The 57,671-nt window shown below is 59.3% G+C and carries 41 protein-coding genes; 23 read left to right on the top strand and 18 right to left on the bottom strand.

Going from position 1 to position 57,671, the window contains the following annotated elements; translation table 11 throughout:
* Positions 1–190: 190 nt before the first annotated feature.
* A complete protein-coding gene (locus ACQ4OB_RS24845) occupies positions 191–901 on the top strand; it encodes an ATPase (protein WP_430956646.1) in 711 nt (236 codons plus the stop codon).
* 170 nt (positions 902–1,071) lie between these two features.
* On the opposite strand, the gene ACQ4OB_RS24840 is transcribed toward ACQ4OB_RS24845, so the two are convergent.
* Positions 1,072–5,979, bottom strand: a complete 4,908-nt coding sequence (locus tag ACQ4OB_RS24840) for an NAD-glutamate dehydrogenase (RefSeq protein ID WP_102614360.1) — start codon at positions 5,977–5,979, stop codon at positions 1,072–1,074.
* 503 nt (positions 5,980–6,482) lie between these two features.
* Here ACQ4OB_RS24840 and ACQ4OB_RS24835 point away from each other — a divergent pair.
* From ACQ4OB_RS24835 to ACQ4OB_RS24790, 10 genes are all read left to right on the top strand, one after another.
* Entirely contained in the window at positions 6,483–6,836 is a 354-nt protein-coding gene (locus ACQ4OB_RS24835; RefSeq protein ID WP_074876853.1) for a hypothetical protein, read from the top strand.
* 451 nt (positions 6,837–7,287) lie between these two features.
* Positions 7,288–8,247: an AAA family ATPase gene (locus ACQ4OB_RS24830; RefSeq protein WP_008150800.1), complete on the top strand. Its 960-nt coding sequence runs from the start codon at positions 7,288–7,290 to the stop codon at positions 8,245–8,247.
* 5 nt (positions 8,248–8,252) lie between these two features.
* Positions 8,253–9,197 carry a DUF58 domain-containing protein gene (locus ACQ4OB_RS24825; RefSeq protein WP_074876855.1) on the top strand — a complete coding sequence of 315 codons (945 nt, stop codon included), beginning with the start codon at positions 8,253–8,255 and terminating at the stop codon, positions 9,195–9,197.
* Positions 9,194–9,688, top strand: coding sequence for a DUF4381 domain-containing protein (locus ACQ4OB_RS24820; RefSeq protein ID WP_074876858.1), 495 nt, complete (start codon positions 9,194–9,196; stop codon positions 9,686–9,688). Before ACQ4OB_RS24825 ends, ACQ4OB_RS24820 begins: the two co-directional genes overlap by 4 nt.
* On the top strand, positions 9,681–10,757 hold the full coding sequence (locus ACQ4OB_RS24815) for a vWA domain-containing protein (RefSeq protein ID WP_102614362.1): 1,077 nt from the start codon (positions 9,681–9,683) through the stop codon (positions 10,755–10,757). Before ACQ4OB_RS24820 ends, ACQ4OB_RS24815 begins: the two co-directional genes overlap by 8 nt.
* Positions 10,754–12,493: a tetratricopeptide repeat protein gene (locus ACQ4OB_RS24810; protein ID WP_430956645.1), complete on the top strand. Its 1,740-nt coding sequence runs from the start codon at positions 10,754–10,756 to the stop codon at positions 12,491–12,493. The genes ACQ4OB_RS24815 and ACQ4OB_RS24810 overlap by 4 nt, the downstream gene beginning before the upstream one ends.
* Complete coding sequence (locus ACQ4OB_RS24805) at positions 12,490–14,130, top strand: BatD family protein (RefSeq protein WP_074876864.1); 1,641 nt, start codon at positions 12,490–12,492, stop codon at positions 14,128–14,130. The genes ACQ4OB_RS24810 and ACQ4OB_RS24805 overlap by 4 nt, the downstream gene beginning before the upstream one ends.
* A 161-nt stretch (positions 14,131–14,291) precedes the next feature.
* Positions 14,292–15,536, top strand: coding sequence for an exonuclease SbcCD subunit D C-terminal domain-containing protein (locus ACQ4OB_RS24800; protein ID WP_430956644.1), 1,245 nt, complete (start codon positions 14,292–14,294; stop codon positions 15,534–15,536).
* Positions 15,533–19,174 (top strand): AAA family ATPase, encoded by a 3,642-nt coding sequence (locus ACQ4OB_RS24795; protein WP_430956643.1) that lies wholly within the window; start codon positions 15,533–15,535, stop codon positions 19,172–19,174. Before ACQ4OB_RS24800 ends, ACQ4OB_RS24795 begins: the two co-directional genes overlap by 4 nt.
* Positions 19,171–19,767: a glutathione S-transferase gene (locus ACQ4OB_RS24790; RefSeq protein WP_430956642.1), complete on the top strand. Its 597-nt coding sequence runs from the start codon at positions 19,171–19,173 to the stop codon at positions 19,765–19,767. The genes ACQ4OB_RS24795 and ACQ4OB_RS24790 overlap by 4 nt, the downstream gene beginning before the upstream one ends.
* A 22-nt stretch (positions 19,768–19,789) precedes the next feature.
* On the opposite strand, the gene ACQ4OB_RS24785 is transcribed toward ACQ4OB_RS24790, so the two are convergent.
* From ACQ4OB_RS24785 to ACQ4OB_RS24745, 9 genes are all read right to left on the bottom strand, one after another.
* On the bottom strand, positions 19,790–20,047 hold the full coding sequence (locus ACQ4OB_RS24785) for a hypothetical protein (RefSeq protein WP_076031003.1): 258 nt from the start codon (positions 20,045–20,047) through the stop codon (positions 19,790–19,792).
* The gene (locus ACQ4OB_RS24780) at positions 20,044–20,256 is read right to left on the bottom strand and encodes a hypothetical protein (RefSeq protein ID WP_074876874.1); all 213 of its coding nucleotides are present in this window, start codon (positions 20,254–20,256) and stop codon (positions 20,044–20,046) included. The genes ACQ4OB_RS24785 and ACQ4OB_RS24780 overlap by 4 nt, the downstream gene beginning before the upstream one ends.
* A gap of 115 nt (positions 20,257–20,371) precedes the next feature.
* Positions 20,372–20,497: a hypothetical protein gene (locus tag ACQ4OB_RS24775; RefSeq protein WP_256581124.1), complete on the bottom strand. Its 126-nt coding sequence runs from the start codon at positions 20,495–20,497 to the stop codon at positions 20,372–20,374.
* A 206-nt stretch (positions 20,498–20,703) separates the two neighbouring features.
* Positions 20,704–20,883: a hypothetical protein gene (locus tag ACQ4OB_RS24770; protein WP_074876875.1), complete on the bottom strand. Its 180-nt coding sequence runs from the start codon at positions 20,881–20,883 to the stop codon at positions 20,704–20,706.
* Positions 20,884–21,038: 155 nt separating this feature from the next.
* A complete protein-coding gene (locus ACQ4OB_RS24765) occupies positions 21,039–22,208 on the bottom strand; it encodes a lactonase family protein (RefSeq protein ID WP_102614368.1) in 1,170 nt (389 codons plus the stop codon).
* Positions 22,201–22,497: a DUF5629 family protein gene (locus ACQ4OB_RS24760; RefSeq protein ID WP_074876879.1), complete on the bottom strand. Its 297-nt coding sequence runs from the start codon at positions 22,495–22,497 to the stop codon at positions 22,201–22,203. The genes ACQ4OB_RS24765 and ACQ4OB_RS24760 overlap by 8 nt, the downstream gene beginning before the upstream one ends.
* 173 nt (positions 22,498–22,670) lie before the next feature.
* The gene (locus tag ACQ4OB_RS24755) at positions 22,671–24,251 is read right to left on the bottom strand and encodes an aldehyde dehydrogenase (NADP(+)) (RefSeq protein WP_430956641.1); all 1,581 of its coding nucleotides are present in this window, start codon (positions 24,249–24,251) and stop codon (positions 22,671–22,673) included.
* 10 nt (positions 24,252–24,261) lie between these two features.
* Complete coding sequence (gene araD1 / locus ACQ4OB_RS24750) at positions 24,262–25,254, bottom strand: AraD1 family protein (protein ID WP_074876882.1); 993 nt, start codon at positions 25,252–25,254, stop codon at positions 24,262–24,264.
* Positions 25,255–25,406: 152 nt separating this feature from the next.
* The gene (locus ACQ4OB_RS24745; protein WP_076030998.1) at positions 25,407–26,729 is read right to left on the bottom strand and encodes an MFS transporter; all 1,323 of its coding nucleotides are present in this window, start codon (positions 26,727–26,729) and stop codon (positions 25,407–25,409) included.
* A gap of 193 nt (positions 26,730–26,922) precedes the next feature.
* Between ACQ4OB_RS24745 and ACQ4OB_RS24740 the strand changes: the two genes are divergently transcribed.
* The 3 genes from ACQ4OB_RS24740 (at position 26,923) to ACQ4OB_RS24730 (ending at position 34,391) form a co-directional block, all read left to right on the top strand.
* Positions 26,923–28,659 (top strand): IlvD/Edd family dehydratase, encoded by a 1,737-nt coding sequence (locus ACQ4OB_RS24740; RefSeq protein WP_074876886.1) that lies wholly within the window; start codon positions 26,923–26,925, stop codon positions 28,657–28,659.
* Between the two features lie 178 nt (positions 28,660–28,837).
* A complete protein-coding gene (locus ACQ4OB_RS24735) occupies positions 28,838–29,557 on the top strand; it encodes a FadR/GntR family transcriptional regulator (RefSeq protein WP_156886757.1) in 720 nt (239 codons plus the stop codon).
* A gap of 115 nt (positions 29,558–29,672) precedes the next feature.
* Complete coding sequence (locus ACQ4OB_RS24730; RefSeq protein ID WP_430956640.1) at positions 29,673–34,391, top strand: dermonecrotic toxin domain-containing protein; 4,719 nt, start codon at positions 29,673–29,675, stop codon at positions 34,389–34,391.
* A 66-nt stretch (positions 34,392–34,457) separates the two neighbouring features.
* Here ACQ4OB_RS24730 and ACQ4OB_RS24725 read toward each other — a convergent pair whose 3' ends face one another.
* Both ACQ4OB_RS24725 and ACQ4OB_RS24720 read right to left on the bottom strand, forming a co-directional pair.
* Positions 34,458–36,842 carry an efflux RND transporter permease subunit gene (locus ACQ4OB_RS24725; RefSeq protein WP_074876892.1) on the bottom strand — a complete coding sequence of 795 codons (2,385 nt, stop codon included), beginning with the start codon at positions 36,840–36,842 and terminating at the stop codon, positions 34,458–34,460.
* 28 nt (positions 36,843–36,870) lie between these two features.
* Positions 36,871–37,944, bottom strand: coding sequence for a WD40/YVTN/BNR-like repeat-containing protein (locus ACQ4OB_RS24720; RefSeq protein WP_430956639.1), 1,074 nt, complete (start codon positions 37,942–37,944; stop codon positions 36,871–36,873).
* Positions 37,945–38,319: 375 nt separating this feature from the next.
* Between ACQ4OB_RS24720 and ACQ4OB_RS24715 the strand changes: the two genes are divergently transcribed.
* From ACQ4OB_RS24715 to ACQ4OB_RS24700, 4 genes are all read left to right on the top strand, one after another.
* Positions 38,320–38,961: a DUF1345 domain-containing protein gene (locus ACQ4OB_RS24715; RefSeq protein WP_430956638.1), complete on the top strand. Its 642-nt coding sequence runs from the start codon at positions 38,320–38,322 to the stop codon at positions 38,959–38,961.
* A gap of 75 nt (positions 38,962–39,036) precedes the next feature.
* On the top strand, positions 39,037–39,876 hold the full coding sequence (locus ACQ4OB_RS24710; RefSeq protein WP_074876897.1) for an AraC family transcriptional regulator: 840 nt from the start codon (positions 39,037–39,039) through the stop codon (positions 39,874–39,876).
* 51 nt (positions 39,877–39,927) lie between these two features.
* Positions 39,928–40,566, top strand: coding sequence for a LysE family translocator (locus ACQ4OB_RS24705; protein WP_430956637.1), 639 nt, complete (start codon positions 39,928–39,930; stop codon positions 40,564–40,566).
* Between the two features lie 185 nt (positions 40,567–40,751).
* Positions 40,752–41,177, top strand: coding sequence for a hypothetical protein (locus ACQ4OB_RS24700; protein ID WP_102614376.1), 426 nt, complete (start codon positions 40,752–40,754; stop codon positions 41,175–41,177).
* 157 nt (positions 41,178–41,334) lie between these two features.
* Here the strand turns inward: ACQ4OB_RS24700 and ACQ4OB_RS24695 are convergent, their stop codons facing one another.
* From ACQ4OB_RS24695 to ACQ4OB_RS24685, 3 genes are all read right to left on the bottom strand, one after another.
* A complete protein-coding gene (locus tag ACQ4OB_RS24695; RefSeq protein WP_223528796.1) occupies positions 41,335–43,704 on the bottom strand; it encodes an autotransporter outer membrane beta-barrel domain-containing protein in 2,370 nt (789 codons plus the stop codon).
* A 341-nt stretch (positions 43,705–44,045) separates the two neighbouring features.
* The gene (locus ACQ4OB_RS24690) at positions 44,046–46,208 is read right to left on the bottom strand and encodes a hypothetical protein (RefSeq protein ID WP_430956636.1); all 2,163 of its coding nucleotides are present in this window, start codon (positions 46,206–46,208) and stop codon (positions 44,046–44,048) included.
* A gap of 313 nt (positions 46,209–46,521) precedes the next feature.
* Positions 46,522–47,397: a hypothetical protein gene (locus ACQ4OB_RS24685; protein ID WP_102614379.1), complete on the bottom strand. Its 876-nt coding sequence runs from the start codon at positions 47,395–47,397 to the stop codon at positions 46,522–46,524.
* A gap of 236 nt (positions 47,398–47,633) precedes the next feature.
* Between ACQ4OB_RS24685 and ACQ4OB_RS24680 the strand changes: the two genes are divergently transcribed.
* From ACQ4OB_RS24680 to ACQ4OB_RS24660, 5 genes are all read left to right on the top strand, one after another.
* Positions 47,634–48,653, top strand: a complete 1,020-nt coding sequence (locus ACQ4OB_RS24680) for a LacI family DNA-binding transcriptional regulator (protein WP_430956635.1) — start codon at positions 47,634–47,636, stop codon at positions 48,651–48,653.
* A 156-nt stretch (positions 48,654–48,809) separates the two neighbouring features.
* Entirely contained in the window at positions 48,810–49,592 is a 783-nt protein-coding gene (locus ACQ4OB_RS24675) for a sugar phosphate isomerase/epimerase family protein (RefSeq protein WP_102614381.1), read from the top strand.
* Complete coding sequence (locus ACQ4OB_RS24670; RefSeq protein ID WP_430956634.1) at positions 49,585–50,559, top strand: sugar kinase; 975 nt, start codon at positions 49,585–49,587, stop codon at positions 50,557–50,559. The genes ACQ4OB_RS24675 and ACQ4OB_RS24670 overlap by 8 nt, the downstream gene beginning before the upstream one ends.
* 118 nt (positions 50,560–50,677) lie before the next feature.
* On the top strand, positions 50,678–51,976 hold the full coding sequence (locus tag ACQ4OB_RS24665) for an MFS transporter (protein WP_074876907.1): 1,299 nt from the start codon (positions 50,678–50,680) through the stop codon (positions 51,974–51,976).
* Between the two features lie 21 nt (positions 51,977–51,997).
* Positions 51,998–52,975 (top strand): NAD(P)-dependent oxidoreductase, encoded by a 978-nt coding sequence (locus ACQ4OB_RS24660; RefSeq protein WP_430956633.1) that lies wholly within the window; start codon positions 51,998–52,000, stop codon positions 52,973–52,975.
* A 165-nt stretch (positions 52,976–53,140) separates the two neighbouring features.
* On the opposite strand, the gene ACQ4OB_RS24655 is transcribed toward ACQ4OB_RS24660, so the two are convergent.
* From ACQ4OB_RS24655 to ACQ4OB_RS24645, 3 genes are all read right to left on the bottom strand, one after another.
* Positions 53,141–54,328, bottom strand: a complete 1,188-nt coding sequence (locus tag ACQ4OB_RS24655; RefSeq protein ID WP_430956632.1) for a pyridoxal phosphate-dependent aminotransferase — start codon at positions 54,326–54,328, stop codon at positions 53,141–53,143.
* A 41-nt stretch (positions 54,329–54,369) separates the two neighbouring features.
* Positions 54,370–55,995: a methyl-accepting chemotaxis protein gene (locus tag ACQ4OB_RS24650; RefSeq protein ID WP_430956631.1), complete on the bottom strand. Its 1,626-nt coding sequence runs from the start codon at positions 55,993–55,995 to the stop codon at positions 54,370–54,372.
* Between the two features lie 374 nt (positions 55,996–56,369).
* A complete protein-coding gene (locus ACQ4OB_RS24645; protein ID WP_102614387.1) occupies positions 56,370–57,512 on the bottom strand; it encodes a glycerate kinase in 1,143 nt (380 codons plus the stop codon).
* Positions 57,513–57,671 lie beyond the last annotated feature (159 nt).

Genomic DNA, 57,671 nt, shown 5'->3' with positions numbered 1-57,671 from the left:
TAAGCATTCGGGCCTTTTTATTTCCCGGCGTAATTAACCGGGGGCTTTTAAACCAAACAAAACTAGTAGTCGCCTCACAAGTACGGTGATTGGCCAACTCATTCAGTGACGATAGGTTTAGTCTGGAATCTCCCCAACTGTGTCCGACCTATTAACTTTCCGACTCAAGTTGTTTCACGGGAGAAACACCATGAAACTTGCACTTGTCAGTACCTTGTCGATGACGGTTCTTTTAACGGGTTGTTCTATTCCCACTGCACCGAAGGCTGTTTCTTCGCTCGACGGCATTTTCACCGAGCCGGTGGGCCGCAGCAGCGCCACGCATATCACCAATGGCAGCAACGTGTCCCTGGGCATCGTGTACAGCCGCAACACTCAAACCAACCGCGCCTACCTTCAGGATTACCAGGCCAACGCCGGCACCGGTTTCGGCCAGAGCCTGTTGGTGCAGTCGATTCACGACGCTTACGTCGCCACCTCCAAACCGGACCTGGCGGTGGACTGGGTCAAAGCATCCTTGCAACGTCAGTTTGGCTCGGTGACGGTGTACCCGGACATGCAAAGTCTAAGGGCCGCTAAACCGGACGTGGTCGCCATCGTCGATACGCGCAGTCAATTGATGACCTCGCGCAGTTCGGATATCAGCGCGAATGTCAGCGCGTCGTTCTACGATTCCAACTTCAACTACATCGGCACTGCGCAAGGTCATGACGCTAAAGAACTGAGTCCGATATGGGCGGACTATAAGCGCAGCGAAGAGATCGTTGCCGATATAAACGAACAACAGAATGTGCAAGTTCGGGCGCTGCAGAAGTTTGACCGGTCGCTCAGTAATTTATTGACCAGGCCGACAGATAAAGTGTCGATGATCGATAACACAACAGATCAGAAGTTGTATTGAGGCACATGACCCCATCTCGAGCAGGCTCACTCCCACATTAGTTCTGTGTACGATGCAAACTAATGTGGGAGTGAGCCTGCTCGCGATGAGGCCCGACCAAACGCCACAAAAATATCAGGCAAAAAAAACCCCGCATCTCTCAATGCGGGGCTTCTTCATTCAGCGCCTGATCAGGCAGCCGGCTCCAACTCAGCGCTGGCAATGCTAGTGGCAGTGACTGGCACTACCGCTTGACCGCTCAACGCCAGATCCAGCAACTCACGGTTGGCCACCGCATACATGGCGTAATCAGTGCCGCTGGCGGCACGGATTTCTACCAGCATGGCGCGCCAGCGTTCGATCATGCCTTCGTGCTCTTCCATCCACAGCTCCAGACGGGTTTCCACGTCCTGGGTGCCGTCGCCCTGTTGCAGGACAGAGATGGTGATCGCACGTTGTTGCCAGTCGACATCGTCGCGGAACGCTTCACGAGCCAGGGCCTGCCAGTTGTTTTCAACCGGCAGAGCGCTGATCTGTTGCAGATACCAGGTGATGTCCAGCGCGCTGCCCACGGCGAAGTAAGCCTTCGCCACGTCGGCGGGGTTCTGACCGGTCACGTCGGACGCTTCGATGATCGGCAGCAAGGTGTACAGGTGAGTGGTGCCTGCAACCATGCGCGCCAGCAACTCAGGAACGCCAGCCGCAACGTACGCCTGATAACGGGTCTGCCAGCCTTCGCGGGTCGGGCCTTCCAGCAATTCGTCGAGCTTGAGGCCCAGCGCTGCCAGATGTGGACCGAAGTGCGCGACGTCACGGGCAGCATTCTGCTCGTTGCGACGGCTGCGCAGGAACCAGCGCGTAGCGCGACGGCCCAGACGCATCAGCTCATCCATCAGCTCCAGTTGCACGTCGGCAGAAACCTGGTAGTCCAGGGCTTCGATCTGACGGAACCAGTGTGGGAGGTGGAAGATGTCACGCACGATCACGTAAGCACCGGCCACGTTCGCCGGGCTCATGCCGGTCGACTCTTTGAGTCGTTGAACGAAGGTGATGCCCATGTGGTTGACCAGATCGTTGGCGATCTGGGTGCTGACGATTTCACGCTTCAGACGGTGACGGCGCATGGCGTCGGAGAACTTGCTCACCAGGGTCGGCGGGAAAGCGGTTTCCATGTCGCGCGTCAGGTAATCGTCGTCCGGCACCAGGGAATTGAGCAGCGCTTCCTTGAGGTCGATCTTGCTGTAGGAGATCAGCACCGACAGCTCTGCACGGGTCAGGCCATGGCCTTCCGCGAGACGCTCGTTGATCGCTTCTTCGGACGGCAGGAACTCGATGGCGCGATCCAGCTTGCCGCGGCCTTCCAGATCGTTCATCAGGCGCTTGTATTCGGCAATCCGCACGAAGGCGCGGCGTGCCGCCAGGGACAATGCCTGAGTCTGCTTGTAGTTGTTGCCCAGCACCAGGTTGCCGACTTCGTCGGTCATGCTCGCCAGCAACTGGTTACGTTGCTTGTCGGTCATGTCACCGGCATGAACCACTTCGTTCAGCAGGATCTTGATGTTCACTTCGTGGTCGGAGCAGTCCACACCACCGGCGTTGTCGATGAAGTCGGTGTTGGAACCGCCGCCATTGAGGCCGAATTCGACACGACCCAGCTGGGTCATACCGAGGTTACCGCCCTCGCCCACGACTTTGCAGCGCAGTTCGTTGCCGTTCACGCGCAGTGCATCGTTGGCCTTGTCGCCGACATCGGCGTGGCTTTCGCTGCTGGCTTTGACGTACGTACCGATACCGCCGTTCCACAACAGATCCACCGGTGCCTTGAGCAAGGCGTTCAGCAGTTCGGTCGGGGTCAGCTTGTCAGCCTGAATGTCGAAGCGCTCTTTCATCTGCGGGGAAATCGCGATGCTTTTCGCGCTACGGGAGAAGATCCCGCCGCCTTCGGACATGATGCTGGTGTCGTAATCCGACCAGGCCGAACGCGGCAGGTCGAACAGGCGCTGACGCTCGGCGAAGCTGTTCGCCGGCTCCGGGTTCGGGTCAATGAAGATGTGCAGGTGGTTGAACGCTGCGACCAGTTGCAGCTTGTCGGACATCAACAAGCCGTTACCGAACACGTCACCGGCCATGTCGCCGACGCCAACTACCGTGATGTTGTCTTCCTGGACATTGATGCCGCGTTCGCGGAAGTGACGTTGAACGCCAACCCACGCGCCCTTGGCGGTGATGCCCATCTTCTTGTGGTCGTAACCGGCCGAGCCGCCCGATGCGAACGCATCGCCGAGCCAGAAGCCGTAGTCGATGGCGATACCGTTGGCGATGTCGGAGAAGGTTGCAGTGCCCTTGTCCGCTGCCACCACCAGGTACGGGTCATCGTCGTCATGACGCACGACGTTGGCCGGCGGTACCAGCGCGCCGTCTTTCAGGTTGTCGGTGATGTCCAACAGGCCCGAGATGAAGATGCGGTAGCAGGCGATGCCCTCGGCCGCGATCTCGTCTCGACCGCCACCCAGTGGCAGGCGACGCGGCAGGAAGCCGCCCTTGGCGCCCACCGGCACGATGACCGAGTTCTTCACTTGCTGGGCTTTTACCAGGCCCAGGACTTCGGTGCGGTAGTCTTCTTCACGATCAGACCAGCGCAGACCACCGCGAGCAACGTTGCCGAAGCGCAGGTGCACGCCTTCGACGCGTGGCGAGTAAACGAAGATTTCGAACTTCGGTACTGGCTTCGGCAGCTCTGGAATCTGGTGCGGGTTGAACTTGAAGCTGAAGTAGGACTTGTTCTGACCGTGGGCGTCGGTCTGGTAGAAGTTGGTCCGCAGGGTGGCCTTGATCAGGTCCAGGTAGCGACGCAGGATGCGGTCTTCGTTCAGTACCTGAACGTCGTCCAGTGCGCTGAGAATCGCGTGCTCCAGGCGTTGCTGCTTGTCTTCCAGATCGTCGCCGGTCAGCTTGCGCGCCAGGTAGAAACGGGTTTTGAACAACCGGGTCAATTCGCGAGCGATGTCGGTGTGGTTGTTCAGGGTGCTGGCGATGTAACCCAGGTCGAAGCCCAGGCGAATCTGCTTCATGTAACGGGCGTAGGCACGCAGCAGCGCGACGTCGCGCCATGGCAGGCCGGCGGTCAGCACCAGGCGGTTGAACGCATCGTTCTCGGCATCGCCACGCACGATGTGGACGAACGCGTCCTGCAAGGTGTCGTTGAGTTGCTGGATGTCGAGTTCCAGGCCTTCAGCGGCAGTGAACGCGAAGTCGTGAATCCAGAACTCGCGGCCATTGTTGTGACGCAGGCGATACGGGAACTCACCCAGCACGCGCAGGCCGAGGTTTTCCAGAATCGGCAACACGTCGGACAACGCCAACGGAGTATCGGCGTGATACAGCTTGCAGTGCAGCTCGCGCTGACCGGAAACCTGACCCAATGGCTGATAGAAGCTCATCACCAGCGGATTGGATTCTTTCAGGCTCAACAGGTGCTGCATGTCGACCACAGCCGAATGCGCGGCGAAACGCTCGCGGTAACCGGCCGGAAAGCCTTTCGGGAAGTCGGCCAGCACGTTGGTGCCGTGGGCTTCGCCGAAGCTTTCGACCACCAGGCTTGCGTAGTCGTCCTGCCAGCTGCGGCAGGCTTGCACGACTTCTTTTTCCAGCAGAACCGGGTCGATGTCCAGACGGTTTTTCGGATCGACACGCAGAATCAGTTGCACGCGGGCCAGCACGGACTCGGAGAAGAAAGTCCAGAACTCGCAGTCCGAGGCTTTCAGGCGATCCATCAGCACTTGCTGGATCTTCTGGCGCACTTCGGTGGAGTAGATGTCGCGGGGCACGTAGGCCAGGCAGTAGCAGAAACGACCGTACGGGTCTTTGCGCAGGAACACGCGAATCTTGTTGCGCTCCTGGATCTGCACGATCGACATCACGGTGGTGAACAGTTCGTCGACCGGGGTCTGGAACAGGTCATCGCGCGGCAGCACTTCAACCACCTGCGCCAGTTCCTTGCCCAGATGAGCCTTGGCCTGGAAGCCGGAACGACGTTCGATTTCCTCGACCTTGCGGCGGATGTACGGGATGACCCGCACGCTCTCGCCATACACCGAGGAGGTGTACAGGCCCATGAAACGGCATTCCTTGATGACGTTGCCGTCGGCGTCGATTTCACGGATCGACACGTAATCCGGGTAAGCCGGACGGTGTACACGGCTTGGGTGTGCAGCCTTGGCGAACGACAACAGGGTCGGTTCGCGCAGGTAGTTCACGGCGTAGTCTTCGATGCGCAGGTCATCGTAGGTCAGGCCGGTGCGCAGCAATTTGGTCAGGCCGAGGAAGGAGTCCTGATCGTAGACGATGTGGCCGCCGTCGGCCTCATCGCGAACCACGAACTCTTCATAGCCCAGGAAGGTGAAGTGGTTGCCCACCAGCCATTCCAGGAAGCTTTTGATTTCGGCTTTTTCTTCAGCATCGACAGCGAACTGGCTGTTGTCCAGGCCGGTGAGGATTTCCTGGACCTTGGCTTTCATCGGTTCGAAATCGGCGACCGCAACGCGGACTTCACCGAGAACCTGTTCCAGTTCCTTGCTCAGGACATTCAGTTCCGCCGAGTTGGCGCAACGGTCGATTTCCAGGTACATCAACGACTCTTGCAGCACGTCGTCGCCCTGGGTGCCTTTCGGCAGGATCTCCAGCAGCTCGCCCTTGCTGCCGCGACGCACGCTCAGCACAGTGGTTTGCAGGGTGTGGATGCTGTAGCCGCGACGGTTCAGCTCGGTGCGTACCGAGTCCACCAGAAATGGCAAGTCGTGGTGCAGCACTTCGACCGCGGTGTGGGTCGACTGCCAGCCGTGGCGTTCGTAATCGGGGTTGTAGACGCGCACTTGCGGTTGCGCGTGATCGAAGCGCTCAAGCAGGCGCCACGCAGAAAGGGTGCAGCCGGCGAGGTCGGACAACCGACGCTGGGTCAGCTCGTCCAGGGAAATGATGCCGAAAAATTGTTCCGCGAACAGCGCCACTTGTGGCAGTGCCTGTTCACTGATGTGCTGGGCCAGTGCCGCTTGCAGTTGGTGCTGGAAGTCGGCTTTGCTGGCTGCGGTGAAGAACGCCATCTGTGGTACTCCGCTTGGGCTTGTTATTGATGGAAGCGTCGCGTGCAAACCCCTTTCGGGGCAATCCGTCACCCTGTTCCTGATTCTCGGGCAGAGGAAACAGGATGACAGGTGGGTGAAGCTGGACGAGACACTCAGGTCACATTCACCTTCCAAGAATGGGCATCTGCAAAAACGACTGGGCAAGGTACAGCGCAATGCCTTTACAGGTGCTCATCCGTTGCGCAGCTTAACCAGTGCGGCAAGGCCCGTGCTTGCAGCGCTGCGACATATTCGGTCATCGGTACGCAGCTTGCGCCTTGTGCATCGAACAACACTAGCAGCCGCACGGCAAAATGGGGGATTCAAGCCCGGCTTTGCGGCACATCCGTACCAGAAATGACCAGCGACACCCTGGATGCTCATGACACATCCTCAGACACTCAGGCGAGCAGAAATTCCCGAGGGCTGGCAGAATCGCCCTTTGTTCGTCTTCACAACGCTCGTCGAGCCAGGAATTCCCCATGCAAATGACCACCGCCCTCTTGATCGTCAACCCGTGCGACGACGAAGAAGACAACATGGCCATGCTCTGCTGCCACAGCGATCAGGGCGATATGTTCCTGATGACCCGCTACCCGGACGAGGATGCGCTGGACATCAGCCTCGGCGACGAGCCTTCAACGCTGGACGGCGTAAAAGTCACCCTCAGCCCTACCCGCCTGCTGATCGAAATCGCCGCCGCTGACGCCGATGCGCTCAATGGTGATGATTCGCTGGAAATCATTCACAGCACTGATGCGAGCGATCTGGCTGAAGTGGAAGAGACATTGCAGAACATTCTCAAGGGCACTGGCACCTATATAAGCCAGCTCTGAGCTTCAGAATCTCGGGCGCCTGAACCTGCCTCATCGCGAGCAGGCTCACTCCCACAGGGGATCTCCTGCGGATGCAAAATTTGCACTCAGCACAATTCCAATGTGGGAGACATTGCAGAACATCCCAAGGGGCACTGGCACCTGTATAAACCAGTTCTGTAGTGCCTGAACCGGCCTCATCGCGAGCAGGCTCACTCCCACAGGGGGGCTCCCGCGGATGCAAAATTTGCGTCCAGCACAATTCCAATGTGGGAGCGAGCCTGCTCGCGATGAGGCCCGAAAGAACACCACCAGCCTCTGGGTCCTACAAAATTCAAACAATTTCGCCAATCAATTCCCGCACTTTGCACAAAATGCCGTTAGTCGCCGCCCCCCGCGATAGATTAAAGTAACGCCCCCAGCCCTGGCGTTATTCGAACGTCTTCGGTCACCTTTCCAGGAACAGTCATCGATGGAACATCGTGAAGCGCTGCTAGCGCTGCGAACCTTTCTTTCAACGCAGATTCTCGGCCAGGAAAAACTCATCGAGCGCTTGCTCATCGCCTTGCTCGCCGACGGCCACATGCTGGTCGAGGGCGCTCCGGGCCTGGCCAAGACCAAGGCCATCAAAGAACTTGCCGAAGGCATCGAAGCACAGTTCCATCGCATCCAGTTCACCCCCGACCTGCTGCCCGCCGATATCACCGGTACGGAAATCTATCGCCCGGAAACCGGCAGCTTCGTGTTCCAGCAAGGCCCGATCTTCCACAACCTGGTGCTGGCGGACGAAATCAACCGCGCCCCGGCCAAGGTTCAATCGGCCCTGCTCGAAGCCATGGGCGAGCGCCAGGTCAGCGTCGGGCGCAGCACGTACGAGCTGTCGCCGCTGTTTCTGGTAATGGCCACACAAAACCCGATCGAGCAGGAAGGCACCTATCCATTGCCCGAAGCGCAGCTCGACCGCTTCCTGATGCACGTGAAAATCGGCTTCCCGGACGCCGCCGTCGAACGTCGGATCCTGCAACAGGCCCGTGGTGAAGCGCTGAACGGCGAAACCAAGCCCGAGCGCCGGGTCAGCCAGCAGGCGATTTTTGCCGCGCGCAAGGAAATCCTCGGTTTGTACATGGCCGACGCTGTGGAGGAATACCTGGTGCAACTGGTCATGGCCACCCGCACCCCCGCCAAGTTCGACCCGGAGATGGCCGAATGGATCGCCTATGGCGCCAGCCCGCGCGGTTCGATTGCCCTTGACCGTTGCGCCCGGGCCCACGCCTGGCTGGCCGGGCGCGACTTCGTCAGCCCCGAAGACATTCAAGCGGTGCTGTTCGACGTACTGCGCCACCGCATCATTCTTTCCTTTGAAGCCGAAGCCGCGGGCATCGACCAGGACCGGGTGGTCCAGCGGATTCTCGACGTCGTAGCCGTCGCTTGACCCCGATGAAAGCCATCCTGCCGCCCGAACCGGGCATCCGTGTCAGCCTCGCCGAGCTGATCGAGATGCGCCATCGCGTGCGTGAAGTGCAACTGTTTTCCACACCGAGCCAGCGCAGCCCGCTGATTGGCTTGCACCATTCGAAACTGCGCGGGCGCGGGGTGGATTTCGATCAGGTGCGGGTCTATCAGGCCGGCGATGACGTGCGCAGCATCGACTGGCGCGTCACCGCCCGCACCCAGGAACCCCACACCAAGCTGTTCCATGAAGAGCGCGAGCGGCCGATTTTCATCATGGTCGAGCAAAGTCGCCGGCTGTTTTTCGGCTCGGGACTGATGTTCAAATCGGTGCTCGCCGCCCAGGCCGCGAGCCTGATCGGCTGGGCCGCACTGGGTCATAACGATCGGGTCGGCGGACTGGTGTTCGGCAACAACGAGCACTATGAAATCAAGCCACGACGCAGCAAACAGAGCCTGCTGCAATTGCTCAATCGTCTGGTGCGGGTCAATCAGTCGCTGCACACGGAAAACGAGCCGGACCGGGACGCCTTCAACATTGCCCTGCGTCGCGCCCGGGAAGTCCTGCGTCCCGGCAGCCTGGTGATCATCATCTGCGACGAACGCACCCTGACCGAGGGCGCCGAACAACAGCTGAGCCTGTTGTCGCGGCATTGTGACCTGTTACTGCTGCCGGTATCCGACCCTCTCGATCACGCCCTGCCCGCCGCCGGACTTTTACGTTTCGCCGAACGCGGTGCGCAACTGGAACTCGACACCCTGAATTTCGAGCTGCGCCAGACCTATCGCGCCCAGGCCGAAGCGCGCCTCGCTCGCTGGGAATTGCTGGCGCAGAAGCTGCGAGTATTGCTGATGCCCTTGAGCACCCAGAGCGAGATGGTCGAACAACTGCGCGAGTACCTGAACCCGCAGAAACCGGGGAAAGGCCGATGAGCAGCCTCGATCAACTGCAACCGCTGATCTCCCCGCCTCCCATCGAATTCTGGCCACCGGCACCAGGCTGGTGGTTGTTGCTGCTGTTACTGCCGCTCGTCGGTTTCGGTCTGTGGAAGGCAAGGCGTTTCTTTCTGAACAAACGCCCGATCGTGCGCGCCGAACAACCACTGGACCCGGTACGCCTCGCCGCGCTGGCAGAACTGGCGCGGATGCCCAAACCCTACGACGGTGCCCCGGCCGGTGCCTGGTTGCAGCAACTCAACGGTTTGCTCAAACGCCTGTGCCGCAACCATTACCCCTACAGCCAGAGCCACACCCTCAATGGGCGCAAATGGCTGGCATTCCTCGACAATCGCTGCCCGGCCGCCGGCCTGACCCGCTGGATGGTGCTGGTCGAAGGCGCCTACAAACCTGAATGCAAGCTCGACGACAAGGCCATTGCCGGCCTGACTCAAGCGGTCGACACCTGGATTCGTAAACATGTTTGAGTTCGCCTGGCCGTGGATCTTTGCCCTGTTGCCGCTGCCGTGGCTGATGCGCATCGTGCTGCCTGTCGCCGACAGTGGCGAGCCGGCGCTCAAAGTCAGTTTCCTCGGCGACCTCGAAGGCCTGGTCCGCCGCCGCGCCCGAGCCAACCTGCCGGCCTGGCGCCAACAGGCACCGTTCATTCTGCTGTGGCTGTTGCTACTGATCGCCGCGGCGCGACCGCAATGGCTTGGCGAACCGCTGCCCATCGCCGCCAGCGGTCGCGATCTGCTGGTAGCGGTCGACGTGTCCGGCTCGATGGATTTCCCCGACATGCAATGGCAGGACGAAGAAGTCAGTCGTCTCACACTGGTACAGCACTTGCTCGGTGACTTCCTTGAAAGTCGCGACGGCGATCGCGTCGGCCTGATCCTGTTCGGCAGCCAGGCCTATCTGCAAGCACCGCTGACGTTCGACCGGCACACGGTGCGCGTGTGGCTCGACGAGGCGCGGATCGGCATCGCCGGCAAGAACACCGCCATCGGTGATGCCATCGGCCTGGCCCTCAAACGCCTGCGCCAACGCCCGGCACAAAGTCGCGTACTGATTCTGGTCACTGACGGCGCCAACAACGGTGGCCAAATCGACCCGCTCACGGCTGCGCGCCTGGCAGCCAGCGAAGGCGTGAAAATCTACACGATCGGTATCGGCGCCGATCCGGAGCAAAGCGGCACGTTGGGTTTTCTGGGCGTCAACCCGAGCCTCGACCTCGACGAACCCTCCTTGATGGCGATCGCCGAAGCCACCGGTGGCCGGTATTTTCGCGCCCATGATGACAAGGAGCTGCAAGCGATCAAGGACACCCTCGACAAACTGGAACCGGTAACCCAGCAACCGACTCAGGCCCGCCCGGCTCAGGCGTTGTACCACTGGCCTTTGGCAATGGGGTTGCTATTGAGCATGCTGCTGGTGGTTCGCGAGCGCTGGCCTGATAACCCGTTGCGGCGACTGTTCACCAAGGATCTTTTGCAAACTCAACTGCCTGACTGGCGCCAGCGGCTCAAGCGCCTGCGCCTGCGGAGGCGCCGATGAGCGCGCTCTGGCCGTACTTGTTCCGCCCCTGGTGGTTGCTGTTATTGCCATTGCTCGGCTGGTTGCTCTGGCAACTCTGGCATCGGCAGAAACGCGCCGGGCGCTGGCAGATGATTCTGCCGCCGGCCTTCCATGCCGCGTTGCTCAGTGGCGGCAACGGTCGCGACAGCAAATTGCCGTGGGTCATCCTGGGATGTGCCTGGGTGCTGACCGTTCTGGCGCTAATCGGACCCAGCTGGGAACGTGTCGAGCAAGCCAGCCAGAAACCCGCCGATCCGCTGGTCGTGGTCCTGGAGCTAACCCCGGAAATGCTCGCCACCGACGTCTCCCCCAACCGGCTGGAGCAGTCCCGACGCAAGCTGTTCGATCTTCTGGAAAACCGCAGCGATGCCCAGACCGCGATCATCGTCTACTCCGGCAGCGCTCACACGCTGGTGCCACTGTCGGATGACCTGTCGACCAGCCGCAATCTATTGGATGCCCTCAAGCCTTCGCTGATGCCCCAAGTGGGACATCGCGCCGATCTGGCGGTGACCAAGGCTCTTGCCCTGCTGGAACAGGGTGCCCTCGGCGAGGGGCGGATCCTGCTGATCGGCTCAACCTTGACCGAACTGGAACGCCAGGGGATCCAGCAGGCGCTGGACGGCAAGTCGACACAATTTCTGATGATTGGCATCGGCACTGCCGAAGGCGCGCCGATTACCCAGGAGGACGGCAGTTTTCTGAAAGACGATCAGGGCGCGATTCTGGTGCCGCATCTGGATGAGTCAAGCCTGAAAGCCTTTGCCAACGACCTGGACGGACGCTATACCCACGCACGCCTGGACGATGCCGACCTGCGCGCCCTCGGCTTGCTCGAGGGGCCACGCATGCTGCGCAACGACGGCCAGACCTTGCGCCTCGATACATGGGCCGATCAGGGTTACTGGCTATTGTTGCCGTTGCTGCTGCTGGCGGCGTGCGCCGGTCGTCGCGGCTGGCTGTTCTGCCTGCCCCTGCTGTTTTTCCTGCCACAACCGAGTTATGCCTTCGACTTCAAAGATTTGTGGCTGCGAGCAGACCAACAAGGTCTGATCTTGCTCAAGCAGAAGCGCCCGGCCGAGGCTGCGCAGCATTTCGAAGATCGACAATGGCAAGGTGTCGCGCTCTACGAAGCTGGCGACTATAGCGGTGCCGCCCAGCGGTTCGCCGAAGGCAGCGACGCCCACGCCCACTACAATCGTGGCAACGCCCTGGCCAAAAGCGGTGAGCTGGAAGCCGCGCTGGATGCCTACGATCAAGCGCTGGAGCGTCAACCGGATTTGCGTCCGGCCCTGACCAACAAAGCGTTGGTGGAAAGCCTGCTCAAGCAGAAAAACACTTCACCGCCCGTTGATCCGGACAAAAACACTGACAACCAGACCGAGCCCCCCACGCAAGAACCGCCGCCGGGCGCGGCCACGCAAGCGTTGGATGAGGGCGAACCGAAAACCGACGGCCAACAAACCACGGCGGACTCAGACCCACAGAGCAAAACGCCGCCGAAAACCGGCACCAACGAAGTCCCGGGCAGCGAGCTGGGGAATGAAGACAGCACCCGACCACCAATGCGCCCGGCCAACGATAGCATCGAGGGCGAACAGCGCCAGGCGCTGGAACAATGGCTGCGCAAGATCCCGGATGACCCGGGTGAATTGCTCAGGCGCAAATTCTGGTACGAACAGCAACAACATCAGGATCAGGAAAAAACTCGATGACCCGCTTCACCACTTTCTCGTTCGCATTGCTGCTCTGCACTGTTCAGGCCCAGGCTGCGGGGCTGGTCGCCAGTGTGGATCGCAGTCGCCTGAACAGCGGCGAAACGGTTGAACTGACCCTGGAAACCAACGATGTCACGCAGTTCGGCAAGCCTGATCTGACACCGCTGGAGGCGTTGTTCGAAGTGCGCGGCAGCCGTCAGGTCAACCAGCTGACCACCCTGAACGGCGATAACCGTGCGACCACTCGCTGGATCATTACCCTGCTACCTCGGCAGAACGGCAGCGTGGTGATTCCGTCACTGCAACTGGGGGACGTACAGAGCCAGTCGATTAGCGTGCAAGTGGTCGAAACCGAAACCCAGGACAGCCCGACCAAACAGGCTCCGGTGTTCATCGACGCCAGCCTCGATCAAAACAGCGTGTACGTACAAGCCCAGGCGATCCTGACCCTGCGTATCTACCATTCGGTGTCGCTGTACGACGACAGCAGCCTGCCCCCTTTGCAAATCCCCGATGTGCGCATCGAGCAACTGGGCGAGGCGCGCACCTACGAAAAAGACATCAATGGCCTGCGTCACGGCGTTATCGAGAAGCGCTACGCGATCTACCCGCAACACAGCGGTGAGTTGGTCATTCCACCGCAGGTATTCAATGCCGCACTGGTGGACGCACAGCCTGCCAAGGACGCCGTCGCGCAGGCACCGAAATCCGGCAAACTGATGCGTGTCAGCTCCGCCGAGATCCTGCTGACGGTCAAGGCCAAACCCGCCTCCTACCCGGCCGACGTGCCGTGGCTGCCGGCCCGTAGCCTCAGCCTGAGCGAAAGCTGGAACCCGGAACCGGGGCATGCGCAGGTGGGTGATTCGTTGACCCGCAGCCTGACCGTAAAGGCTGAAGGCCTGGACAGTTCGCAGTTGCCGCCGCTGCCTGCCACCGACGTCAACGGCTTGCGCCGCTACCCGGATCAACCGGTGCTGGGCAATCAGAATAGCGAGCGCGGCCTGATCGGCAGCCGCGAAGACCGCGAAGCCCTGGTGCCAACGCGTGCTGGCGCAATCGAGTTGCCAGCGGTCGAAGTCGTCTGGTGGAACACCTTCGAGGACCACCTCGATCACAGCAGCCTGCCGGCTCAAACCCTACCGGTGGCGAACAATCCGAGCCTGATGGTCGACACCCCTACCGGCATGCCTCAAGTCTTTTCCGCGGCCGACAACGAAGCCCTCTGGTGGTGGAAACTCAGCACCTTGATCCTGGCCTGCACCACTCTGCTGGGCTTCGGCCTCTGGTGGCGCGCCCGTTGGCAACCGGCGATCCTGCGCGCGGCGCAGACTGGCCCGAGCCCGCGCACCGTGCTCGACGATCTCAAGCGCGCCTGTCAGGCCAACGATTCCCACGCCACCCGCCAGGCCCTCGACGCCTGGGCCCGACAACAACCGGAAACCCTGGCCGATATGGCGGCGCGCTTTGTGCCGTTGTCCGACGCCCTCGATGGCTTGAACGGCGCGCTCTACAGCGAAACCGGCCAGCATTGGCAAGGTGAAGACCTGTGGCGGGCGATCAAGGCGATTCCAATTGCCGAGCGGGTTCAGGACCCGGTGGGCGACAGTGGCCTCCCGCCGCTCTACCCCAAATAACCACTGCCACCGCATTCCCTGTAGCAGCCGAACGCAGGCTTCGCCAGCTGCTACAGGGTTGTGGTGTTGACCACCTGCAACGTGTTTGCCAGTAAACTCCCTCCCCTTTAGCCGCCATCATTTTCCTCGCGGCCATCACCTTATTTCCTACGGAGTTCACCTTGCGTCTGTTTCACACCTCCGACTGGCACCTTGGGCAAAACCTGCACGGCCAGGAACGCGATTTCGAACACGCCTGCTTTCTCGAGTGGCTGCTGCGCCAGCTGAAGCTGGACCAGCCTGACGTGCTGCTGATTGCCGGCGATATCTTCGACACGGTCAACCCGCCGGTCAAAGCCCAGGAACGCCTCTACGACTTCATCGTCAGCGCACATGAACAACAGCCGAAGCTGACCATCGTGATGATCGCCGGCAACCATGATTCCGGTTCGCGGATCGAACTGCCCGCGCCGTTAATGCGGCGTTTGCGTACGCATGCGCTGGGTCGTGTGCTGTGGCTGGATGACGGTCAACTCGACGCTGAGCGCCTGCTGCTGCCATTGCCGGATGCCAAAGGCAAAACCGTCGCCTGGTGCCTGGCGCTGCCGTTCCTGCGCCCCGCCGAGGTGACTGGCGCGCATTTGGGTGACAACTACCTGCGCGGTATCGGTCAGGTTCACGAATGGCTGATCGAAGCGGCCAATGCCAAGCGCAAACAGGGACAAGCGCTGATCGCCATCAGCCACGCGCACATGGCCGGCGGTTCGGTGTCGGAAGACTCCGAGCGCAGCCTGATCATCGGCAACGCCGAAGCACTGCCCGCCAGCCTGTTCGGGCCAAGCATCAGTTACGTCGCCCTCGGTCACTTGCACAAGCCGCAGAAGGTCAATGGTGAAGAGCGCATCCGCTACAGCGGCTCGCCGATTCCGTTGTCGTTCTCCGAGATTGGCTATCAGCACCAGATTCTCGACATCACACTGAAAGGCGAAACCCTGGTCAGCGTCGAACCCAAACTGATCCCCCGGGCGGTGAATCTGCAACGCATCGGTCCCGCGCCATTGGCGGAAATCCTCCTGCAACTGGCCGACCTGCCCAACATCGATCTGCTGGCCGATATCCAGCGCCAGCCATGGCTGGAAGTTCGGGTGCGCCTCGATGAACCGCAACCGGACTTGCGATATCAAGTGGAAACCGCCCTGCAAGGCAAAGCCGTGCGCCTGGTGCGGATCGCCGCTGAATACGCCGGCAACGGCAGCCGCGATGGCGTGGATGACGGCGCGACCTTGATCGAGCTTGACCAGCTCTCACCTCAGGAGTTGTTCAGCCGCGCCTGGCAGGACAACTACGGCAGCGAGGTCGACGAGCAAACCCTCAAGGACTTCGCCGAGCTATTGCAAGACGTGCAGATGGAGAGCGAACAACCATGAAGATCCTCGCGATCCGCCTGAAAAACCTCGCCTCACTGGCCGGGCCTTTTGAAATCGACTTTACCGCTGAGCCGCTGGCCAGCGCCGGTCTGTTCGCGATAACCGGGCCGACCGGCGCCGGTAAAAGCACCTTGCTCGACGCTTTGTGCCTGGCGCTGTTCGGTGCTGTACCTCGGCTCAGCAATGCCCAGGTGTCTGCCAAAGCTCCAGACGCCGACGGCGAGATCAGCACCGGCGACCCGCGCACGTTGCTGCGTCGTGGCACAGGTGAAGGGTATGCCGAAGTCGATTTCGTTGGCATCGATGGCCGTCGCTACCGCGCTCGCTGGGAAGCAAATCGCGCCCGCGAGAAGGCTGGCGGCAAGTTGCAAGCCAGCCGCCAGAGCTTGCGCGACATCGATCTGGATCAACTGCTGGCCAGTCAGAAAGTTGAATTCAAAACCCAGCTCGAATCTGTACTGGGCCTGAACTTTGAGCAATTCACCCGTGCGGTGCTGTTGGCTCAAAGCGAATTCAGTGCGTTCCTCAAGGCTAACGACAACGAACGTAGCGAACTGCTGGAGAAACTCACCGACACCGCGTTGTATACGCGCCTCGGTCGCCGGGCGTTCGACAAAACCAAAGAGGCTCGCGACACCCACAAACTGTTGCAGGACCAGGCCACCGGCGTGACGCCGTTGTCGCCGGAGGCCCGGGCGGAACTCGATGAACGCTTCAACGAGGCTCAGCAACAACTCAAGACCCAGCAAGCGCAACTCAAGCAATTGGAACTGCAACACACCTGGCTCAAGGACTTGCGTCAGTTACAGGACGAACAACAGAGCGCCACCGAACAACTGCAAGCGGCCCGGCAGCACTGGGAGGGCCTGTCCGGCGAACGCTTGAAGCTGACTCGCCTGGAACAACTGGCCCCGCAACGGCACCAGTTCGCCCGCAAGACTGAGCTCACCGCCCAGCTCACACCGCTGGCCGCGCAGATTCAGCAGCACACCCAACAGCAAATCGAGCTGAACGAGCGCCAGACGCAACTCGAACACAGCCTCAGCACTGCGCAGACCGCGCTGGTCGAGGCGCAAAGCCAACACACCTCAAGCGCTCCGCTGCTGCGTCAGGCCTTCGAAGAGCAAAGCACCCTCGCCCGTCTGGTCAAGGATGCCAGCCGCAGTGCCGACCTCAAGCAGCACGCGGAACTGGCCTGCACTCAGGGCCAAAACACGATCCAAGGCTTGCTCGACCAACAGAAACAGGTCGCCGAACGTTTGCAGCGGATTGCCGGGGAGCTTGAGCAAAGCACCCCTCTGGCGCCCTTGAGCGATGCCTGGAACGCCTACCGTGATCGCCTGCAACAGCTGATGCTGATCGGCAATCGCCTGAACAAGGGCCAGGCCGAACTGGTCGCCCTGGAACAGAGCGCCGCTCGCGCTGCCGAGGACCTGTCCACTCAGCGCCAGAACCTTGAAGTGCTGTACAAGGAGGCCGGCGCCGAACCGGAAGCGGTGGCCGAGCAGATCCGGATTCTCGGGAGTCTGTTGCAGGACAACCGCAAGCAGCAGCGGGCCTTAGAGGAACTGACGCGCCTGTGGGCCAGTCAGCAGGAACTGGACAAACGCGCGTCCGAGCTCCAGCAGCGTCAGATGATCGCTCAGCAAGAACGAGAACGCCTGACCCAGGAGGGTGTGAAAGCCAAGAGCGAATTGCTCGTCGCCGAACAGACCCTGACCGTCACCCGCGAACTGCTGGAACGCCAGCGCCTGGCCCGCAGCGCTAGCGTCGAAGAACTGCGCGAGCAGTTGCAGGACGATCAGCCATGCCCAGTCTGTGGCAGCCCCGACCATCCTTATCATCAGCCCGAAGCACTGCTGCAAAGCCTTGGCCGGCATGATGAAAGCGAACAGGCCAACGCCCAGAAAGCCGTCGACCTGCTGAAAGAACAGCTCACTGACCTGCGCGCTGAAGTGGGCGGCGTGATTGCCCAGCAAAAGGAGTTGCTGCAGCAACAAGAACACCTCGCGACCCAGCAACAGAGCCTGGCGCCGAGCCTTGAAGCACATCCGTTAGCTGCGCAGCTGCTCACGCAGGATGCGGCTAAACGCGATGCCTGGCTGATGCAGCAAAACAATCAGCTGAACCAAAGCATCACTCAGGACGAACAACGGCAAACCGCCTTGCTCACCCTGCAGCAAGACGCCGCGCGCCTTCAACAGCAACTGCGTAGCGCTGAAGCGGCGAGCCAACAAGCAGCCCAACACCTGGCCAACCAGCAACGTGAGTTGAGCAGTGATCGCCAGCGTCTGGACGAGGAATTGACGGCGTTCAGCCCCCTGCTCCCGGCCGATACGCTGCAAGCGCTGCGCAACGAGCCGGCCGCGACCTTCATGCAGTTGGACCGGCAGATCAGCCAGCGCCTGGAGCAACTCGATCAGCAACGCGATGAACTGGGCGAACAGCAACAACGGCAGCAGACGCTGGAGAAAGAACAGGACCGCCAACTCACTCGCCTCCAGCAGTTGGAAACGGCCCGCCAGCAGTTCACCGCCCTCGCCGACCAGCAACAGGCCTGCCAACAAAAACTCAGGCAATTGCTCGGCGAACACAACAGCGCCGAGCAGTGGCAGCAGCAACTGGATCAAGCCGTCGAACAGGCGCGCAATGCCGAGGCGACCGCCAATCAGGAACTGCAAGCCGTGCGTACGCGGCTGGTGCAGTTGGGCGCCGAACTCAAGGCCCAGCAGGAACGCGCGCAGGCACTGGAAGCTGAAGATCGCGAGCTGAGCGGCAAGATCGCCGACTGGCGCGCTTTGCATCCGGAACTGGATGACGGTGGCCTGGAAGCTCTGCTGAGTGTCGACGACCAGCAGGTCAGCGAACTGCGCCAGCAATTGCAGCAAAGCGAAAAAGCCATCGAACAGACCAAAGTCCTGTTGCAGGAACGCGATCAACGTCTGCTCAATCACCAGGCACAACACAACGGCAATCTCGACGCCGAACAACTGGCGACAGCGCTTGTCGAGCTGCAAAACCTGTTCACTGCCAGCGAACACCGTTGCGCCGAACTGCGTGCCGAACAGGCCGAGGACCAGCGCCGGCAAAACGCCAATCAGGCCCTCGCGCAGCAGATCGCCGACGCCTACACCGAATACCAGCGCTGGGCACGTTTGAATGCACTGATCGGTTCGGCCACGGGCGACACCTTCCGCAAGATCGCCCAGGCCTACAACCTCGACCTGCTGGTGCATCACGCCAACGTTCAGTTGCGGCAACTGGTGCGGCGCTATCGCCTCAAACGTGGCGGCAGCATGCTCGGGTTGTTGGTGATGGACACCGAGATGGGGGATGAACTGCGTTCGGTGCATTCGTTGTCCGGCGGTGAGACGTTCCTGGTGTCGCTGGCCCTGGCTTTGGGCTTGGCATCAATGGCATCGAGCACGCTGAAAATCGAATCGTTGTTCATCGACGAAGGCTTCGGCAGCCTCGATCCGGAATCCTTGCAACTGGCCATGGATGCTCTCGACGGCTTGCAGGCGCAGGGACGAAAAGTCGCGGTAATTTCACATGTGCAGGAAATGCACGAACGGATTCCGGTACAGATTCAGGTGCGCCGTCAGGGCAACGGCCTGAGTACGCTGGAGGTGAAATGAATACGCTGTATTCCTTCCGCCGCTGCCCCTACGCGATGCGGGCGCGCATGGCCCTGCGCTACGCCGGGGTTGCGGTGAACATTGTCGAGGTCAGCCTGAAGGCCAAACCTGCCGAAATGCTCGCACTGTCGAGCAAAGGCACGGTGCCGGTGTTGAGCGTCGACGGTCAGGTGATCGATGAAAGCCTGGCGATCATGAACTGGGCCCTGGCGCAGAACGATCCGCAGGATTGGTTGCTCAAGGATGATCCTGTCGGCCAGCAACTGATCACCGAGCTGATTGAAGAAAACGACCAGGTGTTCAAGGTTCACCTGAATCGCTACAAGTACGCCGAGCGATACCCCGAGCAGCCAATGACGGTTTATCGAGCTGAGGGCGAGGTGTTTTTGCGCAGGCTCGATGAGTTGCTGGAGGGACGCGACTACTTGCTGGCCGAGCATCCGAGCCTGGCGGATGTGGCACTGATGCCGTTCGTGCGGCAATTCGCCCATGTGGATCGCGAGTGGTTCGGGCAATCGCCCTATCACCGTTTGCAGGCCTGGTTGCAGCGGTTTCTGGAGTCGGAGCTGTTCATCGGCGTAATGGCAAAGTAGCGGTCCATTGCGCTGCTGGGATTCACGCCAATACCGAGCACATCTGCAACGCCGAGCAATCCACCTGGAACGGCCCGAAAAAATCGTTCTGGCGTTCGATTGGCGGATTGCCGGTCAGCAGACCCAGGGCCTTCGCGGTTTCAATGTTACGAGCAAGGTTGTGATTGGCTTCGATAGTCCGTGCCACCGACCCCGCTGAGCCCTGTCCGATCCCCAACAAGGAAGATCCATTGGTCATGAACGCCAGGAAGGCGATGACCCAAAGTCTGTGCCCTTTCATTCCCCGGCGACTCCCGCGAGTTCAGCCTGATCGACCATCGCGGTGTGCGAACGGTGTTCAAACTGGATGCCGGGATGAGCGACTTGAATTGGCGCTTCAAGAGGTTGACGCGATTGAGGCGAGAGGCTGACAAACAGCACCAGGATCACGTAAAGAGCGATAGCCAGGTAGGCGCCGTGTTTGGCAGAAGTGATGATTGCGCTGACCATGATGTTCTCCGCAGGCATGTTTCGATGCCCACAGAATCGATCAAGAAAGCGGTGATAACCACTCAGGGTTATCCATAGTAACCATCAGCTTCGTTAATCATTAAACCAAACTATCTCAGTCTTCAATAAAACTCATCAGGCGCTCGCGGGCCGCATCCGGCTCGGATGGAACGGGCTGGGCAGCCGAAAGAATGGGGGTGGAATAGAGAAACAGAAGAACCACGGCCAGACGCATTGCCATGCTGTCGATCCTTATCAGGAGAAGGAGTCAAAAAATCAGCGTCAAATTTAAACTAATGGCCCCGTGATATCAATTACTAGTTTGATAGCAATATGATGCTGTCGTAAATGCGTTATGCAGGAGCGACATCACTCACGCTTCTCGAAGCTTCAGCTTGATCGGCGCAAGTGACTTCGCTCCTGCATAAAGGGTGCAGGGTTCAACTTTCAGGCTTGGGTCTTGTGATCCAGTGCGGCGTAAAAGTTAGCGCTCTGTTGCAGGTATTTCTGGGTGTAGCTTTGGGCGTGGGATTTTTTATCGCTGATTTCAATGTTGGCGTTGGCTGGCAACGCAACGGTGGCAGAGATGGCGGAAGCGGCGATTACGGAGAAGAGATTGAAGTTCATGGCGCTGTTCCTCGGATTCAGTTGGCTTGCTTGCCCGGTGGGGCCGTGAAGCAAACTTAACCGTCGAGGTTGGCACGTTGAAATCTTTTGTAGCATTAGCAGATATCAGCGTCATTAATAGAAGGATGCAGGCCCCATCAACCGGGGCCTGCGGCCTATTGACGCACCAGGAACTTGAGGTCGCTCGGGGCATCCATTGGCAGTTTTTGCACGGTTTTACCCAGCAAGCCTGTCTTTGAATCGCGCTCGACGACGACAATCTGGTTGCTTTTCTGATTGGCGATCAACACGAACTTGCCGCTCGGATCGAGGCTGAACTCGCGCGGGTGATCACCTTCAACGGAACGGCGCTGCAGTTCCTTGAGGTGCCCGGTCACAGGATCGATGGCGAATACCAACAGCTGATTGGTGGTGCCACGGTTGCTGACGTAGAGAAACTTGCCATCGCTCGACGCGTGAAGCGCAGCGGCGGCCTTGTCCGAAACGGGTTGCCCCGTCGCCAACTCGACCATCTGCGTTTGCTTGAGTTGGCCGTCCTTGTAATCGAACACCGCAACCTGCGCGCTCATTTCCATGGTCAGCCACGCGTGCTTGCCATCGGCGCTGAACAGCAGATGACGCGGACCGCTGCCGGGTGGCATCTGGACAGACGCCGGTATAGCCGCGGTCAAGGGCAGTTCCGGGTTGGCCTTGGGGTCGAAGCGGTAGGCAAAGACCTTGTCGGCGCCCAGGTCATTGGAGAACACATACTGGCCGTCCGGCGAGGAAACCGTGGAATGCACGTGCGCCGACATCTGCCGTTCAGGATTGACCCGGCTCGATGGATGACTGCTCATCTGCACCACAGGTTTGAGCTTGCCATCAGCGTCCACCGGCAACACCGCCAGGGTGCCGCCCGGATCTTCAGACACCGAATAGTTGCTGACAAACAGATGACTGGCTTCAGCGCTGAGGCCCGAATGCGTCGGCTCGTTGCCCAGGCTCTGCACCTGATTGATCAGGCTCAGCTCATGGGTTTTCGGATCGATCGCATAACTGCTGACGCGCCCTACCGGATCGGTCTGCCCCGGGCCGTTTTCGTTGACCACGAACAGCTGACGCTGATCCTTGGACAGGGTCAGCCAGGATGGGTTTTCGCTCTTGATCACTTGCAACGGCTTGGCGTCGATCAGCCCGGCAGCGCTGTCGAAGTTCAGGCGATAAATCCCCTGGCTCTGACCGGCCGTGTAGGAACCGACCAGCAACTGATAGTCGTCAGCCGACGCAACTTGAAAACCCGTTGCGCCGACGCTGCCGACCATCAACAGTGGCCAGAGCTTACGCATCCTCATTCGTTTCTTCCTCGTCGTCATCACCGCGGAACGCGGTCATGCACACCAAGCGGTGCTCACCGGAACTGCCGGTGATCAGCCAGCTTTGCAGGTCTGGATCGAAGGTCGCGGCCTCGACCTCGGCGGGGGTGAACTCCCAGTGCTTGGACACACGACCGTCCAGGCATTCGATGTGCAGGTTGTCGTCTTCATCGAGGGAGAATTCAAAGGCGTGCAGCCCGTCGATTTCCACCATATCGCAGTGTTCGAGGGTGGCGAGCAAGGTGTCTGTTGGGGCGGTCATGGCAGTCAATCTTTGAATGGGAAAGACGCAATGATAGCTCATCACACCGCAATGATCGTTCCCACGCTCTGCGTGGGAATGCCTCTTCGGACGCTCTGCGTTCGGCTTTGAAGGGACGCAGAGCGTCCCGGGCTGCATTCCCACGCAGAGCGTGGGAACGATCAGTCACAGGTTTAGAGGGCTTCGCGCGAAGGCTGCCCATCCACCAACCGCTGAATACGCAGCGGATTGCCATTCTTCAAGGCCTCCGGCAGCAGGCTGTCCGGATAGTTCTGGAAGCACACTGGGCGCAGGAAACGGTCGATGGCCAAAGTGCCCACCGAGGTTCCGCGCGCATCGGAAGTGGCCGGATACGGCCCGCCGTGGACCATCGAATCGCAGACTTCCACGCCAGTCGGATAGCCGTTCAGCAGGATCCGTCCAACCTTCTGTTCCAGCAACGGCGTCAGCTCAGTGAACTGCTCCAAATCCGCCGGCTCGCCAATGATCGTCGCCGTCAGCTGGCCGCGCAGGCCATTCAACGCGGCGCTGAGTTGCGCCTGATCGGCGACCTCGACGAACACCGTGGTCGGGCCGAACACTTCTTCCTGCAGCACTTCGTCGCCATTGACCAACAGGCTGACATCGGCCTTGAACAGCTGCGGTTGCGCCTGATTGCCCTGTTGCGCACTGCCGGCCAGGTGCTCGATGCCGGGGTGAGCGAGGAGTTTTTGCAGGCCTTTGCCATAGCTGCTCAGGGTCCCGGCATTGAGCATGGTTTGCGCCGGCTGATCGCCGATCAGCCCCGCCACCTGTTGCACGAATGTGGTGAATTGAGGCGAACGAATACCAATCACCAAGCCGGGATTGGTGCAGAACTGACCACAACCCTGGACCACCGAAGCAGTCAGGTCACGAGCGACCGATTCGGCGCGAACGTGCAGCGCCTGCGGCAACACGATTACCGGGTTGATGCTCGACATCTCGGCGAACACCGGAATGGGCTGCGCACGTGCTGCGGCCATGTCACACAACGCCCGGCCGCCCTTGAGCGAACCGGTAAAACCAACCGCCAGAATTGCCGGATGCTTGACCAGCGCTTCGCCGACGCCACCGCCGTAGATCATGTTGAACACGCCGGCCGGCATACCGGTTTTCTCGGCGGCGCGGATGATCGCGTCGGCCACCTGTTCGGCCGTGGCCATGTGACCGCTGTGGGCCTTGAACACCACCGGGCATCCGGCGGCCAATGCCGATGCGGTGTCGCCGCCAGCTGTGGAGAACGCCAACGGAAAGTTGCTGGCACCAAATACGGCCACCGGGCCGAGGCCGATGCGGTACTGACGCAGGTCCGGACGCGGCAACGGTTGGCGTTCAGGCAACGCTTGATCGATCCGCGCACCGTAGAAATCACCGCGACGCAGCACCTTGGCGAACAAACGCATCTGACCGCTGGTGCGACCGCGTTCGCCTTGAATCCGAGCGGCGGGCAGCGCGGTTTCGCGGCAGACCAGCGCCACAAAGTCATCGCCCAGCGCGTCCAGTTCATCGGCAACCGCGTCGAGAAATTGCGCCCGACGTTCGGCGCTCAGGCTGCGATAGGCCGGGTAAGCCGCGGCAGCAGTCTTGGCGGCGGCATCTACTTCCTCCGGGGTCGCCTGGGAGAAATCATACGGCAGGGCTTCGCCCGTGCTGGCGTCGACGCTCTGTAGTTTGTGTTGGCCGGCCGCACTGCGCTGACCGCCGATGTAGTTGTGACCAAGAATTCGGGTCATGCCTATCTCCTTAAAGGGGGGTAACGGTGCCGGGCTCGAACGCTGCTTCAACCGGTGCAATCCCGTTGATCAACGGTGCACCGAACTCGGCCTGACTGATCTCGAACACGTCACCCGGCCGGGTGCGAATGCCGTCGGCAAAGGACAGGGTCGCGGTGCCGAAGAAATGAATGTGTACATCGCCCGGGCGCAGGAATTGGCTGTACTTGAAATGGTGGTACTCGAGGTTTTCCAGGCTGTGGCACATGTTGGCCTCGCCACTGAGAAACTCGTTCTGCCACAGCACTTCGCCGTCACGCAGGATGCGGCTGGTGCCTGCCAGATGCTCCGGCAATTCACCGACGCGAAGTTCCGGTCCGTAACTGCAGCTGCGCAATTTGGAGTGGGCCAGGTACAGGTAATTCTTGCGTTCCATCACGTGATCGGAGAACTCGTTGCCCACGGCAAAACCGAGTCGATACGGTTTGCCGTCGTGGCCGATGACGTAGAGCCCGCTGAGTTCCGGCTCCTCCCCCGCGTCTTCGGCGAACGGCGGCAGCGGGAACGGTTGGCCCGGACGCACGACGATGCTGCCGTCGCCCTTGTAGAACCATTCCGGTTGTACGCCGGCCTGCCCCGCTGTCGGTTTGCCGCCCTCAACGCCCCATTTGAAGATGCGCATGGTGTCGGTCATCGCGGCTTCATCGCCGACTTGCTGATGCATCTTGTCCCGGGCCGACGCGCTGCCCAGATGGGTCAGGCCCGTGCCGCTGACCAGCATGTGCGCCGGGTCCGGATGATCCAGCGGCGGCAGGATGCGCAACTTGGCCAGCAGTTCGGCATAGTCATGGCTGATGCCCAGGCCCAGGGTTTTCACCTGCTGCTCAAGATTGACCCCGGCCTCGATCGCAGCCAACGCCAGGTCGCGAACGGTGCGCGCGTCTTGCACTTCGCGCACCCGACCGTCTTCGACAACGCCCACCCGGCGCTCGCCGTTACTCAATTCGAACTGAACTAAACGCATGAATCTTCTCCTGTTATTCAAAACACCACCGATCCCTGTGGGAGCGGGCTTGCCCGCGATGACGGCGGCACATTCACAAATGATGTGTCAGGTAGATTGCTATCGCGGGCAAGCCCGCTCCCACAGGGATGGTGGTCATCACAATATGTGGGTCAGGTGCGGGTAGCCCCACGCGCACTGGCGGCGAACTGATCGGCCGGCAGCACGTGCTTGCGCTCCAGCAGGCGATAAACCACACCGGTCAACACCAACCCGAACACCATCACACCCGACAGGAAATACAGACCCGAAGCCAGGTTGCCGGTGTATTCCTTGAGCGCGCCGATCACGAACGGACCGATATAGCCGCCGAGGTTGCCCACCGAATTGATCAACGCGATTCCGGCCGCCGCACTGGCGCCGGCAAAGAAGCGGCCCGGCAAAGTCCAGAACACCGCGGTGCAGGAAAACAGCGCGAAGGCCACCAGGCATAACGCCGCCAGTTGCAGCACCGGCACCGTCAGCCAGGCGCTGAGGAACAGGCCGATGGCACCCAACACGTAAAGCACCGCCAAGTGGCCGTAGCGATCATTCAAGCGGTCGGAACTGCGCGGAATGATCAGCAACCCGATGATCCCGAAGATGTACGGCACCGACGACACGAAACCGGTCACCAGATCCGTACCACCGAACTGCTTGATCAAGGTCGGCAGCCACAAGCCCAGGCCGTAGATGCTCAGCGTCACCGGCAGATAGAACAAAGCCAGCAGCAACACGCGTTTGTCCTTGAGGGCGTGCAACGGATTGCCGTGGCGGGTCTGCCCGTATTCTTCAAGATCCTTTTTCAGTTCGCCGGTCAGCCAGTCCTTTTCAGCCTGGTCCATCCACTTCACCTGTTTCGGACCGTCCGGCAGCCAACGCAGCACTGGCCAGGTCAACAGGATCGCCGGAGCACCGATGACGATGAACAGCCACTGCCAGCCATGCAGGCCAAGAATCCCGTCCATGCCGAGCAGCCCCCCGGACACCGGGCCGGTGATCAACATGGCGATGGGTTGCGACAGGATGAACAGCCCGAGGATCTTGCCGCGATGGCGCACCGGGAACCACTGGGTGATGTAGTAGAGAACGCCCGGGAAGAACCCGGCTTCCGCCGCACCGAGCAGAAAGCGCATCACATAGAAACTGTGCGGCCCCTGGACGAAGGCCATACCGATGGTGATGGCGCCCCAAGTGACCATGATCCTTGCGAACCAGCGCCGTGCGCCGAAGCGTTCGAGCATCAGGTTGCTGGGGATTTCCAGCAGGAAATAGCCAATGAAAAACAGCCCGGCACCCAGCCCGTAAGCGGCGTCACCGATGCCGAGGTCGGCGCCCATGTGCAGCTTGGCGAAGCCTACGGCAGAGCGATCCACATAGGCGATCAGGTACAGCAGGATCAGGAAAGGAATGAGTTTTAGCGTGATGCGACGAATAAGCCGCAGTTCCTGGCTCATGAGATCGGTCTCCGATTGTTGTTGTTATAGAACCTCGGGGGACGCCTCTCGCGGAAAACCGCCAGGGCAATCCCTCCGTTGAACTGGACTATATAGTAATACTATTTACGCAACAACACTTCCAAACAGGCGAATTTGCGCTTATGTTACGCCTCAGCTCGAACAATATAGTCATACAATAAGAGAACCGATCATGACTGATAAGAAACCCACCCTGCGCTCCGCCCAATGGTTTGGCACTGCCGACAAGAACGGCTTCATGTACCGCAGCTGGATGAAGAATCAGGGCATCGCCGACCACCAGTTCCATGGCAAGCCGATCATCGGCATCTGCAACACCTGGTCGGAACTGACCCCGTGCAACGCGCATTTCCGCCAGATTGCGGAGCACGTCAAACGTGGGGTGATCGAAGCTGGGGGCTTTCCCGTGGAATTCCCGGTGTTCTCCAACGGCGAATCGAACCTGCGTCCGACCGCCATGCTCACCCGCAACCTGGCGAGCATGGACGTCGAAGAAGCGATTCGCGGCAACCCGATTGACGGTGTCGTGCTGCTGACCGGCTGCGACAAAACCACCCCGGCGTTATTGATGGGCGCGGCCAGTTGCGACGTGCCGGCGATCGTCGTCACCGGCGGGCCGATGCTCAACGGCAAACACAAGGGCCAGGACATCGGCTCGGGCACCGTGGTCTGGCAGCTCAGCGAACAAGTAAAAGCGGGCACCATCACTATTGACGATTTCCTTGCGGCCGAAGGTGGCATGTCCCGTTCGGCCGGCACGTGCAACACCATGGGCACCGCGTCGACCATGGCCTGCATGGCCGAAGCACTGGGCACTTCCCTGCCCCACAACGCGGCGATTCCAGCGGTTGATGCGCGTCGTTATGTACTGGCGCACATGTCCGGCATGCGCGCGGTGGAGATGGTTCGCGAAGACTTGAAGCTGTCGAAAATCCTCACCAAAGAAGCCTTCGAAAACGCCATTCGCGTGAACGCTGCCATTGGTGGTTCGACCAACGCCGTGATCCATTTGAAAGCCATTGCCGGGCGCATCGGTGTCGAGCTGGATCTGGATGACTGGACCCGCATCGGTCGAGGTATGCCGACCATCGTCGACCTGCAACCGTCCGGGCGTTTCCTGATGGAAGAGTTTTACTACGCTGGCGGCCTGCCAGCGGTGCTGCGTCGTCTGGGTGAGGCCAACCTGATTCCGCATCCGAATGCCTTGACCGTCAACGGCAAGACCCTTGGCGAGAACACCAAGGACGCGCCGATCTATGGGCAGGACGAAGTGATCCGCACCCTCGACAACCCGATCCGTGCCGACGGCGGCATTTGTGTGTTGCGCGGCAACCTCGCACCACTGGGTGCGGTGCTCAAGCCTTCAGCCGCCAGCGCCGAACTGATGCAACATCGCGGGCGTGCGGTGGTGTTCGAGAACTTCGACATGTACAAGGCGCGGATCAACGATCCGGAGCTTGAGGTGGATGCCAACTCGATTCTGGTGATGAAGAACTGCGGTCCAAAGGGTTATCCGGGCATGGCCGAAGTCGGCAACATGGGCTTGCCGGCCAAGTTGCTGGCCCAGGGTGTGACGGACATGGTGCGCATTTCCGATGCGCGCATGAGCGGCACGGCGTACGGCACTGTCGTTCTGCACGTCGCCCCGGAAGCGGCCGCTGGCGGACCTTTGGCGACGGTGAAAGAAGGTGACTGGATCGAACTCGATTGCGCCAACGGTCGTCTGCACCTGGACATTCCCGACGCCGAACTGGCCGCGCGCATGGCCGATCTGCAACCGCCGCAGCAACTGATCGTGGGGGGTTATCGTCAGCTGTACATCGATCATGTGTTGCAGGCGGATCAGGGTTGCGATTTCGACTTCCTGGTCGGCTGCCGTGGCTCTGAAGTACCGCGCCACTCCCACTAACACCTTCCGTTGATCGTTCCCACGCTCTGCGTGGGAATGCAGCCCGTGACGCTCCGCGTCACTTCCCGCGTGGGACGCAGAGCGTCCCTTGATGCATTCCCACGCAGAGCGTGGGAACGATCACCGCGCGCCTGTTATCATGCGCGGCACCCCACCCCACAGGATCGCGCCGCTCCCCATGGATTACCGCAAACCCTCCGACCGAAAAAGCATGCACTCGCGCATCGTCCAGGAACTGGGCATGCAGATCGTTTCCGGACGCTTCAAGCCGTGCGACAAACTGCCTGCCGAAGCCTTGTTATGCGAAGAGTACGCGGTCAGTCGCCCAGTCCTGCGCGAAGCCACCCGGGTTTTGGTCGCCAAGGGTCTGGTGTATTCCCGTCCGCGCGTGGGCACGGTGGTCAAGCAGCGCAAGGAATGGCACATGCTCGATCCGGATGTGCTGCACTGGCTGATGCAAAGCAGCCCGCAAAATGAATTCTTCGACCTGCTGACCAGCGTACGCAGCATCATCGAACCCGCCGCGGCCGCCCTCGCCGCACAGTTCGCCACGGACGCGGACATCGCCTCCATCGGTGAAGCCTACCAACGCATGGAAGCGGCGCCGACACCGGAAGCGCTGCTGCAACCGGACCTGGATTTCCATAGCCGGATTGCCGATGCGACCCATAACGACTTGCTGGCCAACCTGTGCAACATGCTATCGGTGGCGATTGCCGAAGCCTTGAAGCATTCCAACCAGCGACCGAACCTGCATGAACTGGCATTGCCCCGGCACAAGGCAATTCTGACGGCGATCGAGAACCGGGATGCGCTGGGTGCGCGGCATGCGACGCTGGTGCAGCTGGATGATGCGCGGAGTGCGTTGAATGCGGTGTTGGGCGCTGATCCCGAGTAATCAGCAGTCAGGGGCACGACCCTGTTCAACCAATGAGGGTGCGGTATCCGGCTACCGCACCCAGCAATCGCCTGTCCCGTAGGCTCATGATTCCAATCATGCAAAGGATTGCATCATGCCTACAGCTCCATCGCCGGACACCACGGCGTATACCGACGTCACAGCCCGCGCGGTCAGCGCACAGTTTGGCACTCGTCCGACCTTACGCTCGGTAACCGCCCGCCTGCTCCAGAGCAGCCTGCTGGAAAAATATCCGTCACTGGATTTCGATCCCGAGCGCACTCGTCTCGCACAGCCGTTCTCCGGGGGCGGCTGGACGCTCACCCTGTTGCTCGACGTGGCGCTCAACTACCTGGCGAGCGGCACTGCACCGCGGCTGGACGAACAGTACGGTCGCCAGTGTTTTCTAACCAACAAAGCGCCCGTGCGCCTGTCGGTCGATAGCACCCGCCGTCGTGAACCTGATATGCAAATTATCGCGGGCATCATGGCTGAATTGACCGCCACTGTTCATATCGGCTTCCAGGAAGACCTCAGTGCCTATTGGAACGCAGCGACCGACAATAGCGTCAGTCGCTGGCAATGGATTGCTGATTTGCTGGCCGGCGTGCTGAAAACCTCCTCTGTTCGCCACTCGTCAACCAACAGCCTGCAAGCCGACCTCCTCACCGAGCTCTGCAACAACCCCGATAAACAGCAGCGCCTTGAGGCTCCCGGGTCCAAAGGCAGGATCCACGCCTGCTTCATCGAAACCACGTTGAGCAAAGATCAGCTGTCGGTCAGCCTGCAAAGTCCTGACATTTTGCTGATCTGCGGTGAAACCCGTCTGCTGTGCAGCGTGTCCGGTGACATCGAATCATTTCCGTCCCTTGAGGCGTTCGGGCGGGCCTGGTGCGCACGGTTTGAACCGGGCCTGATGGCCGATGCCATTGCCTGGAAACGTTACGAACCTGACGGCAACCTTTTCGACACCCAGGCAGCCCTGCTGCTGAACCAACAGCTCGAAGACCTGGCCGCGCTGACGCTGCCGGCACGCACTAGCCTGGACGACCTGGAAAAACGCTACGAGGCCATCACCGATCCGGCCACGCGATTCATTGGCGCCCAGGCGAGCATTGGAACAGACCTCACTCACCTTCCCCTAATACAGGAAACGATTCCCCAGTGGTTGCAAAAGGCCAAAGCTACCGACCGCATGGCCTATCGCAAACAGGTGCTGGCCCTCGCAAGCCTCAAGCAACAGGCGGCAGGCCGCTCGTTTCAGACGGGTATCGACGACCTTCATACCTTCGCCAAAAAAGCCCTGCGTCAGCAGATGAGCGAAGATCGACCCACCGCCCCCGACTATGACGCCGATCAGCTGGAGCTCACCTTCCATGTACCCGTCGGCGACTTGGGCAGCGGTTATATTCACCGGACCAAAATGTCGTTGACCCAACTGGCAATCAATAACCTGGCCAGTAGACCCAATGGCCGAATAACCATCCGTCACACCGCAGGCCTGGTGATTCAAGACTGGGTCACCGAGGCTTATCTGTTGGATTTGGTCAACCGGGTGAATATCGGCAAACAGTACCCTGAGTTAATTCAGGCCCAATTGCTTGACGACACCCCGCAAGCGCGGGAACGCCAGCGACTGTTCGGCCTGGAGCTTGCCGTTCACTTGCCGATGTTGGCCCTGGAACAGGCGATCAAGGCTGAACAAGGCTTCACTCGTCAGGGCTATCGCTACGTCGAAGCGTTGATGCACGGCACCAGGGCTGAGCGATTCGTGGACGAGCAGGAAATTGTCCTGCGCCCCCTGGCTTTCCAAAGAAAGCCACAGGCCGAGTGCGACGTGGTCAGCAACATGTTCATCATCGAACCCCGTGATCTGCACGCCGATGGTCCGCACATCCTCTACCGACCGCTGTATGTTCCGGCGCTCCAGCAATTCCCGACCCGCCAAGCCCTGTGGCGCGCCATTGCGCAACCGGGTCAATTGCAGAGCAGCGTACTGACGTGGCTGACGGACCGTGCACGACCTGTCTACGACAACAACGGACTCAACGAACCACACATTATTCACTTCCACGTTGGCGATGATTTCGTACCACTTCAAACGCCGAAACCGGCGATTTTGGCAGGCAACGAAGCCGCCGCCGACTGGATCGCGGCGCTGGAACACGGTCGGTTGCTAATGCAACTGTTCGATAGTAATGCCCGTGCATTGGTCGAACTGGCTGACCGGCAATCGGTGTCCAATGCCGAGAGCCGCTGGGCGATCATCCTCGAAGGTGGCTGGCTGCTGTTCAACAACCTGCTTTTACCCCTGGCGCGCGGCCCCGCCATGCTGGTGGGCTGGATGCTGCAAATTACCCATAGCCTGATCCAGGACCTGCCAGCGCTGGACAGCAATGACGCCATGTCGCGGGAGCAAGCCTGGGTCGATGTGTTGCTTAACATTGGGCTGTTACTGCTGCATGCGCCACTTCGCGAAGCCAGCCCCAACGCACTCCCCCCCAACGCTGCCCCAGAGTTTGCGCAGGTGTTGGCCCCATTGCGTCAGCCCACCGCGCACCCCTTCGATACAACCAGGGCTGAAATCACCGAGGCTTCGCCGGGATTACCCTCCGAGCCACCGGGCAGTGGCAACACCCTGCTGGACTTCAACCTGTCTACCGCTCGCGATTCAGCCTCGGCCCGATTGTTCGAAAAACTCAAGGCCGTGCGGGTTCCGTGGCCGGCTAAGCTGCCAGACCCGATTGCCTCCGGCCCATTCAAAGGGCTGTACCGAATCAACGACAAATGGCACGCCACCGTCGCAGCCCTGTTTTTTCGCGTGAGCACCGTACCGGGATTTGGCGAGGTCTATCTGGTACACCCTGAACATCCTGATCATCCCGGTTTCAAACTGAAGTCCGATGGCCAAGGCAGATGGACCCTGGACCAAGGGCTGAAACTGCTCGGCGGTGGCCGCAAAAAAAGAATTGATGCGTTGCGCGAGCAACAACAACAGCGAATCGGGGAGCTGGAGCAGCAGTTTCAGGACTTTCTCGATCAGCAGGATCGCACGGTAAGACGCGTCGACATTGCCGACAACCTGGCACAGTTGAAACTCAAGAGCCCTTCCAGCACTGAGCAAGAGCGCTCCACTTTCCGCCAGCGGTACGTCCAGGAGCTGGACATCCAGACTCAAAGCTACGTAACGCTAATCGCCGGCATCAAGGAAAAAAGCGCTTTGACGGGCCTACCTGTCGACGAAAAAATGCGCAGCGTATTGCTGGGCAACATCATCAAAAATGAACGTAAACGGATTGTCATGGCTGACCATGATCGTGAAGCCGCCAACGCGAACTCCTCTGAGTTCAGCACTGCAGGGCGACTTTATGAGGCGCTGATTACCGGGGACGAAGGACTCTGGGATCGCTACCTCGACTTTGTACGCACAACCAGCGAAATCAATGAAGTCATGATCAAGTCCTATGAAGAAGTGGACAAGCGGCTGCAAGAACTTGAACAGATCCCCCAGCTGGGTGCGCAAGTGCTGGAAGAGTTGAACAAGGGTCGACCGGAAAACGAGCTGACAGCCCTAAGGGTCAAGATTTTTCAACTGATTACCCTGCGAATCCTCAGCGTCCAGACACTCCTGAGCGACACTACCACCGCCCTGGAAGCAGCCATCGACCCCTTGGTGATGCTGTCCCGGTCCCATGCGGAATTACAGTCTGCCCATGTTTATGAATCCTCGGACCGCATCGCTGTGCTCGACAACCTGGTCGACCGCTACAACAAGGCGCAGGACGCCCTGGGGAGTATCGAAATCTTCAGCGCCGATGAGTTACATATGCCGGCATTCAACCGCTTGCGCGAGATCATCGAGCAATTGCGCGTCGATGCCGAGCAGCGCCTGGCCGATGAACTTCAAAGGTCGTCACCCGCACAGGCGCAATCATCCACGCAAGAAGCGGGTACTTCGAAAGGAACAGCCGGTGGCAGGAAGCCTTCCACGGCCAGCCGGAAAAAGGTGATCAAAACGTCCAAAGGTATGTTGATTGGCGACGTTCGCCCGAACACCGACAATCAGGGCGGCGAAATCGTTGACATAAAAGGGCCTATGGAAGACAGCCCCTTGACGTCTTTCCGTGAAGACTCGCCCGATGTCTGGGTCGAAATGGTTGCAGCCAAAACACCGGAACCCAAAGCCACCTCCCGCCCCTACCCGCAACTCAAGGGCGACGCCCGCAAAGCGTTGGCGAAAGTCGATGAGCAGGTCAGGAAGATCGAGGGCTACGCACAACGTGCAAGCTCACCCAAGGAAATCGAAGAGCAGTTGCAACGTGAAGCGCAAAAGCTCATGCATTTCGCCGACAAGCTGGAAAACCATGAGCACGCCCCGTCAACCGGCGAAAAAGACGCCACACTTCTCACCGAACTGCGGGACAAGGCCCGGGTTCTGGAGAACAAGGCAACGGAACTGCGCACCCGCATGACGTTGTACCAGGCTCCCACCAGCGAGGGATTGGAATACCTGCAACATCACAACCAACTTTACGCGCGAATCATTGGCGCACGGGTCCAGCTGAAAACCGGGCGCAAGGATTTCGTGCAGGAGTACGTCTTGCTCAACCGTGAAAACCAACCCTGGTGGTATGGTCATTTTCACTATGCAAAGGCCAACGATGCCAAGGCGAACTACACCCAGGCACACTTGAAAACCAGGGAGCAACGCTACGAAACCTATGAATCGGCCTTGGCGAAGGCCAAGGACCCGAAACAAAAGATCGAAATACATCATGGATTCATCACTAAATCCTTGGCCGAGCAAAGTTTTCTACCCTTGGAACCACGCTGATCCGCGTTTGGCACCCATAAAAAAGCCGCAACCCTGAGGTTGCGGCTTTTCTATTACAGCCTGGAATCAGTGAGCGAACAGCGAGTTGCCTTTCTGCCCCGCCAGTTTCTCCGGTTTGATCAGGAAGCGTGCCAGCGCCGGCAAAAGCCACAGCGCGCCGAACATGTTCCACAGCAGCATGAAGGTCAGCATCAGGCCCATGTCGGCCTGGAACTTGATGGCCGAGAAGATCCAGGTGCACACGCCGATCGCCAGGCACAGGCCGGTGAACAGCACGGCTTTACCGGTGGACTTCAGCGTCTGGTAGTACGCCTCTTGCAACGGCAGACCAGCACGCAGGAAGCTTTCCAGACGGCTGTAGATGTAGATCCCGTAGTCCACGCCAATCCCCACCCCGAGCGCCACGACAGGCAAGGTCGCGACTTTCACGCCGATGCCCATGAAGGCCATGAGGGCGTTGCCGAGTACCGAAGTCAGTACCAGCGGCAGCACGATGCACAAGGTCGCGGCCCAGGAACGGAAGGTGATCATGCACATGGTCGCCACGCAGATGTACACCAGGATCAGGATGGTCAGCTCGGACTCCTTGATCACCTCGTTGGTGGCCGCTTCGATCCCGGCGTTACCGGCCGCCAGGATGAATTCCAGGCCTTCCTTGTTGTTCTCCTTGGCGAAGTCTTGCACCGCATGCACGGCGCGATCCAGCGTGGCGGCCTTGTGATCGTTGAGGAACACCAGCACCGGCGCCAGGGAGCAACTGTTGTTGTACAAACCATCAGCCCGAGCGATCGAGTTGTTCAGCACGTCCGGGTTACGCGACAAGGTTTCCCATTTCAGGTTGCCTTCGTTCATGCCCTTGATCATCTGCTTGGACACGGTCACCAGCGAGATCGCCGACTGCACGCCCTCGGTGTTCTGCATCTTCCACATCAGCTCGTCGATCGGCGCCATGGCCTCGTAGCGCGAACAGCCTTCGGACTTGGTCTTGACCATCACCACCAGCACGTCGGAACTGGTGGAGTAATTGCTGATGATGAAGTTGTTGTCCTTGTTGTAGCGCGAGTCCGGACGCAGTTCCGGAGCGCCCTGGTCCAGGTCACCGATTTTCAGGTTCTGGCTGTACCAGAGGCCGCCGCTGAAGGCCAACAAGGCCAGGATGATCGACACCGGCGCCACTTTCGGGCTGGCAAAATTCGACAGCAGGCGCCAGAACGGGTGTTCGCGGTGCGCGTCTTTCTTGCTGCGTTCGACTGCGCGTTTGCTGATGCCAACGTAGGAAATAGCCACTGGCAGCAGAATCAGGTTGGTGAACACGATGACCGCCACGCCGATCGACGCGCCGATGGCCAGTTCACGAATCACGCCGATGTCGATGATCAGCAGCGTGATGAAACCTACCGCATCCGCAAGGATCGCAATCATGCCGGGCAGGAACAGCTGACGGAACGTGCGCCGCGCCGCAGTCAAGGCGTTTTCTGCCTCGCTGGACTGCAAGGCGATACCGTTGATCTTCTGCACACCATGGGAAATACCAATGGCGAAGATCAGGAACGGCACCAGCATCGAGTAGGGATCGAGCCCGAAACCAAAGAAATGCATCAAACCGAGCTGCCAGACCACCGCCACCAGCGTGGTGCTCAACACCGCCACGGTACTGCGCATGCAGTTGGTGAACCAGTAGAGCAGGACCAACGTGATGACAAAGGCGACGCCGAAGAACATCACCACCATGACCAGCCCATCGATCAGGTCGCCGACTTTCTTGGCGAAACCGACGATGTGGATCTTCACGTTAGGGTTCTGGGCTTCGAACTTGTTGCGGATCTTGTCTTCGAGCTCGTGGGAGAACTTGCGATAGTCCAGCGCCAGCAACTTGCCCTGGTCCTGCGGGTCCGGGTAGGACTCCAGCAGCGGGATATCGACAATGCTCGACTTGAAGTCGTTGGCCACCAGACGCCCGACCTGACCCGACTTGAGTACGTTGTTGCGCAACAGGTCGAGGCTTTGCTGGGAGCCGTTGTAGCTCTGCGGAATCACTTCGCCACCGGCGAAGCCCTCCTCTGTCACTTCAGTCCAGCGTACGCTCGGGCTCCACAGCGACTTGAGACCGGAACGATCAACACCGGAAATGTAGAACACCTCGTCATTGATCTGACGCAGAGTCTCCATGTACTCCTTGGAGAAGATGTCGCCATCAGTGGCTTCCACCGAGATCCGCACCGTGTTGCCCAGGTTCGCCAGATCGTTGCGATGCTCCATCATCTTTTGAATGAACGGATGCTCGAGCGGGATCATTTTTTCGAAACTGGTGGACGGCCGGATCAGCGTCGCTTGCCAGAACAGGAAGATACTGACCAGCAGGCAGATGAAGATCACCGCCGGGCGGTTGTTGAAAATCAGGCGTTCGAGAAACGTCGCCTTGTCTTGATGATGAGTGCTCAAGGATGTCATAGACCCGCCTTCTTATTATTTGCCCGGCTCATTTGGACGACCCATTTTTTCCGTTCTCTGCGCCGGCGCCGGTTGGCGAAGTGACGCGAACGCCACCCTGTCCTGCCAGGATCAGATTACCGTTGCCCGCTGCGGTGACTGCCGAAACGGAAATGCGATCCGGTCGGTTGAACACGCTGAAGGTTTCGCCGTTGTCGTTGCTGCGGATCACTGAGCCACCGTTGCCGACGATCACGATGGAACCGTCGTCGAGCAGCGTCGCACCAGACAGACCGAATTCCAGCGCGCCGCGAGCGGCCTGGAGCTCAATCGGCTCCCAGGTCGTACCGAAATCGGTGGAGCGAAACAGATTGCCCCGCAGCCCGTAGGCCAGCAGCGTATTGGCTTGAGCGGTGCCGATCACGCCAAACAGTGAGCCCTCATAGGGACCTTCAAGCTTCTCCCAGGTCAGGCCCCAGTCGGCGGAGCGGAACATGCTGCCCTGCTCGCCAACGATGAACAGACCGGAATCCTTGACCGCGGCGATGGCGTTGAGGTGGTACTGGTCTTCGTTGTCGAGGCGATCGCTGACATCTTCCCAGTTCTTGCCGCCGTCGGTGGTGGCCAACAACGCGCCGTAAGCGCCTACGGCAAAGCCGCTGTTGACGTCCTGGAACCAGACGTCGAGCAGCGGCGATTCGCGTTTCAGGTCTTCGAATTGCTTGGTCCAGGTGACGCCGCCGTCCTCGCTTGCGAGGATCTGCGCATCATGGCCGACGGCCCAACCGTGCTTGTCGTCGACGAAATACACCGACGTCAGCAGTTGCCGGGTCGGCACCTTGGCCTGGGTCCAGGTCGCGCCCTGGTCATCGGAATACAAAATGTGCCCGCGATCACCGACCGCCACCAGACGCTTGCCGGCGTGAACGACGTCGAGCATCAGGCTTTTGCTGGCTTTGGCAGATTCAACGGAATAGACAATGTCGGATGCTGGCGCAGCAGCGGCCAGCACAGGTGCCGACAGCATGGCACAGCCCAACAGCGAGAGCGCTGTAGCCAGCAACGCGAATTTGCGTAATGCCGGCGGGCGGCAGATACCCACACCCATGACAGGCTCACTCATAGACCTTCCCCCATTATTATTGTTAGGTCGTTCAACCTTTCTGGGCGCCGTAAGGGCTGCTGTTTTAGATTGCCTTTTCTGAAGCATAGTCCTGAAATACGCAATCTAGAGCCACTTCGGAAGCTGGGCTTATCCTATCGGGGTTTGGAAAGGTATGACAATCGACGCCACGTTATGTTTTGTTAACTGAGGGGATAACGGGTGTGGGTGAATGAAAAGGCATTCGCAAGGGTGATTTCGATGGGAGTGTAAATCCGTTACTGCGATTAAGGCCGCCATCGCGAACAAGCTTGCTCACATTCGATCTCACCTTGATGGTCACAACAGGACGCGCTGGGCTAAGGTGTTTGCAAAGCCCTGACGCATCGAGCCTCCATGTTCTTCCTCGCCCGCACCCACCCTCGCCTCACCTCTGCCGCCGCGCTTGGCATTGCCGTGGGCATCCTGGCGCCGTCCGACTCGGTCATCAGCAAAATCCTCTTCGGCTGGAACGCCGGGGTCTGGATTTACCTGGTCCTGATGTTCTGGCTAACCGCGCGCGCCAAAGCGCCGGATGTGAAACGCATTGCCGAGGTCGAAGACGAAAACGCCGGGTTGGTGCTGTTTATTGTAAGCATCGCCGCGATTGCGAGCCTGGCGACCATCGCCATTGAACTGGCCGGCAGCAGAGAACTGGAAACCACCCGCAAACTGTTGCACTACGGCTTTACGGCATTGACCGTAATCGGCTCATGGCTGCTGATCGGGGTGATTTTCAGCGTGCACTACGCCCGTCTGTTCTACACCTGGGCCGGCAAAGACCCTGCGCTGCGTTTTGCTGAAAATCTGACAACGCCCAACTACTGGGACTTCCTGTATTTCTCTTTCACCATCAGCGCGGCGGTCCAGACGTCCGATGTCGGCGTGGCGACCCGGGACTTGCGCAAGATTGTCCTGGCGCAGACGCTGATCGGTTTCCTGTTCAACACGGCCATTCTGGGGTTCTCGATCAACATCGCCGCGGGACTGTTCAATTGATCCCTGCACAAACGTTCTAGTCATCCCCATTGGTGCGGCGTTAAATAAGTCGGTAACCCGTCTCGCAGGTGCAGCATGACTTCTCACAACTGGATCGACCTGGCCCAGGACGCCGACACCGGCATCGAGACCCTGCGTGCGCATTTCGAAGGCCATGCCTACGACCCGCACTGGCATGACAGCTACCTGGTGGGCGTCACCGAACAAGGCGTTCAGCAGTTCAATTGCCGCCGGGCGAAGCACCAAAGCACGCCGGGCAAGGTGTTTCTGCTCGAACCGGGCGACATCCACGACGGCGAAGCACCGACCGAAGACGGTTTCACCTACCGCATGCTGTACCTCGACCCGCAGTGGCTGAAACGTGAACTCAGCGCAGTCTTCGACAATGCCCCCGACAACAGTGAACTGAGTTTCGCCAACACCCTGGCCAGCGACTCGCGACTCGCCCATGCCACCAGCCTGGCGTTTCAAACCCTGCATCACGGTGAGCTGAAAATCGTCCGCCAGACCGCCCTCGACGGTTTGCTCGAACGCCTGACCAGTCACCTGCACTGGCGCGCCCGCTATGGCGAGGATCCGCGCCTGCCGCTGGTGGCGCAGAAGGCGCGGGAGTACCTGCACGCCAACGCACAATACGACATCGGCCTCGACCACCTGGCCGCAGCAACGGGCGTTGATCGCTTCCGCCTGACCCGCGCCTTCAAGGCCGCCTATGGCATCGCACCGCACGCTTACCTCGTGCAATTGCGCCTGGCGACCGCCCGACGGATGCTTGCCCGTGGCGAGCAACCGGCGACGGTGGCAATGGAGCTGGGGTTTGCCGATCAGAGCCACCTGGGCCGCTGGTTCGTCCGGGCCTATGGCTTGACGCCGGCGTTGTACCGCAAGCGCTGCTCAAATCTTCCAGACGCATGACCCGGACTTTGTGAGCATCAGCTCCTGAGATCATTCACGGAGTCCGCTGCCATGTTGTCCACCTTTCCCACGTTGCTGCCATTTTTACTGTTCGCTTTCGTCGCCTCGATTACGCCGGGGCCGACAAACATTTTGGTGCTGAGCAACAGCGCGAGGTACGGCTTCAAAGCCGCATTGCCATTTATTTTTGGAGCTTGCATCAGTGCCGCGATGATTGTCTGGCTGGTGGGCAGCGGGTTTGGCAAAGTGCTGAACACATACCCGGGAACTGGAACAGCGACGCAGGTAATCGGCAATGTCTGGTTGACATACCTGTCCTGGCAGATTTTTCGCGCGCCGCTCGACTCAATGGTTCCGACCAAAAAACCGTCCGTGCAGCCACGACAACCTGGCTTGGTGGATGCTGCAGCCCTTCAATTGATCAATCCCAAGACCTGGATGATGGCGCTCGCAGTGGTCAGTGTATTTGTGCCAGACGACAATGAGAAAAGCACCGCGCTGTTGCAACTCTCTGTGATCTTTTTTCTGGTGGCGCTTCCCTGCCTGGGTGCATGGGCGGTAGTGGGCGCTCAGGCGGGCAGACGGCTACGTTCCCCCCACGCGCAGAAGTATTTCAACCGAGCGATGGGAATTCTCCTTTGTGGCGCAGTCTGGTTACCGCTGTTAATGATATGGACGACATCGCTATAACGGCGTTAATCACTCCCCAATACAACTTAAGAAGACACTTTACACTCACAGATTCCGCCTCTTGTAAACTGTCAAGCATGACAGTTTACAAGAGGCTCGAAGCACGCTCTTATGGGACATCCAGAGTAAGGCTATCCTTTCCGAACTTTGGATAACCTACTTCACGAATAACGGAGAGCGCATCCATGAACGCAGTCGTTAAACGAGTCAGCTTTGCTGAAGGAAATTTTGTCACCGCTTCAGCTCAGAGCAATAGTAACTTCCCGGAATTTATTGCCACTTCGCGACTGATTGAAAAAATCAAAGTCGGCAGCACTGAAGTTGTGTTACTAACTGCCATTGAGCGAGTAAATAAAAAACTTCGGGAAATCTATATCAGTGTTCCCGCCGACCTTACGCCCCGGACTTATAACGTACAGAACAATGGCCAAGTGTCTTTCGGTCTGAAAGTCGACGACAACATTTATGAAAGCGTCGCCGGTGAGATCACCCTCAATCCGCCCCTTGACGACAAAAACATGGCCGGTAGTTTCAAAGTAGAAGTCGAAGTGCCTGACAGTGATGGCAAGACCTTTGTTATCAAAGGTAATTTCCAAGTATTGAAGGCGTAAGCTCCCAGCCACAATAAAAAAGGGAAGCCATAGCTTCCCTTTTTTTACTGCCAATGATCTGCGCGCCTTTTTAGTCCAGTTCATTCAGCGTACCTGTAAAAACGCCCGAGACAGTGCCCGGGCGTCTGGTAATGCCTATGTGTTTCTGCGCCAAGGTTCAGAAACTGAAATGTGCCCCCATGTTCACACCAAAGTCTTTGGTTACGTTATCTCCTTTGCTGGTGTCCAGTTCCGCATGCAACTGCCAGCGTTCGTTTAATGTCCAGGACGCTCCGGTGGCTACTTCGAATCGAGTACCGGACAGGTCATTATTGAACTGGTTGTCATTGACTCGAACTTCGTTATTTTTGACAAATTCCTGGACCACCGCGGCACGAATATGCGGTTGCAACTTGCTGCCATTGGCCAGCGTCATGCCGCGTCCCAGTGTCACACCTGCCTTGCCTAGCAAGGAACGCGTGGTATCGGCGTCCGCCTTCAGACCATTGTCCAGGCTAAATTCTTTTCCTTGTGCCGCTGCCGCTTGCCACTGAGTGAACGGTTCGATGTAGTAACCGTTCTGGAACTCGATGTGTTTGCCGAACTCGACCGATGTACTGGCGCCGAAATTGTTGTAGTTCCCCTTGGTCTTGGTGCCATCGCTCATAGTAACGTCGGCCTCGTTACGGAAGTGATTGAGTTTGGCTAATACATCCAGATAGTAACCGCTGTCGCCCAGCCAGGTGCCGTAAACACCCAGCGATGTACTGTCGATGTCCCCTGAGCTGCCGCGCTTCAAGTCCAGGCTGGATTTGCTGTAGCCGGCAAAAACGCCGAGCAATACTTCCTCGCCAGCGATCTGAACCGGCGTGTCGACACCAATCGACAGACCATATTGGTTTTGTGTATAGCCATCCCCATACGCATTGTTACTGATGGTGTATTTACTGCCGAATGTGCGAGCCCAACCACCCGTCTGGCCGCCATTGACCCGTAAGTCGCCCATGCGGTTGTTCAACAACACCATTTCTGCGTAACTCACGGTAGGCGCGGTGCCAAATATCGCCAATACCGAACGCGTCGGAGTACTGACCTCTTCTTTATTTGGCTTCAGATACCAATCATCGCCTTCCTTGACCAAACCATAGGTGAAGGCACCCACATCAACCGGACCATTGGCCAGACCAAATTGAGCACTGCCACCTTGGGTTTGTACGACTTTGATCGGTGTATCAACCACCGGGTCAGCGCCGCTGCTGGCGACCAGCAACTGGTGACTACCGGCCGAGCTGCCCGTGACGCTCAACAGGTCGCTGGTACCCCTGTAGAAATCAGTACCCATCTCGAACGTACCGCTTCCAGACAGATTGGCGACGTTCAGTTGGAAATATTGCGCGTTAGTGCCAAATCCAACACGACCGCCGTTGAGTGCAAGGCTGTTGATCGACTGACTGTCGGTCATCTGCCACAGGGCCTGATTATTGATCGATAGGCTGGCGACGTTGTTGACCTGCCCAGTGAGTACAGAACGGTTATCCAATGTCAGCGTGGAAACGCTGCCAGGCGCAGCGGTCACATTGCCGGTCATGTTGCTTTGGTTATTGATCGATACTCTGGCGACACTTTCCAGGTCACCGACAAGTGTTGAAGCATTGTCGATGATCAGACTGGATGCACCCACAACATTGCCAGTCATACGCGCCTGATTATTGAGAGTCGCGGTACTGACGTTTTGCAAGTTACCGACCAGCGATGCATTATTTTGCAACGTGACGTTGGCGGTACTTCCAGAAGCGGCCACCACATTGCCACTCAGCGCACTGTTGTCCACCACCAGGTTGGCCGTGGCTCGATTGTTGATGGCCACGAGGGTGCCGTTACCCGCGATCAGCGTCGAGCCATTACGGACCACCAGGTTTGCCGACGTCGGTACGAGCGAGTTGTTCAGGCCCACAACAATGGCTGAGCCAGTCGAGCCCTCTAGCCGCGTGCTGTCCAAAGTAATCGTCGAAGAAACTAACGCTGTCGGGAGTGTGTCGGTACCAATCGTCAACCCGTCCCGGCCACCGATGATCGTGGCGCCGCTGGCATTGAGGGTTCCCTCAAGCAGGCGTACACCGAAACTGTTCGCCCCAGTGCCTTGCACTGTGGAGTTGTTAAGGTTTAATTCGCTGAAACGATTACCCGCAATACCACCCAGTAAACCGCGAACAACACTGCCGTTATTTAGCGTTACGGTTGAACCACTGGGGACTGCCACGTTGCGTACGGCGGATATACCGATGTCGTTGGTGCTGATAACGGTTGAATGATTCAGCGTCGCACTGGCATTGGTTAACACAATACCTCTGGTCAGCCCACCTTCTCCCGAAGAAGTAGCCGTCGAGTTGGTCAGGTTGATGACACCGCCGGCACTGCTGGTTAAACCGAAGGTGACAGCCCCCGTGCCTGTTAGCGTGGCGTTGTCCCCAAGCTGCCAGAAATCCTGTGCAGTGGTGTTATCAAGTGTCTGGTTGCCCCCAGGTAAAACAATGGCTGCCTGCGTCATTGACGCACTCATGGCGAACAAGGATGAAGACACCAAAAGACTGATGTGTTTTCGTTTCAAACAACTAACTGACTGTAATGTCATTCTGAATTTCCCGCTCTATTACATTCCAAGACAAACAAGCCAACAACCCAGGAAGTTAATGAGTCGGACTATTTAAAGGCCGCCAGCCTACTGTTTATCCGCACATTGTTATGTAGGATTAATCCTGCGAGACGTATGAAAAGTCCTCAGTCGTTGTGATGACTCGAAAAAAACGATGTAGGAGATTTCGTCAACCCCTCCATATGGGCGACAGTTCTTACGCCCATATGGAGAGGATTACTGACGTGACATGCCGATCAAAGTGCTTCCGGGCGCTCTACTTCGCAGTACACAAAGCTGGAGTTAATTAGCGCGACCGGCACGATCACCGAAGACTCCGTTCCGTTGACGGTATAAGCAATGCGCGCATAACGAGTAGCAGGTCGCGTCGGCGTGGTTGCCGGCGGTACTGGTGGCACTGGAGGCAGTTGAATCTCGCGCATGGCTGCGTAATTGGTTAATCGGAACTCAAGATCACCCGTCGCCGGCATCGGCAACGACGCTTCGATCAGAGTATTGGGAATTACCGGAGCTCCCACGGTGTTAGTTGTCTGCCCCTCAAATCGCAGATTGACCATCGCGCCGGTGGGAATATTGGTATCTCGTCTGACTCTGATCCGCAGGGCCCGGGGGAGATAAGTTGCTGGCGGCCCCACTGTCAATTGATGATTCAGGCTCGGACAATTGAGCACGGTCCCCACGCGCTCCGGTGTCGTGCCGAAGCCTGAAATAATCATTTGCGGCGCAGGCAAGTTAATGACAATAGCCGTGACATCAACATTGGTATCAATCGCTTGTTTCATTGGATTGGCACCGCCAGGGAACCCGACCGTCACATAGGCTTTTCGGGCGTTCACGCCAGTTCCGTTTTTCTCTGTCTGAATCGTCTCCCACGGCAGAGTGGTAGTGACTGCAGTGTCGCCAGCTCGTACCGGGATGGGTGCTCCGACCTGTTTGCCTTGATAGTAGAACGTGACAATCTCACGCCCGGTCACCGGCCGGGCCGGGTCCGTGGGCCAAAGCGGCCAAGTCATCGTGGCGTCCAAAAGGGCTTGCTGTGGCCCCAGTGTGTTGGGGGTGGGTGCTGGCGTTCCCGCGCCTTGGACCACGACTGGAAGGATATTGAGGTTGTCCTCACCGGGCAGGTTGGGTTGCTCTGGACCGGCATAGGTGAAATCAACAGTCGCTGTTGCCAGCGGAGAAACAGGGGGTACTGGAATCGTTGACCGCACCAACTCGTACCCATAGTCGATCGATACATCATCAGTGCCATTGGCGTTGCCAAAAAGCGGCGCCAGGTCGGTTTCATACTCCAAAACAAAGCGCAGAGGGCCAAGGGTTCCATCCGGCGGAATAGACTGCTCCGGCAGAAAGACAGTATCGTGGATTGAACTCAGGGACGGAATAATCCTGTCCCCCTCTAACGAATGGAGCGGAAACTCAATTTCCATCACCACGCGGCTAGGCGCAGGATCTCTTACGGCCGCGAAGGTAATCGGCGTAAGGCCGTCAGCGCCTGTGATTGGAATTCTTGCTGGCCTCAGAACAGGGGCGGGGGCTTTGACCACCGAGAAAATGTTAGTAATTTGCGAGTTGTGGCTGATATTGCCCGGCAGGTCCCGAAGGTTATAAGCGTAATAGTGCTCCCCCTCGGGCAGCCCGCGCAGGAAGGCCAGCGGGATATTGATAATGCCACTGGCAGGTAATACGCCGCTGAATGCCGGCGGCTCACCTTGCATCAGTGCAAAAGTCAATCGCGTCGAAATGTAGAAGTTGATGACGTCCACACCGGCTTCAAACTTGGTGTAGGCGGTGGGAACGGTCACGTTCAAACCACCGGCATTGGCAGGGTCGGCGAGCCAGGCGTCGTTGATGATCACATTGGGCACTGTCACCAGTGCAGGCCGCAGCTTGGCCCGCTCCGGCTGGACCTGATATGGGGCAGTAAGGTCCACCAGCGGACGGGCAAGGTTGGCCACGGGCGTTGTATCCGGGTTTTCGAACTCGTCATAGACCGCAAACCCGAAGTAATAGGGCGCGTAGTCGCCTGTTGCATGGTAGTGATCCAACATCAATGCCCCAAGGGTCAGGCTATCGGATTTATCACCGACCCGATCATCGAGGCTGACTGTAAATTCAATGTTTGTCGGCCAGACACCTCCTGGCTGATCGGCCCTCAACATGGCATTCCCGACCCGGCTGGATTTGTTGGCGTCATCGAAGTTTACGGACGTGGGTAAAGTAGCGAAAAAATGAAGTTCCACCGATGTACTGTTCGGGTCCGTAAGTGTTGTCACTCGTACGGTAAACGTTCTCGTCACCCTCAATTGCTCATACGTAAACCTGCCGTCGGGGGTCAAACCGTCAATCACCGGTGCCACAGCCAAAATGCCACCGCCCATATTTGCCTTTACGTTCATTTTCAGAGACTCCAGCCAAGCGTTGATTATTGACTTGCGCTTACTTATTGAGCCGGCGGAGAGCTTCGCGACAACAGCTGCATGTTTCATGCACTGCAAGTGCAAAAAATCCGGCTTTGAAGCGGCACAAGACGTACGGGACAAGCGTTAAAACATCTACCAATTACAACTCACCTGATTTACTTTGAAGCGACATGCTTCGACAACGCTTAGTTGCAGCGTCAATCAGGGTTTACGGCCTATAAAACCTATCAAAACTTCAAACATTCAACTCACTTACATCCAAACAACATTTTCCGATTCTTTAACATGCCTATCTTTTACAGGTGTCATGTTCACGATCACAATGAAAGATTTCACCTGGAACAACCCGGTCAAACTTAGCCCAACCTACATCGGATTGGCCCATCGCAGTTCCACCGCGATAAAGTGTGTAACGTGCCGACGCCGAACCTGTCGTGCCTGCCTTGCCATCTGTCTTTATCTCTATCTTGCCCATTGGTGCGATGTATCGTTCAAATTTGTCCGCCCCCAAAACAAAATCGAAACCGATGGGGGAGTCGGCATCCTGTTTAGTCAGCTTCTTTACAAACCGGCCCGCAGTACCGGGGATTGCTCTAACGCCGTTCAGTGTGTAGAAACCCTCCCAATCCAGGATGCACTCATCATCTTCGGAAAACCGGCCGGGTTGCGCTGGAACGCGCACTTTTACTTCGTCCCACATTCGCGGCACTGAACAGCAAATGAAGTACCCCCAGAGTGTTGCGCTGGGGAACACCGGTTTAGCCAAATTGGTCGGCACCTGGCGCTTCAACGTGAACCGTTGTGGCAACGCTGTATCCGGGTTCCCGTTTTCTCCTAACGTCACCCGATACCACAGGCTGATCTCACCTTCACGTTGCAGGTACTGTGCCGGCAGATGGAACCGCGCGGGGATTGTTACCGGGACAGGAAAAAGGTTGCTATAGAAAAGCCTTTCAAGCAGTACACCCGGCTCCAGCACCCAGATTTCCAACAAGTCGCTTTTACCAATACAGACGGATGGCCCCTCCCACATGGGAATGTTCAGGTACACGCCTTTGGTCGATGCATCAGGCGGCAACTGCGCCGTCGGGTCGTTTGGATCTACGCCCTCCACAGTGAACGCTCGGGCGAACAAACCAATTCCGGTATTTGTTGTAGAAGCCATTTGTTGTTCCCCGGTTCAGAGTAATTGGGTGCGCATGGAACAAATTAGACCCGCTTATCTCATTGCCGCCTACTGTCACATTTGACAGGTAGCGCGACCGCTCGTCGGAATAACAACGCTTAGCTCCATCGATCGCGGCACGACTTGCTTGACGTACGACCCTTAATGGAGTTTCCTGAAACCGGTTTCAGCGCAGTATGCTCGAGCCTAATAACTCCAATAGAAAGGTCAACCTTTTGAACGATTTCTCCGCCGCCCAACGCAGCCGCGTGACCATGCTCGACGTCGCCGAACACGCCGGCGTCTCCAAGGCCAGCGTCTCGCGCTTCATCGGCGATGACCGCGCCCTGCTCTCCGATGCCATTGCCCTGCGCATCGAGCAGGCGATTGCCGAGTTAGGCTATCGCCCGAACCAGATGGCCCGTGGCCTGAAGCGCGGGCGAACCCGCCTGATCGGCATGCTGGTGGCCGATATCCGTAACCCTTATTCGATTGCCGTGATGCACGGGGTGGAAACCGCTTGCCGTCAGCATGGCTACAGCCTGGTGGTGTGCAACACCGATCGCGATGACGAGCAAGAGCGTCAGCACCTGGCGTTGTTGCGCTCGTACAACATCGAAGGCTTGATCGTGAACACCCTCGGTCATCACCGCGACGAATTACGTGAACTGCACCGGGAAATGCCGCTGGTGCTGGTGGATCGCAAGGTCGAGCAGCTGGAAAGCGATCTGGTCGGGCTGGACAATCCTGACGCCGTTGAAATGGCCCTCGCCCATTTGCAAGAACGCGGCTATCGCGATGTGCTGTTGGTGACCGAGCCGTTTGACGGCACCAGTTCGCGGATCGAGCGGGTCAGCAGTTTCAAGGCGCAGATCGATCAACGTCCGATACTTCAAGGGACCATTGCCGAGACCGGCAGCGATCTGAGCACGCGTTTAAAAACCTTCCTCGACACGCCCGGCCCCGGCCCGAAAGCGCTGTTCTGCGCCAACGGTATCGCCGCGCTGGCCAGCACCCATTCGTTGCGTGAGTTGAAGTGCAATCTGTTCGAGGATGTCGGCCTGATTGCCCTTGATGATCTGGATTGGTACCCGCTGGTGGGTAGCGGCATCACCGCCCTCGCCCAGCCGACGGCCGAGATTGGTGCCAGCGCGTTTGAGTGTTTGCTCAAGCGTTTGCGCGGTGATGACGGGCCGGTGCGGACCCTGGATTTTTCGGCGCGGTTGATTGTGCGGGGGTCGACCCATTCTCGGTGACTGGACCGGCCCCATCGCGGGCAAGCCCGCTCCCACAAGTGCACCGCGTTCCAAGGTGGGAGCGGGCTTGCTCGCGATGAGGCCGGTAAATTCACCACAAAACAGCATCAATATTTTTTTGAACAAAAATGAAACCGGTTTCAGAGGTATACAACAATGAATAAACCACCCGTTTCCATCAGCCTGTCGAGCTACGGCGCCGACCTCGTTCGCCAACGCGGCCAAGGCAGCTTCATCGATGTATTGGCCGCCGCGGGCGCCACGCGTATCGAATGGCGCGAAGAGCTGCTGACCGTCGAAGATCCCGCCCAACTGGCCGAAGCTTCTCAGGCCCAAGGCCTCGAAAGCGTGTATTCCTCACCGATGGAATTGTGGCTGGCCGGCCAGTCCAGACCCAATCCCGAACTGATCTCTGCGCTCCAGCGCGCCCAGGCATTCGGTGCCAAATGGCTGAAAGTGTCCCTGGGATATTTCACCGACAACAGCGACCTCCAGACCTTGTCCCGCGTACTGGGCAAAAGTGCGGTGCAGTTGCTGGTGGAAAACGATCAAACCCTGCACGGTGGCCGCATCGAACCGTTCCAGCGCTTTTTCACTGAAATCGAGCAACATAAGCTGCCGGTCAAAATGACCTTCGACATCGGCAATTGGCATTGGCAAGACCAGTCCGCCGCCAGCGCCGCGCGGTTGCTCGGTCGCCACGTCGGTTATGTGCACTGCAAAGCCGTGACGCGCCGGGCGGACGGCAAACTGGTCGCCATACCGCCGGCCGTCAGTGACCTGCATCTGTGGGAGCAACTGCTGCGGCACATGGCCCAAGGCGTGATGCGGGCGGCGGAATATCCGCTGCAAGGCGACGACCTGGTGCAGCTGACCACCGAGCACGTCGCCACCCTCGCCCGCCTCGGTCAAACCCGGTTGGAGAGCGCTCATGTCTGAGATCGATATCCTGTCGTTCGGCGAAACCATGGCCATGTTCGTCGCCGAGCAGAACGGTGATTTGGCCGACGTCGGCCACTTCCACAAACGCATTGCCGGGGCCGACAGCAATGTCGCGATTGGCTTGTCGCGGCTGGGTTTCAATGTGGCCTGGTTGAGCCGGGTGGGCGCTGATTCGCTGGGACGGTTCGTGATCGACACCCTGGAAAAAGAAGGCCTGGATTGCAGTAACGTCGCCATCGATACCGCGCACCCCACCGGTTTTCAACTCAAGTCGCGCACCGACGATGGCAGCGATCCGGTGGTCGAGTATTTCCGCCGTGGGTCGGCGGCGAGTCATCTGTCGCGGCAGTCGATCGCGCCTGAATTACTGAACGCCCGGCATTTGCATGCCACCGGCATTCCCCCGGCGCTGTCCGAAACGGCTCGGGAAATGTCTGTCGAATTGATGACACGCATGCGCGATGCCGGGCGCAGCGTGTCTTTCGACCCGAACCTGCGCCCGAGCCTGTGGGCCAGCGAGCAACAGATGATTACCGAGATCAACCGTCTCGCCGCCCTCGCCCATTGGGTGCTGCCGGGGTTGAGTGAAGGCCGTTTGCTGACCGGTTTCGAAGACCCGGCCGACATCGCAGCGTTCTACCTCGACCAAGGCGCCGAAGCCGTGGCGATCAAACTGGGCCCGCACGGTGCGTATTACCGCACTCATCTGGACCAGGGTTTCGTGGCGGGCGTGCCGGTGAAAACGGTGGTCGACACCGTCGGTGCCGGCGATGGTTTTGCCGTCGGCATGATCAGCGCCCTGCTGGAAAACCACAGCTTTGCCGACGCCGTGAAGCGTGCCAACTGGATTGGCAGCCGCGCGGTGCAGAGCCGTGGGGATATGGAGGGGTTGCCGACCCGGGAAGAACTGCCACTCCCCTTAACCGATCGTTCCCTCGCTCCTGCGTGGGAATGCAGCCCGTGACGCTCCGCGTCACAGGGGACGCGGAGCGTCCCTAGAGGCATTCCCACGCAGAGCGTGGGAACGATCACTGAATACCGTTACCTGCTGCGACAAAAACAACAAGCTCAGGAGCATCACTATGAAAACCGCAACACTCGCCGCCCGCCGCTGGTGGTACATCATGCCGATCGTGTTCATCACCTACAGCCTGGCGTACCTGGACCGCGCCAACTACGGGTTTGCTGCCGCCTCCGGGATGGCCGCCGACCTGATGATCACACCGGGCCTGTCGTCGATGCTCGGCGCACTGTTCTTCCTCGGCTACTTCTTCTTCCAGGTGCCGGGCGCGATCTACGCCCAGAAACACAGCGTCAAGAAGCTGATTTTCGTCAGCCTGATTCTCTGGGGTGGCCTGGCCACGTTGACCGGGATCGTCTCCAACGCCTACTGGCTGATCGTCATTCGCTTCATGCTCGGCGTGGTCGAAGCCGCGGTGATGCCGGCGATGCTGATCTATCTGTGCCACTGGTTCACCCGTGCCGAACGCTCGCGCGCCAACACCTTCCTGATCCTCGGCAACCCGGTGACCATGCTCTGGATGTCGGTGGTATCGGGGTATCTGGTGCAGCATTACAGCTGGCGCTGGATGTTCATCATCGAAGGTTTACCGGCGGTGCTCTGGGCGTTTATCTGGTGGCGTCTGGCCGATGACCGTCCTGCCCAGGCCAAGTGGCTGAGCGACCAGGAAAAGCACGATCTGGAAAGCGCCCTGGCCGCCGAACAGGTGGGCATCAAAGCGGTGAAAAACTACGCCGAGGCCTTCCGTTCGCCCAAGGTGATCATCCTCGCCTTGCAGTTTTTCTGCTGGAGCATCGGCGTCTATGGCTTCGTGTTGTGGCTGCCGTCGATCCTCAAGGCTGGCGCACAGATGGACATGATCGAAGCCGGCTGGCTCTCGGCGCTGCCGTATCTGGCGGCGGTGATTGGCATGCTGCTGGTGTCCTGGGGCTCGGACAAAATGCAGAAGCGCAAACGCTTCGTCTGGCCGCCGCTGCTGATCGCCTCGATTGCTTTCTATGGCTCCTACGCCTTGGGCGCTGAACACTTCTGGTGGTCCTACACCCTGCTGGTGATCGCTGGCGCCTGCATGTACGCGCCTTACGGTCCGTTCTTCGCAATCATTCCGGAAATCCTTCCAGCCAACGTGGCCGGGGGTGCCATGGCGCTGATCAACAGCATGGGCGCGCTCGGTTCGTTTGGTGGTTCGTATCTGGTCGGTTACCTGAACAGCTCCACCGGCTCGCCGGGGGCTTCTTATCTGTTGATGAGCGGCGCCTTGATGCTCTCGGTGGTGCTGACGATTTTCCTCAAGCCCGGCGCCAGTGACCGGGTCGTGGCCAAGGCCGCTGTGCAACGGTCTACGGCCGCTCATTCCTGAATTGAAGTTGAGATGATGACGATGAAAAAGCAGGTTGTGCTGTACAAGAAACTCTCGCCGCTGCTGATGGCTCGCCTGCACGAGCAGACCGAGGTCACGCTGATCGACAACCTCAATGCCGATGGCCTGGCAACGCTGCGCGAAGCCCTGCCCCGCGCCCACGGGTTGCTCGGTGCGAGCCTGAAACTGGATGCCGGATTGTTGGATCTGGCCCCCGGGCTGGAAGCCATCGCCAGCGTCTCCGTGGGGGTCGATAACTACGACATCGACTACCTGACCGAACGACGGATCCTGCTCAGCAACACCCCGGACGTGCTCACCGAAACCACCGCCGATACCGGTTTCGCGCTGATCCTGGCAACCGCCCGGCGCGTGGTGGAACTGGCGAACATGGTTCGTGCCGGCCAGTGGACGCGCAATGTCGGTCCCGCGCAATTCGGTACCGATGTACACGGTAAAACCCTGGGCATCATTGGCATGGGGCGGATCGGCGAGGCCCTGGCCCAGCGTGGACATTTCGGGTTTGGCATGCCGGTGATTTACCACAGTCACTCGCCGAAACCGGCGGTGGAACAGCGGTTCAATGCGCAATACCGCAGCTTGCCGGAGCTGTTGCAGCAGGCGGATTTCGTTTGTCTGACCTTGCCGCTGACCGCTGAAACCGAAGGGCTGATCGGCGCAGAGCAATTCGCTCTGATGCGCCCGGAAACCATCTTCATCAACATTTCACGGGGCAAGGTAGTGGACGAGTCGGCGCTGATCCGGGCCTTGCGTGAGGGGCAGATTCGCGCAGCGGGGCTGGATGTGTTCGAACGCGAGCCGCTTAACGCCGACTCGCCGCTGTTGCAGCTGAACAATGTGGTGGCGACGCCGCATATTGGTTCGGCGACCCATGAGACGCGGGAGGCGATGGCCACGTGCGCGGTGGACAATCTACTGGCGGCGCTGGCGGGTGAGCGGCCTAAGAATCTGGTGAACACTCAAGCGTGGAAATCCTGAGTACATGATCGTTCCCACGCTCTGCGTGGGAATGCAGCCCGTGACGCTCTGCGTCACAGGGGACGCGGAGCGTCCCTTGAGGCATTCCCACGCAGAGCGTGGGAACGATCAAGATCAAATGTGGGAGCTTGCTCGCGAAGAGGCCGGCAATGGCAATACAGACTTTCAGGCCCGACGCGCCTCCAGCAGGTCCGCCGCACACAACGCAATCCGTCGGCACGCATCCGCCAGTTTCAGTTGATCCACCACCAACCCCAATCGAATATGCCCCGCCGCACTCGGGCCGAACGCTTCACCCGCCAGCACCGACACACCATAACCTTCCAGCAGCCGCTCGGAAAAACCCTGGGCACACAACCCGGTCTGGCGTACATCGATCATCACGAACATCCCGCCATCAGGCCGGATCGGCCGGATGCCCGGGCAATCACTCAGGCTCGCGCACACCAGGTCGCGACGCTGGCGATACTCCTCGCGCATCAACGCCACTTCCGGCAGATCTTCGTCCAGCGCCAATTGCGCGGCGTTCTGGATGAAATCCGGAATGCCAAACAGCATGCACAACGACAGGTGCACCAAGTGTTCGGCCAAAGGTTTCGGCCCGATCACCCAGCCCACGCGCCAGCCGCTCATGGCGTGGGATTTGGACAGGCTATTGATGGTCGCGGTTCGCTCGGCCATGCCCGGTAGGCTCGCCGGGCTGATGTGCTCGCCTTCGTACAACAGATCGCTGTAGACCTCGTCGCTGATCAGCCACAGGTCATGACGAAGACACAGCGATGCCAGTTCCTGCCAGACCATCAGCGGCAGACTGGCGCCGGAAGGATTGTTCGGACTATTGAGCAAAATGACGCGGGTCTTGGGTGTGATCAGAGCCGCGACATCCGCCGGATCGACCCGGAAGCCGTTCTCGGGGCGAACCGCCACCGGCACCACTTTGGCGCCGCAGGCACCGAACACGCCTTCATAGGTCACGTACATCGGCTCGGCGACGATCACTTCATCGCCCGGATCGAGCAGGCACTGCGCGACCGAATACACCGCACACTGCGCGCCCGGCAACACGATCACATGATCGGCCTCCACCGCTTGACCACTGCGACGTCGATGACGGTTGGCAATGCTGTCGCGCAAGCCCCGACTGCCACGTACTGACGGGTAGTGGGTGTCACCGGCCAACAAGCTATCGATGCACTTCTGAACGATGGGCTGCGGCGTATCGAAGTCGGGATCGCCGATCGATAGCAACAGCACATCAACACCCTGCTCAATTAGTTCCAGTGCTCGATCATGAATCTGCCAGGCCGCAGCGCCGTCACCGGCGATTCGTTTGGTCAAGGCTGAATAGCGCATGTAATTCTCCAGTCGCGCGGGTTCCAAGCCACAACCCTATCTCAAATCACGAAACGCGCCACCATGGCATTTAAATCCACGGCCAGGCGCGACAGTTCGTGCGTCGCGGCGCTGGTCTGGTTGGCGCCAGTGGCAGACTGGGTAGCGAGGTCACGAATGTTCACCAGGTTGCGATCGACCTCGCGGGACACCTGGGCCTGTTCTTCGGACGCGCTGGCGATCACCAGGTTGCGTTCGTTGATCAATTGGATCGACTGAGTGATCTGCTCCAGCGCCACACCGGCGGCGCGGGCCATTTCCAGGGTGCTTTGGGTGCGTTGATTGCTTTGTTGCATTGAGGAGACCGCTTGGCCGGTGCCGTTCTGGATGCCGGCGACCATTTTTTCGATTTCCTGGGTCGATTGCGCGGTGCGATGGGCCAGCGCCCGGACCTCGTCCGCCACCACCGCAAAACCGCGCCCGGCTTCACCGGCACGGGCGGCTTCGATGGCGGCGTTCAGTGCGAGCAGGTTGGTTTGCTCGGCGATGGCGCGGATCACGTCCAGCACCTTGCCGATGTCGCGCCCCTGAGCGGCCAGGCCTTCGATCATCACCGAGGTGTTTTGCACATCGTGGGTCATGGTCTGGATCGCGCCGACGGTTTCCACCACACGGTCGCGACCTTCGCGGGCGGCCTGGGTCGACTGGTTCGAGGCTTCGGACGTCGACACTGCGTTGCGCGCCACTTCTTCCACGGCGGCGGTCATTTCGTTGACCGCAGTGGCGGCCTGTTCGATTTCGTTGGTCTGCTGTTGCAGACCGCGGGACGCTTCCTGGGTGACCGTACTGAGTTCTTCCGCGGCCGCACCCAATTGGGTGGCGGAACCGGCGATCTGTTCGATAGTTTTGCGCAGGCTGGCCTGCATCGCGGACAAGGCATTGAGCAAGCGGGCCGGTTCGTCAGTGCCGTCGACCTCGATGACATTGGTCAGGTTGCCGCCGGCAATGGTTTGCGCCGCCAGCAACGCGCGGTTCAGCGGCATGACGATGCTGCGGGTCAGCAGCCAGGCCAGCAGCACGGTCATCAGCGCCGCGATGACCGCCACGGCGACGATGCCGGTAATCGCGCTGCGGTACAGATCGCCCGCTGCGGCCGATGCGGTTTTCGCATCGGAATTATTCAGCGCCACCAGTTTGTTCAACTGCTCGCCCATCTGGTCCGTACCTTCCTTGATCCGGGTGTTGATCAGCGTGCGCATCTCGTCGAGCTTGTTCTGCCGCGACAGTTCCAGCATCTGGTTCTGGGCTTGCATGTAGTTGTCCAGCGTTACCGTGAACGTCTTGTACAGCGCAGCTTCTTCCGGCGAGGCCGACAACGCGGCATAACTGGCTTGGGCGCTGCGAACCTTGTCGACCAGCACGCCGATACGCGTCTGGGCTTCCTGCAACGCGGCCGGATCACGGTTGACCAACACCCGAAACGAGAGAATGCGCATGCGCAGGACGTTTTCCGTCAGGTTTCCGAGAAACCCGACGCTGGGCAGCTGCGTGGTTTCCATTTCGATGGAGGCTTGGTGGATGCTCGTCATGCGGTTCACGGCAAACACACCCAGCACGATGACGAGCAAGGCAATGAAGGCAAAACCCAGGAAAGCTCGAGGCGCGATATTCAGATTACGCAGTGACATAGGATGATTCTCGGGTGATGAGGCTACGAGCATCCTTGCGTGATCGCTGAAGGGCGGGCGGCGGCGCACGCGCGTTCAGTTTGGCGCCACTGTTGGAATAGGTTTGTGTGGGCCTATTGGTTGTATCGGCGGGGGATGAGGTTTCCTGCGGGGCGTTGAGAAAAAAATTTCAGGAGGTTGCGAGTGTTTCATTCATGAAACACTCTAGCTCCATGTAGCAGCTGTCGAGCTTGCGAGGCTGCGTTCGGCTGCGAAGCAGTCGTGAAGTCATGCGCCGCGTTGTGTCAGGAAAAACCGGCTACCGGATTTACGACTGCTGCGCAGCCGAACGCAGCCTCGCAAGCTCGGCAGCTGCTACAGGATCGCGGGGGTCTTCAGGTTTTGCGAGCGGCCACTTGCCAGACCCGCGCTACATCACTCGCCCGCTCCCGCAACAACCGTGGCGCCTCGGCACACGCCTGCTCCAGCGTCATCGGTCCACTGGCCAAGGCAAACGCGGCATCGATGCCATGTTCGTACAGCGCCTGATAACCCTCGCCCAGTGTCCCCGCGAGGACGATCACCGGCACGCCGTGCTGCCGAGCAATACGCGCCACACCAAACGGCGTCTTGCCACGCAAGGTCTGGGCATCGAAACGACCTTCACCAGTGATCACCAGGTCGGCGCCCTTGACCGCATCGTTCAGGCCAACCAGTTCAGCGACCACTTCGATCCCGGCCTTGAATTGCGCCCTCAGAAACGCCTTGGCAGCAAACCCCAGACCGCCTGCCGCACCGCTACCCGGTTCGTCATGGACGTCTTTGTTCAAGACTTGAGCGCAGCGTTCGGCAAAGTGCCCGAGGGCGCGATCCAGTTGTTGGACTTGCTCGGGCGATGCGCCTTTTTGCGGACCGAAAATCGCTGAGGCACCGTGAGGGCCGCACAGTGGATTGTTGACGTCGGCGGCGATGTCGAATTGCACCTCGGCCAGTCGCGGGTCGATTTCACTTATGTCGATTCGCGCCAGTTGCGCGAGGGCCAAGCCGCCCGGTGCCAGTTTTTGGCCCTGGGCGTCCAGCAGCTTGACACCCAAAGCTTGCATCGCACCCGCCCCGCCATCGTTGGTGGCGCTGCCGCCAATCGCCAGAATGACCCTTTGCGCCCCGGCATCGAGTGCCGCGCGGATCAACTCGCCGGTGCCGTACGTGCTGCTGATGCAGGCATCACGCTTGCCCGGCGGAACCAGTTGCAGGCCACTGGCCTCGGCCATTTCGATGATCGCGGTGTGGCTCTGGGGCAACCAGCCCCAAGCGGCCTCAACCGTTGCGCCGAGCGGCCCACGGACTTGGGTGCGGCGCCGTTCGCCCTCGCACGCTGCCAGAATTGACTCGACGGTTCCCTCCCCGCCGTCCGCCATTGGGCATTTGACCAGGAGCGCGTCGGGCCAAACCTGCGCTAACCCCAGCGCAATGGCATCGGCCACACCCTGGGCACTCAGGCTGTCCTTGAACGAATCGGGGGCGATGACGATTTTCATGCGAATTCTCCAGTTCCAATGCGTTCCATGCTGCCAGCAGGCAAGAACAATAACGCCGGTCCGCTGCACAAGCCGGTGTGGCGTTTATTGTTCATTTCCACAAAACCTATCTGTCCCTACACATTCCTTGTAGCAGCTGCCGTTGTGGGGGGGGGGGGG

Origin of the sequence: Pseudomonas sp. ES4, from assembly GCF_050586665.1 — a bacterium.
GTDB classification, from domain to species: domain Bacteria; phylum Pseudomonadota; class Gammaproteobacteria; order Pseudomonadales; family Pseudomonadaceae; genus Aquipseudomonas; species Aquipseudomonas frederiksbergensis.
Note: the sequence above shows the minus strand (reverse complement) of the source record. Positions and strands in the feature narration are given on the sequence as shown.

Bases quoted from the DNA above. Each gene is read 5' to 3' on its own strand.
- ACQ4OB_RS24845 (WP_430956646.1), top strand. From the start codon at position 191: ATGAAACTTGCACTTGTCAGTACCTTGTCGATGACGGTTCTTTTAACG.
- ACQ4OB_RS24840 (WP_102614360.1), bottom strand. From the start codon at position 5,979: ATGGCGTTCTTCACCGCAGCCAGCAAAGCCGACTTCCAGCACCAACTG.
- ACQ4OB_RS24835 (WP_074876853.1), top strand. From the start codon at position 6,483: ATGCAAATGACCACCGCCCTCTTGATCGTCAACCCGTGCGACGACGAA.
- ACQ4OB_RS24830 (WP_008150800.1), top strand. From the start codon at position 7,288: ATGGAACATCGTGAAGCGCTGCTAGCGCTGCGAACCTTTCTTTCAACG.
- ACQ4OB_RS24825 (WP_074876855.1), top strand. From the start codon at position 8,253: ATGAAAGCCATCCTGCCGCCCGAACCGGGCATCCGTGTCAGCCTCGCC.
- ACQ4OB_RS24820 (WP_074876858.1), top strand. From the start codon at position 9,194: ATGAGCAGCCTCGATCAACTGCAACCGCTGATCTCCCCGCCTCCCATC.
- ACQ4OB_RS24815 (WP_102614362.1), top strand. From the start codon at position 9,681: ATGTTTGAGTTCGCCTGGCCGTGGATCTTTGCCCTGTTGCCGCTGCCG.
- ACQ4OB_RS24810 (WP_430956645.1), top strand. From the start codon at position 10,754: ATGAGCGCGCTCTGGCCGTACTTGTTCCGCCCCTGGTGGTTGCTGTTA.
- ACQ4OB_RS24805 (WP_074876864.1), top strand. From the start codon at position 12,490: ATGACCCGCTTCACCACTTTCTCGTTCGCATTGCTGCTCTGCACTGTT.
- ACQ4OB_RS24795 (WP_430956643.1), top strand. From the start codon at position 15,533: ATGAAGATCCTCGCGATCCGCCTGAAAAACCTCGCCTCACTGGCCGGG.
- ACQ4OB_RS24790 (WP_430956642.1), top strand. From the start codon at position 19,171: ATGAATACGCTGTATTCCTTCCGCCGCTGCCCCTACGCGATGCGGGCG.
- ACQ4OB_RS24785 (WP_076031003.1), bottom strand. From the start codon at position 20,047: ATGAAAGGGCACAGACTTTGGGTCATCGCCTTCCTGGCGTTCATGACC.
- ACQ4OB_RS24780 (WP_074876874.1), bottom strand. From the start codon at position 20,256: ATGGTCAGCGCAATCATCACTTCTGCCAAACACGGCGCCTACCTGGCT.
- ACQ4OB_RS24775 (WP_256581124.1), bottom strand. From the start codon at position 20,497: ATGGCAATGCGTCTGGCCGTGGTTCTTCTGTTTCTCTATTCCACCCCC.
- ACQ4OB_RS24770 (WP_074876875.1), bottom strand. From the start codon at position 20,883: ATGAACTTCAATCTCTTCTCCGTAATCGCCGCTTCCGCCATCTCTGCC.
- ACQ4OB_RS24765 (WP_102614368.1), bottom strand. From the start codon at position 22,208: ATGCGTAAGCTCTGGCCACTGTTGATGGTCGGCAGCGTCGGCGCAACG.
- ACQ4OB_RS24760 (WP_074876879.1), bottom strand. From the start codon at position 22,497: ATGACCGCCCCAACAGACACCTTGCTCGCCACCCTCGAACACTGCGAT.
- ACQ4OB_RS24755 (WP_430956641.1), bottom strand. From the start codon at position 24,251: ATGACCCGAATTCTTGGTCACAACTACATCGGCGGTCAGCGCAGTGCG.
- araD1 (WP_074876882.1), bottom strand. From the start codon at position 25,254: ATGCGTTTAGTTCAGTTCGAATTGAGTAACGGCGAGCGCCGGGTGGGC.
- ACQ4OB_RS24745 (WP_076030998.1), bottom strand. From the start codon at position 26,729: ATGAGCCAGGAACTGCGGCTTATTCGTCGCATCACGCTAAAACTCATT.
- ACQ4OB_RS24740 (WP_074876886.1), top strand. From the start codon at position 26,923: ATGACTGATAAGAAACCCACCCTGCGCTCCGCCCAATGGTTTGGCACT.
- ACQ4OB_RS24735 (WP_156886757.1), top strand. From the start codon at position 28,838: ATGGATTACCGCAAACCCTCCGACCGAAAAAGCATGCACTCGCGCATC.
- ACQ4OB_RS24730 (WP_430956640.1), top strand. From the start codon at position 29,673: ATGCCTACAGCTCCATCGCCGGACACCACGGCGTATACCGACGTCACA.
- ACQ4OB_RS24725 (WP_074876892.1), bottom strand. From the start codon at position 36,842: ATGACATCCTTGAGCACTCATCATCAAGACAAGGCGACGTTTCTCGAA.
- ACQ4OB_RS24720 (WP_430956639.1), bottom strand. From the start codon at position 37,944: ATGAGTGAGCCTGTCATGGGTGTGGGTATCTGCCGCCCGCCGGCATTA.
- ACQ4OB_RS24715 (WP_430956638.1), top strand. From the start codon at position 38,320: ATGTTCTTCCTCGCCCGCACCCACCCTCGCCTCACCTCTGCCGCCGCG.
- ACQ4OB_RS24710 (WP_074876897.1), top strand. From the start codon at position 39,037: ATGACTTCTCACAACTGGATCGACCTGGCCCAGGACGCCGACACCGGC.
- ACQ4OB_RS24705 (WP_430956637.1), top strand. From the start codon at position 39,928: ATGTTGTCCACCTTTCCCACGTTGCTGCCATTTTTACTGTTCGCTTTC.
- ACQ4OB_RS24700 (WP_102614376.1), top strand. From the start codon at position 40,752: ATGAACGCAGTCGTTAAACGAGTCAGCTTTGCTGAAGGAAATTTTGTC.
- ACQ4OB_RS24695 (WP_223528796.1), bottom strand. From the start codon at position 43,704: ATGACGCAGGCAGCCATTGTTTTACCTGGGGGCAACCAGACACTTGAT.
- ACQ4OB_RS24690 (WP_430956636.1), bottom strand. From the start codon at position 46,208: ATGAACGTAAAGGCAAATATGGGCGGTGGCATTTTGGCTGTGGCACCG.
- ACQ4OB_RS24685 (WP_102614379.1), bottom strand. From the start codon at position 47,397: ATGGCTTCTACAACAAATACCGGAATTGGTTTGTTCGCCCGAGCGTTC.
- ACQ4OB_RS24675 (WP_102614381.1), top strand. From the start codon at position 48,810: ATGAATAAACCACCCGTTTCCATCAGCCTGTCGAGCTACGGCGCCGAC.
- ACQ4OB_RS24670 (WP_430956634.1), top strand. From the start codon at position 49,585: ATGTCTGAGATCGATATCCTGTCGTTCGGCGAAACCATGGCCATGTTC.
- ACQ4OB_RS24665 (WP_074876907.1), top strand. From the start codon at position 50,678: ATGAAAACCGCAACACTCGCCGCCCGCCGCTGGTGGTACATCATGCCG.
- ACQ4OB_RS24660 (WP_430956633.1), top strand. From the start codon at position 51,998: ATGAAAAAGCAGGTTGTGCTGTACAAGAAACTCTCGCCGCTGCTGATG.
- ACQ4OB_RS24655 (WP_430956632.1), bottom strand. From the start codon at position 54,328: ATGCGCTATTCAGCCTTGACCAAACGAATCGCCGGTGACGGCGCTGCG.
- ACQ4OB_RS24650 (WP_430956631.1), bottom strand. From the start codon at position 55,995: ATGTCACTGCGTAATCTGAATATCGCGCCTCGAGCTTTCCTGGGTTTT.
- ACQ4OB_RS24645 (WP_102614387.1), bottom strand. From the start codon at position 57,512: ATGAAAATCGTCATCGCCCCCGATTCGTTCAAGGACAGCCTGAGTGCC.